Here is a 57,671-nt window from a genome sequence, read left to right on the forward strand (position 1 = left end):
CCAAGTTTTGAGATTGATCCTTAAAAATTTATAATGGGGTTCAGTTCTATGTGTAAAGGCTATAGATAGTGAACTATAGATAGTAACAATATGTGTTTTCATAAGGGCCATACCTCAATTCTATTAAAACAGATTATTGCTATTGGCGCAGTGAAGTTGGGAGATCCAAGGAGATTAACTTTACAATTACGCTGATTTCAGGAATAAGGTCGAATTCAGTTGAAACCTGAAATTGCACTGATATTATCGGCTTAAAATGGTTCTTGACTTGAAATTTATAATGGCAAATTTGCTCCTGCAAAAATAATAGATTCTTATTTTTTAATTAAAAAATCATTGGATTAACAAAATTAATCCACAACTAATCCTATCCTAATCCAAAACTAATCCTCAAACTAACCTTGCCTGGATATATTTACGGAAAATTAAATTTTTGATAATACTATGTTGTTTTACAAAAATTACAACGATTGCCTAACCCTAAAGTTTAAATGAAAAATATGAAAAGAAAATTGAATTTATTATTTGCCTTGTATTGTTGCTCGGTTGTTTTTCATTCCTGCGAGGATGAGGTTAATACAGCTCCAAGGGAAATAAGTATGAATTGTCTTGACACCAATTTGGAAACAATGGAGTCCCTTTTAGAAAACGCAACTATAGGTGATGAGGACGGAAGCTACCCGGAAGAAAATGCCTATTCGCTTCAACAGGAAATTGAAAAGCTTCAATTTGGATATTCAAAAGGACTGGCTGGACAATTTACCTTACAATTTGAAGCCGACAATTATTGTATACAGGCAGAGAAGGCAATTGCGGAGTTTAAAAATTCACTTCAATTTACGTTGCCTCCTGGCGAACCTGCCGAATTGATAGTCTTTGGTATAGATGGTAAAGGACGTGTTGAGTTTGGTGCTGACCCTGCATTTGGAGGGGACGATGCTTTTTCGGTAGAGGCTTGGCTGAAATATGATAAAGGATTTTTTGAAAGTGGTATAGGAGATTTTATTGCAACGTTTGATGGGAGTACTCAGCCGATAGAAGGCTGGATGATTAATTTTTTGGGCGATAACTTACGTGCTACCATAGGAATGGGCCCCCAAGAGTCACGGGTATTGGAATTTGGAAGCAAGTTCCCACAAAATTATGGGGAATGGAATCATCTTGTGATGGTTTACGATGCCAGTCTGGCGGAAGGCCAACTCAAGATGTATATAAATGGGGAGCTTTTCTTTAGCAAAACAAACGACATTTTTAATGGTGCCGGAGAATTGCAATCCTATCAACCCAATACCAAGAACTTTAATATGTGGGCCTTTCAAGAACCTACCGACCGGGGTAGGACCATGACCGGTTATATTAAAAAATTCCGCTTTTGGAACACGGCCAAATCCATGGAAGATATACAAGTACTTATGAATTCGGATGTATCAGGTGCTGAAACCGACTTGGAATGTGCTTGGGATTTTACTCAAGTGCCGGAAGACGATCAAAATATAGTGGATAAAACTGGGAATCACACCGCAAAGATTGTAGGTAGCTATAAATGGATGCCACTAAATGACTAACCCTTACGAATATTAAACGTGAATTTAATTATGAAAAAAAATAAGAACTATACCACACACTTGATGTTGGTGGTGACCCTAACTTTTTTATTGCTGTCCACAGGGCAACTTAGGTCACAAGATCAGAATACCGAGGTCCAAGTTACTGGTCTGGTGAAGGACCAAGAGGGCTTTCCTATTCCAGGGGCAAATGTTGTTATAGAGAACATTCAAAAAGGGGTGGTTACGGATTTTGATGGAAAATTTAGTATTAGTGTTCCAAAGGGAAGTGAACTGGCTATTACGTTTATTGGGATGGTACCCCAAAAGAAGGTCATTACAGAAGAGACTTTCTTGTCCATTGTGATGCAAAATGATGAGGAGGTATTGGAGAATGTAGTGGTTATAGGATATGGCTCTGTAGAAAAAAAGGATCTGACGGGTTCTATTGAAACCATATCTTCCAGTGATCTGGTAAGAGTAAACAATGCCAATGTTACGGAGACCTTGAATGGTAAAGTAAGTGGTGTCTTGGTTACCAAATCCTCGAATAGGCCCGGTTCCAATATGAGCATGCAAATAAGGGGGATGAACTCTATCAACTCCTCAAACGAACCCTTATATGTAGTGGATGGGATTCCTTCCTATTCCGGTCTTAAATACATAAGCCCCAACGATATCCAATCCATTGATGTATTGAAGGATGCCTCCTCAACGGCGATTTATGGTTCTAGAGGGGCCAATGGGGTTGTTATAGTGACTACCAAAGGGGCTAATAAAAAGAAGGGCTTCTCATTAGAGTACAGTGGTTCGGTGGGGGTGAAAACCCCAACGCGTATCCCGGATATGTTGGGGAACAAAGGTAACGGACTGGAATACGTGGATTATAGGATCGCTTTGTGGAAAAAGAAATATGGGGATGCCTCTCTTTCGAGGTCCGACTTTTTAACCGAAGACGAAAAACGGCGTATACGCAATGGCGAATATTATGATTGGTTGCGCGAGGTTTCTGATAATAGTATGGTTACCAACCATAGTATATATTCTAGTGGTGGCAACGAAAAAACTTCGTATTCCTTTGGTCTTGGATATTTGAAGGATGAAGGAATGGTAGGAAAAGAAGGCTTTGAACGTATTACAGCAAATATTGGATTGGAACACCGGTTTTCGGATAAGATTACGACAGGATTAACCGCTTATATTTCCAACAACAATACCAACCATGGGGCAGCGGAGACCTTAATAAATGCTTACTTTATTCCACCCATTGTTAGTCCGTACGATGAAAATGGCGAATATGCCTTTATTGTTCAGCCCACATCGAGCAAAATAAATCCATTTATTCAGAATGAAAATAACATCCGGGTAACGGAAGCATTTTTTGCGAATTTTTCCGGATTTCTGGAAATTAAACCTATGAAAGGGCTTTCCCTAAAATCCCAGTTGGCTTACCAGTTTGATACGGATCTTTATGGAGAATGGATAGGGACCTTCACCCAGCAAAAAAGTGGTGTAAATGAAAGCGAGGCATATCGTAGGGAAGCCAGAAATAGAAATTTGGTATGGGATAATATCCTTACCTACAAAAAGGAATTTTTCAACGACCATAGGTTAGATGTTATTGGATTGTTCAGTATTCAAAAGGATACGCATCAGGGATCCGCAATGAGAGGCGATGGGCTGCCCTATGCTTCTGATTGGCACGCCATCCAAACTGCTGACGAGATCCGTGATGTGAGTAGTTATTATTGGGAATCGGCACTTAATTCATATATGCTTCGAGCCAATTACTCCATGTGGGATAAGTATATATTGACCTTTACGGGCCGTTATGATGGAACCTCGAGACTTAAAAAGGGAAATCAGTGGGGTTTTATGCCTTCCTTGGCATTTGGTTGGCAAATGAAAAATGAGAATTTTTTAAAGGATGTTGACGCTATTAATTCCTTAAAACTACGTGTCAGTTATGGAAGGACCGGGAACAATAACATTGGGCATGATATAACATGGACCAAATTGGACCTCTCCCGATATACCTTCGGAGACAGCGGCATTAACGGATTTGGACTTGGAGGGGCCAAAGGCAATGACGATCTGAAGTGGGAAATGACGTCCGAACATAATGTAGGCTTGGATTTTGGATTTTTTAATAATCGTATTTCCGGGAGTATCGATGCCTATAGCCGCACTACCAATGACCTAATTTTTAATAAGGCCGTAGGTTCCGTAAACGGGTTTAATTCTATTTATGAAAATATTGGGACCACTACTAATAAAGGACTCGAAATAGGACTAAGTACCGTTAATATCTCTAGTCAGGATTTTTACTGGAAAAGCAAATTTTCATTTTCCTTGAACCGGAATAAAATAAAGGATCTGTACGGGGACAAAATGGATGATTTGGGCAACCGTTGGTTTATAGGCCAGCCTATAAACGTAATCTACGATTTAAAGCAGATTGGGATATGGCAGGAATCGGAGTCCGATGAAGCCGCTTTATATGGTCAGAGCGTTGGGCATATAAAAGTTGAAGACGTTAATGGGGATTACAACTTGGACCAACAGGATTATCAAATCGTGGGATCACCCAACCCAGATTGGATGGCCGGGATGGTAAATACGTTTTCCTATAAAAATATTGATCTTTCTTTTGATATGTACGCTAGGATCGGGGGGCTGTATAATGATAGTTTTGCCTATACCTTCACGGCCTGGGATAACGAGCATTGGAACAAGGCCGATGTAAATTATTGGACCCCTGTTAATCAAAGCAACGATTATCAAGAGGTGGGAGCCCAATCTTATAATACACAAGTTCTGGGTCAAGTTTCAGGAACATTTGTAAAGATTCAGAACATCACCTTGGGATATTCCTTAAAAGATAAAATGAATAATTTTTTAGGGCTTAATAATGCAAGGATTTACGGATCTGTACAAAACCCTTTTACCTTTTCGGACTACATCGGTTCTGACCCAGAAATTATAGGGGAAGATTTAAATACCCAGCTTTCATTGTTCCCAATGACTTTTACCCTTGGTGTTAACCTCAACTTTTAATCGAATTCAGATATGATAAAAAATATAAGTCAACTCGTTTTTCTTACAGTATCGGTTTTTTTCTTGGTCAATTGTTCCGATAATTTGGATATTGACAATCCTTCGGCCATAACAGATGATTTCTACAACACCAAATCGGGCCAAGAAAAGCTTTTGGTAGATATGTATTCCAAGTATCGTTCAGTATTCAATACAGGTGAACTTCAATACTATGGCACTGATCTTTACATGGCCATTACAGAAAGTCCCAATGAAAGAATGTTCAATGGATACGATCCTTCCTTTAACTCCACTGCAGGAGTTGTGGGGCCCTATTGGAACAATTTATATAAGATTGTTCAGGAAGGTAACATTTTACTCTCCCGAGCCAGTTTGGATACGGAGGGGATGACCTTGGAAGAATTTAATGAAATAACGGGACAAGGCAGGATTTTAAGAGCCTTGGCCTATTATTATTTGGTAGAGACCTTTGGGCCGGTGCCCCTCTATACCACTGAGCAGAACACTGTAATTACGGAGGTGGAAAGGACTTCCGAAGCCGAAATATATAGTTTTATGGTGAAGGAGCTTTCCGAGGTGGTAGATCTGCTCTCTTGGGAGGTAAAGGAACCTGGAAGGCTTGGTAAGGCCGCGGCCTTACAGTTATTGGGGAAGGTATATTTGACCCGCGCCTATAAGTCTTTTGCCAATCCCTTGGACTTTGAACTGGCTGCCGAGCATTTGGATCGAATTATTGAAGATTCGGAATCCCCATATGAGTTGTTGGATTCCTATGCAAGTGTCTATAACGAAAACAATCAGAACAATGCTGAGGTGATCTGGGCCATACAATATGGAAAGGATAGAAATTATATAGGTGGGGGCAATCCACAACAGTCGCTGTTTGGGTTTAATATTGTAGCACTTGAGCCAGATTTATTTGATAGGGTACAGTCCGATTATAGCTCCATGAGTCGTGGCTATTGGATTAATCCTAGGGTACATGAATTATTTGAGAACCCTTATGTTGATTCCCGTTATGATGCCACATTTCAAAGAGAGTTTCACGTGAATAATCCAAATAGTGGGGATTTCGGCAAACTAGGGATTTATTTTCCTCGGTGGAATGATGATTCCGGAAACACCAATGAGGCTATAAACTATTACGCCTTCAAAGAAGATGGGGATTACAAATGGTATCCACAGTCTACTGCTCTACCGATTTTAACTACCGCTTTAGATAGGATGCCGATCATAAAAAAGTTTAAGGATACCCAAATTGATTGGGGTGGTCCTGGTTCCAGGGAAGATGTAATCTTTAGATTATCCGATACTTATTTGTTAAGCTCCGAAGCAAATTTGGGGGCAGGGAATCTTGATAAGACTTTAAACAGAATCAACACCTTGAGAAGACGTGCTGCGGTAACACCCTCGGAAAGAGATAATATGGAAGTATCATCCGTAGATCTAGATTTTATTTTGGACGAACGGGCTAGGGAATTGTTGGGAGAACACGATCGTTGGTTCGATTTAAAGCGTACCGGAAAATTGATCGATAGGGCCAAAGAGTACAATATTTTTATAGAAAAATATAACAATATAGGTAATATTCACCTTGTTCGTCCTATTCCACAGGATGAGATAAACAAAGTAGATGGACTTACTCAAAATACAGGATACTAATTGATATAAGACATAAAAAATGAAAAATACCATGAACAATATATTGATATTTTTATTCATGTCAACCTTGTCCTTTACGGGTTGCGATAATTATGAATCACCAAACCCCTTGGACTTTCAGAATGAAGAGGAGGAGGCTAGCCTTTATCTGGAGCAATATGACCCCTTTAAAGATGAAGGCCAATACTGGCACCCAGAAATGCGCGTTAAACCCAAAAAATACTGGAATTGCGTAGAAGTAATCCCGGTAGGAAGTAGAAATGAATTGGGGCAGACAGAAAAAATAAGGGGCTTGCAATACCATTTATTATGTCAATCCTTGGCAGGCTTGGCCAATAGGGCCGTAGAGCAAGGTAAAAGTGAAGTGGGAGTATGGTTACATGACCATAGCGGAAAGGAATCCTATAAGGTTTCCAAACAAGCCTTGGAAAATATGGGAATTAAAGAGCAAGGGATGCAAAGCGGTCTTGAATTGGCCCGTAACAATTATGGTCCAGATAATGGAGTAGCACTGCAGCTAAAAGATTTGTTTGACGGCTACGTTCTGACCGATGTAGAAAACAATCCCGAAAGCAATATTGTAGCCTCCATAGCGTCCCATGTCCATAATTCCATTATAGTGGACGTAAGGGACAAGGAGTATTATGAAGAAGTAGGATATGAAATGACTTATGACGCCACCACTAAAACTACCCAAGATGCATGGAATGAATTTAAGGACAAATGCAATAATAAGGCCTTGGTCGTTATGCCTGTTCAAACGGGGGAGTTGCGAGAATTTGCCATAAAGAACAATCTGTTCGTAATCAACCTAAATAAAGAATTCAACAACCCGTCGGCGGGCCAAAATGTGGCACTGTTCGAGGAAGTGTTGAACTGGCTAGAGCCCAATTCACCCGTATACGGTTGGGAACAAGGTGTGGGAGAGGATCAGTTTGTAGACAAGGTATCCCAAAGCGGCAATATCATGGTCCCCGCAGACTGGTCGTACAATACGAGTTTAACTTCTATTCTTTATAAAGAACGTCAAACTGGATTGGCAAAGGTGTTGAATCCACAGTTCATAGATTTTGAGGAGGAAGGAAAGAAATACATTTCCTATTATCTGTCTGATGGCGACAACATTCAATGGATGATGAATGGATTTGACGGGTCCGATTATTACACCCACCCTGAGGCAAATGAAATGAAAATGGCGTTTGGCCTGCCAGTAGATAATCTTTCCATGATGGCACCTTCCATGATGCAGTCGCTTTTTGAAGGACAAGCATCAAAAACATCTGTGGTGCAAACCTTTGGGGGCGGGTATACCTATGCTGATAACCTTGGTGAAACGGCAAATAGGGTCCAGAACCTTAAATATATATCGGAAGCAACGGCTTCCCATATGCGCCAACATCGGGTTAAAGTACTGGCCTTGATTGCAAAAGATGCTCGGTCTGCACAGTCGAAAGAGGCCTATCAGGCCTATGTGGACGCCAATGACCAATTGGAAGGTATTATAGCCGTACAATATTCCCCATATGCCGGGGGAGAGGGTGATATTATTTGGGTGACCAATAGCAAAGGGTATGACATTCCCGTAGTTACCGTTAAATATTCCTTATGGAATTTTGGAGACCACAACAATGAGAGAGAAGGGACTCCTACCTATATCGCCAATAAATTAAACTCAGAAACCTCTGAGAACCCTTTTAGCCTCGTGTCTGTCCATGCGTGGAGTAGGTTTACGGACATTGGGGACTCCAGTGACGAATTAAGCGAGAATTCCGGGAGCAATGTAGTAGGACCAGGAGCTGCAAAACTCAATGCGGATAAGCTAGATGAAAACTTTAAGGTCGTTAATGTGGAGGAATTAATTTGGCGTATAAGAATGCATTACAGGCCTGAACAAACCACTAAATGGTTAAAAGAAGTATTTTAAAACTGTTATCTGATATGCAAGAAGGATTCCATATTTCTCATTATGCCATTCTTTAATGGGGTAGAATCCCTTAGTATGTGAGAAGCAATAAAGTAATAGAGTTGAGTTAATAGTTGGTTAAGTTGAGGGGCAAAGAATAGTCTATTCTTTGCCCTTTTTTAAGTATCACAGTAGAATATATTTTGACTCGAACCTATCAACAAAGGACAACAAAAACAGAAAATTATGAAGTTAAGAAAATTGATTATATCGTTAGTGATAATAAGTTCATTTACCGCAATAGCCCAACCCAAAATAAAAGATACCCCAATATCTTATGTCGAGTATGTAAATCCTCTAGTAGGTTCGGATTCCGAGTTCGCCCTATCCAATGGTAATACCTATCCTGCAATCGCTACCCCATGGGGAATGAATTTTTGGACTCCTCAGACCGGAAAAATGGGCGACGGTTGGGGGTATACCTATGATGCAGTTAAAATAAGAGGCTTTAAACAGACCCATCAGCCTAGTCCTTGGATCAATGATTATGCGGCATTTTCACTTTTCCCAGAGACTGGGGATTTGAAGATTAATGAGGACGATAGGGCATCATGGTATTCACATAAGGCGGAAATTAGCCAACCGCATTATTATCGAGCTTATTTAGCCGATTATGACGTTACTACTGAAATTACGCCAACCACCCGGGGAGCACAATTCAGGTTTACTTTCCCAGAATCCGAAAAGTCCCACATTTTGGTCGATGGATTTTTTAAAGGGTCTATGGTAAAGGTCATTCCAAGTGAACGTAAAATAATTGGTTACTGCAGAAACAATAGTGGAGGAGTCCCAGAGAATTTCCATAATTATTTTGTTATTGTTTTTGATAAGGATTTCGAAGAGTTGATTACATGGGAAAAAGAAGAAGGAAAGGATAGTTCACCAAGAATCTCCGAAGACCGAAAAGCGGAGGGTTACCATGTGGGTGCTGCCATTACGTTTAAGACCACGGACGGGGAGACGGTAACCGCCAAGGTGGCCTCATCATTTATTAGTCCTGAACAGGCCAAAATAAATTTAGATCGTGAAATAGGGCAAGATTCTTTTGACCAAACAAAGGCTAAGGCCGCAGCTGCCTGGAACAAGGAGCTTGGTAGAATGGAGGTCTCCGGGGGCACCTTGGAGCAGTATAGGACTTTTTATACGGCACTATATCGAGTGCTATTGTTTCCAAGAAAATTTTATGAATATAATGCCGATAATGAAATAGTGCATTATAGCCCGTATAATGGAAAGGTATTGCCCGGTTATATGTTTACCGATAATGGTTTTTGGGACACGTTTAGGGCAGTATTCCCGTTCTTTACCATAATGTACCCAGATTATTTGAGTAATGTTATGAATGGTTTGGTAAATGCCTACAATGAAAGCGGATGGTTACCAGAATGGGCCAGTCCGGGACATAGGGATTGCATGATAGGGTCTAATTCGGCCATAAATATAGCTGATGCCTATCTAAGAGGGATTAGGGGTTATGATATAGAGACGTTGTATGAGGCGGTTGTCAAGAATTCCAATAGTAAAGGTCCATTAAGTTCGGTAGGTAGGTTTGGAGCGGAATTTTATAATCAGTTGGGCTACGTACCTTATGATGTGGGTGTTAATGAAAATGCAGCTAGAACATTGGAGTATGCCTTTGCCGATTGGAGTATTGCAAAATTGGGAGTAGCTTTAAAAAAACCGAAGAGGGAGATAGAGTTGTTTAGGAAACGTTCTTTAAATTATAAAAATGTATTCGATTCGGAAATTGGGTTTATGAGGGGTAAAAATAAAGATGGATCATGGGCTACTAGCTATACGCCGGATAAATGGGGGGATGCCTTTACTGAAGGTGCTGCCTGGCATTGGACATGGTGTGTGTTTCACGATCCTTTAGGCCTAGCCCAAGAATTTGGAGGGGAAGAGAAAATGCGTTCGCGCTTGGATAGCGTTTTTACTGCTCCCCCAACATTTAACGAGACGTATTACGGTCAACAAATCCACGAAATAACAGAAATGTTGGTGGCAGATATGGGACAATACGCACATGGAAATCAGCCTATACAACATGCAATTTATTTGTATAATTGGTTAGGACAACCATGGAAAACACAAAAGCATGTGCGCAATGTTATGGATAAATTGTATTCTTCGGCACCTGATGGCCTTTGTGGGGATGAGGATAACGGGCAAACTTCTGCCTGGTATGTGTTCTCAGCAACAGGGTTTTATCCCGTAACTCCGGGTACTGGGCAATACGCCTTGGGAAGTCCATTGTTTAAAAATGTGAAAATGCATTTGAGAAATGGGGAAACATTTGAAATAAATGCCCAGGAGAACTCGAAGGAAAACATATATATTGATGCTGTTCAGAGGAATAAAAAAATGTACAACAAAACTTATATCACCTATGAAGATATTATGAATGGCAGTAAATTTGATCTAATTATGAAATCGGAACCTAATCTAAAAAGGGGAACGGAAGAGAGTTCAAAACCCTATTCCCTATCCAAAGACAACTTAAATGGAAAATAGGAATTTTGGCTAAGTATTCCATTGGGAATGCTGAATGTATATGTCTTTATTTTAAATCACTAGGTATGTTCTCGGAAACTTCGTTAAAGGTATAGGGGAAATCGTCATCGAGTACTTTTTTGTACTCGATGACAAAATTATTGTAGTATTTTTTTGCCCTATCGGTGAGCCCCAATTTAATGTAAGAATGAATTTTATAATAAAACGAGAATTCATTCAATTGCTCTATATTACTAAGTATATCTGTTAATTGAACCACTTTGGCATATTCATTCTCTCTATAGAAATGATTTATTTGATCAGGGATAACCTTTAGGACCTCGTGTTCAAAGTCGGTTTTTATTTGGTCAAAGTAAGGATGGTTAAAGGACTTTAGAAAAGTTCCCTTTTTGGATATGTAAATAAGTCTTTCTATGGCTGCACTATTACCTAAATTTTGATTCAAGGAATTTAAGTTTATAATAAAATCAAAATAGTCGCACTGAAACTCCTTGCCGTATGATATAGAAAACAATCCTTGATTGTAAACCACCTCCAAATCTTTCATGTCCAGAAGTGTCTTTCTCAACTGGTTTATGGCTACATTTTTAGTATTTTTAACTTTCTTAGGCTCCTTTTCTGGCCATAAAATGTTGTTGATTTCTTCAGAAACTATTCCCAACGGAACTTTTTTCCAACTGTGTAATAGGATCAGCATAAACAGCTGACGTATTTTATTACTAAACAAATAAGTAATGTTTTTTCCTTTAGGATCAAATACTGTAAATGGACCAAATACTGAAATGGAATTTTTGTCAATGCCGGTATAATGGGAGGATTGATCTACAGCAATGATTGACTTAATTTGTTTTTCTTTTTCCTTTTTATTGATGTTCCATTTTTTTATTAGATACCAAGAGATAAGTAGCATAAGGAAAATACCCGACAAGATGTAAGCCCATGCATTTGAAGCAGTGGTCTTTTCTGAGGTGTATTTGGCAATCATTTTTTTGGAAACTGGGGGATTGTTTAATGAGAATATATTGATGGTATTTGAACCGTCAATATCAAATTCTTGAACAGTACAAAAAAACTCGTTGGTCGAATGATTAAAATAGAGATTGGCATTGGTCTTTATCCTCTCGGAAAGAATGGGCACGGAGTCTCCAAGAATTTCGAACTTGCCATGTTTAATGTCATAACTAGCCATTTGTAGATAGGTGTCCGGTATGTATTCGGAATAATTTAAAGTGTAGAAAGATGTAGAGTCGGCTGATAGCACCATATTTCTCACTGATGCCAAGTTCTGGTTTCTATTTATTTCCCATAATTTTTTGATGTTTCCTTTCTCAAAATTTATACGGTAACAATCATAATAATATTTTTTCCCTATACTTTGGTCTCCAGAGTCATTGCCTACACCACCAAATAATAGAACTTCCTCAGGACTGGTCTGAACCATTCCAGAGAAAAATCGAGGAGAAATTGTATCGCCTGTTAGAGTTAACGTATCCCATGTTTTAGAAGATAGGTCGAATGCATTAAAAGTATTGTTTAGTCTTTGGTTTCCGAAACCGCCGAATATAATAAATCGGTTGTTTTTATTATCCCAAATTAAATTATGGTGGTGCCTCTGTTGTGCCAGTTGGTCCTGGCTTAGTATTTCAGTTTTGAGATTTTCCAAACTAACACTGGCAATTGTAGGACTATCATTGGGAAGGTCGTTTACTTCGTAGACAATCAATTCGTTTGTTACCGAATTCAAAAAGCTTGTGCCTAGATTCATAGGAACAGGAAATCTATTTTTTAATGGGTGTTTTTTGGTTAGATCCTTTCCGAATTCATAATATCCAATAGTGTCAGAATTAATATAGATAAATCTTTGATTGACTTCATCAAAGGCCAAGGAGGTAATTAATTTGGAACTTGTCTTGAATCTATGTTTCCAATGATAGGAATCATTTATGAGCCAATTAGGGTGTTGTACGGTGCCATATCCTTTCCCATTGGCATCATAAACGGTATTCCCTTCACTCTCATGAAAGTTAAACTGAAATTTATTTGAGCCTTCCTTAATGATAAGGTTTTTAATGGCCATCGAAGGTACATCTATTATACTACCGTGTTTTCCAAAAAACAACTCCGGGGTAAGATTAGTTTTAAATTCATATCTAGAAGTATCAAAGGTTTTTTGGTCTGTAGTTAAGGATATTTTTTTTGTAAATGGATCAAACTTCAGGGATATGTGTATCCATTTTTTATTTCCAAGGGAACTCTCAGCCAATGGTATTTTTAAAAGGTTTTTTACCCCATCTAAATTGAAACTCAGTTGAAATGATTCATCTGAACTGTTTAGGTAGGTAAGTGAATAAGAGGTTGAATGATTTTTGTCACTTATCACAAGTATATATCCAAAACTGTCACTGTCCAATATGGAAAGATCAAAGTTAATCTCAAAGGATTTGTTAAAATTTGGTTGGATATGGGAGAATACATTGTATTCCGTTCGTTGGGCTATTAAACTGTCATTTGAATTAAATAATAGACCCTGGCAAATCCCTTTTAGGGGAGAGCATGCAATAAAAAGTAATAATATTGGAACCCTAAGCAGAGGTATGAATTTTTATAAATTAAACGTTAAAGTTAACATTTTTTGGATTGCGGACAATTCCCTTATAAATCATCATTTTCCTTTATTCAAGTAAAGCTTTGATATAAAATATGCAGTTTTTTGACCTTTATATTGATTCTAGATTTAATAGGATTGCCAAAAATTATGATAGGTTGAAGATTATTCTAGGATTCTTAATACAGAGAATTATTGTGGTGGGTTAATTAGACATATTTGCTAGGTTAAATCTAATTACTGATAATATTTTCATCGTTTTGATTACAGTTTTTACTTATATTTATTGGTAGGAAGACTGGATCTCAATGGAAAAATTCATCCAAAATGCCGGTAGGGCACTTGCCAGGGTACGGACCGCCACCAATGATTTTCTGAACGAACGGGTCGGTGGCAATAGGGGAAACCTTATTTTTTTCCTTGTTTGCGTATATATCCTGTTCATACTTCTTGTTTCGGCCCTTATCAATTTTAGGTTGCTTATCGACCATTATGCGATATATCTTGGGTTGTTATTGGCCTTGGTTCTGGCCATACTTTGGGTGGCCGTTTTTTATGAGTCCGAATCGCATATGGCCAAGGACGGACATGGTTTTACAATGGAGCGGTTGAAAAGGTCAAGGATGAAGTTCCATCTTTTGGATCTGGACCCCGATGGGCGGAAGGAACTCGAACGCATACTCTTGGGCAGGAATGTCCTTACCAAGATCAATTTTACCATGGGCAACAAAAGTGGGGAATCTGCAAACCACCGTTTACTTTTTGTCCTGTTCGATGAGATCATTGTCGGGGGAATTACCGAGATTACCGGAGAACGGAAACAGGAATTCTTCCAATTTTTACAAAACTCATTTCTTATGAACGGTGAACCGATCAACCCCAATACCCTAAAGTCCAGTTTCTCCTCTTGGAAGGCCGATCAGGAAAAGACAAACTCCAAGAACCAACGGAAATTGGTAAAACAGATGCTGGGCAAAGCATAATTATAGCATAATCCTTCCCAAACCCCGATTATCGTATTGACATGTGCATATCTGTTGCCATATGTTTGTCCCGTACAAAAGAGCGATCGGCCGGTTGCACATTCTTCAATATCCTAAAAATACGATAATGGAAAATCAACAGGATGTGGTAACACTACTTACAGAGATCAAGGGGCTATTGGCCCACAACAAAAAAACGCTCAATGTGGAGGACCTTGCGCAATACACGGGCCTTTCCAAGAGCAAGATCTACAAGCTTACCCAACAGAAGCTTATCCCCATGGGGAACAATCCCCATATACGCCAGAAATTCTTCGACAAGGATACCATTGACGCCTGGCTCCTGGGGGAGCCCGATCTTTCAGATGAGACCTTGGAACACCGTTTCAACGAGTCGTTGTTGAGGAACAGGAAGTAACCGGATGTCCATTGGCATGGAACCAACGGAAAGAAATTTTCAGGGCATCTGGATACCTAGAACGATCTACCTGAACAAGGAGGTGAACTGGTATGCCAAGATCCTTTTCTTGGAGATACACAGCTTTACGGAAAATGGGAGGGAATGCTATATGTCCAACAGGTACATCGCCTCCTTCCTGCATATTTCCGAACGACAGGTCAGCAGGTACATTTCCGAACTGAAATCCCTGGGCTGGATTGAGGAGACCTCCTTCAACGGAAGGAAGCGCTACTTGAGAAGTCTGCTCCGTTTTGGGTTTAAAATGGGCGACCCTGCCCCGACAAAAGTGTCCATGCTGCCTAGACAAAAATGTCCAGGCAGCATGGACAAAAATGTCGAGTATACTAAACAAGTAACAAAACAAGGAAAAAAAGAATTTACCTTTTTAAAAGAAGAAAATAAAAATAGAAGTCCAATATTGGAATAATCGCTATGGAAAAGGGATGGTCGGAACAATTTCGGAGAAAGGAAACGCAACCAAGACCGTTATGCTCCCCGGAAATTTTTAAAAAAGTTTTTTTCAGGGCGGCACAGGAATTTTATGCCCGCATGGATCTCGACTTTGAAGTGGACGGGACCAACAAAAATTTCCTCGGGCATTTCTGCAGGTACTGGAACCGGGACCCTGCATTCGAACTTTTGGAAAATATTTCCCTAAGAAAGGGATTGATGGTCTTCGGTTCCTATGGCACCGGAAAGACATCGAGTTTTAAGATCATCCAGAACATGTCGAGACAATATGGTCTCAGGGCGCTTTGGTTCCCATACATCAGTGCCCAGGAAGTGGTGGACAAGTACAATGCCGAGAAGAACAAGGACGATGTCATAGACTACTATTCCAAGGGAACCTTCCTGTTCGATGACCTGGGATCTGAAACGGTGGCGAACAATGTATACCAATACGGAAAGGAGGATATATTCGTTAGGATCCTGCTCAACCGTTACCGAAATTTTGAAAACCTTGGGACAAAAACGCACATCACCACCAATCTGAACTCGTCCCAAATAGAGGACCGGTACGGGAGGCAGATATCGGACAGGTTCGTAAGGATGTTCAACCTTTTAAAATTGGACGGCCCCAGTCGGAGAAAGTAGCTGGTGAAAAGAAAAACAAAATCGGAGGGTCTGTGTTAAAGTAAAAGAAGAGTATTCGAAAACCGGTAGCATAGCGTATAGGGTTTGGAATAGCAAGAGGGTAACACGCCAAGGCGGTGTTACGGTCGATATAATATTGGTTTTTAGGAACTTATTGATAAATCAATATTAAGACGATGTCCTAATATTACTGTAAATCATATTGAATGGTCCAAAATCATTGAAATATTTACTGTAAATAATATCCTAGTGATGGTTTTCGAAAACCTAGATTACCATTGGACATGGCGCCAGAAGATTTTGAAATGCCTATAATGATGTTGGAAAAAGAATTGCTATGACATGACACTATTGATGATTCGGAAAAACAAATCCAGTCCCTGCGGAAGTTGAAAAACCTCAGGATTTTTCAACCCCCTCACGACCGCTGATAAAAACATGGGGCAGGGAAAAAACGCCCCATGTCTTTATCTTTCCAACCCACCGTCATTTACTTTGGATAAAACGAGAAAACAACGAAATTACCTAAGTAAGTGCGCCCTAATTCGATTTTACCTAACGCTTATCTTCCCGAACGCGATAAAATCGAATCAGGATCCATGCGCAAAGTTTTTGGGTAAGATTTGGGGATTGTTCTAGCCGTTATTAACAAGATTTACACTAGTCTAACAGGTCCCATAATCCCCATGGGATAATTATCTTGATGCCTGGTCCAATTTTGCGCCACCTTATTGTCCTTCAAACTTTTAAGATAATTTCCTGTGATAGTCGTAAGTTTAATGGAAATGTGATTGGGCCCTTCTTTTAGCTTATCCTTTATGTCATAAATATGGGCCCCATACCATCTGGTTCCAATAAGTTCATTATTTAAGATAAGCTCGGATATTCCCTGAACATTGCCTAAATCAAGGTACTGGGTGTCCATTTTATTATGTGTTATTGTTTTTTCATATATAACTACCCCCGCAAAACTTTTGGTTTGATCAATTTCGAGTAGATCGCTTAACGTTTCTATCTGTATTCTTTTCTTCTCCCCATTCATGTGGTTTAGTTGTAATTGCCACTCCCCAGTGATTTCTTTTCCGGATTGTTTAAAATTGAACCTGTGGAGTTGTTCCCCCTCAGTATTTTTTTCAAATACTATGAGCATCGAACTAGCATGAGGAATCTCCAGATCTAAACTTCTGTCATTGTCGTTGTAAGAATAACGCTTTCTTTCCCCTGTTTCTGGATTCCATATCCATGGATAAAGGCCCTCATTAATTTGGAATTCGGCTTTTACCGAGATGTGCTCGGACAAACTTGTATTTGCCAAGAAGAAGACGGGGTTTTCGTTTATCAAATACGACGACTGATTTAAATATTTGTGCGCTTTATTAAGTTTTACATATGGTTTTAAGGCCAATTCATCTTGAAGTTGCCCATACCATTTAATCAAATCACCAGTTGGAGCTGGATACCGTACTACATTCTCTTTTTTATTGTTTAATAGGTTGTTTATAATTTCTTTTACCTTAGCATCTTCAGCTTCCATTTTATCATAGGCGGTTGATTTAAACGGTACTTTCTCGATAAAAACAATTTTACCTCCAGAATTTGCAAAGGCCACTAAAGCTTCTGCTACGTCCACGTCCATAGTTTCAATTTCAGGTAGTAGAATTGTAGAATATGAGCGTTCTCCGAAATGCATTTTGCCCAACTTAAAAGTTGATTTTTTAATTATATTTTCACTTACATAATCACATCCTCCTCCATTTTGATGAATTGCTTCCCAAAGATTGTTCTGATATTCAGGATACCATTTCTGAGGAAAGGGGTCTCTTTGCGGTCCCATTTTTAACCAAAGATCTATAAGAGGTTGAAGTACAGCAATATTTGCTTGTGGATTGGCATTTTGAAGAAGAAAGGAAATACGGGCCTTATAATTTGCCCACTTATTAAAATAGGGCCACCAAGTGTTTCGCTCATTAAAATAAGCTCCATAACGTATCCATCCAGGGAATTCTGCTTCTGGTGGGGAATAATTAAATCCATGCAAAATAGAGTGATTGACTCCTGAAATATTACTTTGGTCACCTGCGACCTTGATATTTTCAAGAGTTGCCATAAAGGCCATTTCCGTATTTGTTATTTCTTCACAACTTACAATTTTCTTACCCGCAAGTACCGCTCCGGACGACACATATTTATTACACATGCGTGGGCCCCTTCCCTTTAGACCAGTATTGGGATACTCCCTACCAATATCTTTAAACAACCAAGTTTCACATTCGGGGATGTCAATTTCCATGCTTGCTTCAAGTGGATGCATGCCGCGGCCATAAGCCTGCATTCGGGATTGTACATTATTTCTATGACACCAATCGTTAAAGGTGTCGATAAACCGTTCTTTGAAAAGCTCGATTCTTGTTTTGTACATGTCCAGCTCCACTCGTTTTAGGACATTTACAACGTGTTCCGGAAACTTTGTGCCATATTCGTGCTCTATCGGATTACCCATATGCCCTACCTTTTTTAAAATAAAAGGTAGATAGGGTATTAATGAATATCCCCTTCTTTTTTCAAATTCATCGGGTAAATCATCGTTCCAGTTGGCACCTTCAAGTTCCATACTGTCGCAAAACATTGCCCGAATATAGTCTCCCATGTTTCCAACTTTCCCAGTAATAAAACCAGAGATTCTATTTAAATATGCTTCTGTAGCCACTTTACTATAATGGTTGAGTACTGGACCTGCAGCTCCCGGAGCCCCATTTATAACTGCCATATATCCTGAAAGTTTAACTACATAATATAGTACGTAATCACCCTCAGGTACATCTATTTCCAAGGACCCATCCTTTATATTGGCCATCAAATCTTCCCCTTCAATAAACTCTAACGAACTCTTGGGAAGGAGTCTAACCATGATAAAGTCTCTATAAACGTGCTCATTTTTAGAATGAAGGTCGGGATCAACCTTTTTCAATAATTCATCAACCTTGAACTTATATTTTTTTCCACCTTGCATGTCAATTGTCTCTATGGTGACCATTTGAGACTGTTCCTCCTTCTTTAAAAACTCGCCACCAAATGGCCATCCGGAACCGACGATCATATCGCATACCATACCGCGTTCTTTAGCTGCCTCGAGCGCAATTTTTAACATGTTCAACCATTCCTCATCAAAAATTGTAAGCGGTTTATAGTCAACGGGGTCAGTATCATGGGGAAATGCGATAGGATTAATTTCTACACCTCTGATACCCGCCGTTTTCATAACATCGAGCTCTCTTAAAATTTCCTTTTTAGCAAGGCGGTTCCCATTCCACCACCAACGAACAAAAAGATGGGCATTATTTGGTGGGTTTTGAAAGCCTTTATATACTTCATCAATGTTCGAAACATTTGAAACGGGATCCATACATCCCATAACAGAATTAACGAAAATTACTCCCGAACTTGCGAGCACACTATTTTTAACAAAATCCCTTCTTTTCATATGTAATGTACTAAGTAGTTTTAATTTGTAAATTAAGCTTGCCGTACTAAATAATTGACAATGATAAATATCAAATTTTTATTCGCCTATTTCAATGTTTCGAAGATAAAACCTGAGTTATTATTTAAAAATTCCAATAAATGGGCGGACCTGTACAATCCGCCCAAATAAAAAACTAACTAAACTAACTCCAATTATTTTCTATATCTTGATATTAATTAGTCTTGCATAATTAATGGCTGCAGACCAACAAGTAGTTTCCTTTTAACTTAAAATAACGCTTCAAATATCAGGTTACCACTGCGTAAATCCAAAATACTGTAATTGTCTTTTTTTGAAATATATTGTTTTATAAGAATCAATAACCTCACCATTCTCCCAAACGGTTTTACCATTTAATGTTATTTTCTGATACTTTTGTACATATTATGGCATGGCCAGTACTTACTAATTGTTGGATAATTAGATTTACATTTTAATACAAAGCGATGTGTAGCCCAAGGAATAGACAACTGATAATTATTGATGAAATATTTAATACCCTATGTTTTGCGTTAAATTATTATTTATTTGAATTTCTCTATCCGGGATGGCATAGATCAATCTATTTTCTGTAATATTGAACGAAGTAGGTAGAAGCCAACCATTTATCGCTTTCAACCTATCTCCCTCTGCTGTCATTGTTTCGATTGCTTTGCCAAATCGGATTAAATCCAACCAGCGATGGTTTTCGAACGCCAACTCATGTCTCATTTCTAGTGCCACATCTTCAATAGTAACCGCTGTTAAATCATCAAGTCCCGCCCTATCCCGAACTTCATTGATATATGGCAATGCCTCTGAAGCCCTATTTTGTTGAACTAGGCTTTCAGCCAATAACAATAGGGCTCCAGAATATCTGTATACGGGCCAATTGTCATCTGTATTCCATTCCACCGCATATGGAGGATGAAGGTATTTTTTAATGAAATAATAATTTACTTTGTCTGGCGCAGGAGTATAGCCTACTGGGCTCAAGACAGATTCTGTGGTAAAAGCCTCACCGTCTAGTGTTCCTTCTGCTACAGCGATGGATGCCGGCAATCTTAAATCTCCTGTTTCATATGAATCTACCAATTCTTGTGTAGGAACATTCCAACCGCCGCTCGTGATACCACCTCTAAGATTGGTTCCACGTAAGCCCAGAATAACCTCTGAATTAGTTGTTTTGGGGATGAATCTCCAAATAAAATCACTGTGCTGCCCTTCATTTCCAGATTTATACTGAACTTCAAATATGGACTCTTGGTTGTTTTTTTGAGCAGGATCAAAAACATCCCCATAATTGTCTAGCAATGCATAGCTCATTTTTGTAATATCACGAAGTTCGGTTTCTGCCGCTGCGTAATCCTTGGTTGGTTTTGACATATACGCATAAGCCAATAACATTTTTGCCGCTCCCTTGGTTGCTCTGCCAGATTGAGGAAATGTTGTAGGTACAGATAGTTTTGGGATCGCAGTTACTAGGTCGTTGATAATTTGACCATAAACATCTTCTACAGAATTTTTGGGAAGAAAAGCGTCTTTTTCGGTTGTTACCTCTTCTAGCTGTAAAGGAACACCTCCAAAATGTGTTACAAGGTCAAAATAATAAAATGCCCTAAGAAACAATGCTTCTCCTGTTATCGCATCCATGCTAGCCTTATCCATTTCAATTTTATTTGCTTCCAATTGACTTAAAATAGTATTGGCTTTGGCAATTCCTTGATACGCGTTGCCATATCTATTCCCTGCACTATTTGGTTGTGAACTTGTAAAGCTGTCATCCTGAAATGTCGCAATTGCTTCTACACTCGCCTCTGAGCCCCTATCTGCTGCATAACGGGTAAAAAATGTGTTGTCTGACCGCATTTCATCCATATAAATCCCCATAAAGGCAACACCCCTTAAATTGGAATAGGCGCCAATCAATGCCTGATTAAATTGATCTTCATTTTCAAAAAACGAAGCGGAACTTATTGATGTTTCCGGCGCTAGGTCCAAAAAATCATCACTACAGGCACTTAGACTTAGGAAAATTGTAAATATGTAGATAATTCTATTTTTCATTACGTAATTTTTTAAATTATTGTCTATTGTATGCTTAGAAAGTAAAATTTAAACCCAATGTATAAATCTTCGAAATAGGGTAAGAAGTAAAATCACGCCCTTGATTTAAGCCATTTAATCCAGCAATACCTACCTCTGGGTTCATTCCTGGGTATTTGGTGAAAATAAATGGATTTTGTGCACTAAAATTCACCCTAGCGCTTTTCATAAACTTATTGTCTGGCAATGGAATATTATATCCCAATGTAATGTTCTTTACAGCAAGGTAGGTGCCCTTAAAAACTTGTCTATTGGTGAAATTGCGATAATCAGCAGTTGTGCCTGCCCTTGTTCTTGGATAATATCCGCTTCCAGGGTTTTCAAGGGATCTCCAGCGATCTGCATATCCTTTACGCACGTTAAAGACCGCATCAAAATTCTCTGATGATTGATAGTGGTCATCTGCAATATCGTTCCCTACCGTACCAGCAGTAACAATACTCAAATCAAAATCTCCATAACTAAAACTGTTGGTCATACCGTAAATAAAATCTGGATTTGGATCGCCTATATATGTTCTGTCATTGGAATCGATGATACCATCAGGGACACCATCGGGACCGCTTATATCCTGGAACCTTGCCGTTCCGACCATTGAAGTTGCACCATGGGGCTGGGTATCAAACTCTTCTTGGGTCATATATACACCTGTATTGATATATCCATAAAACAGCCCTATGGGGTTACCAACAGCAGTACGGTTGTCGTCCCAATACAAATTGTATCCACCAATTGGAGCATCGTTTGTTCCAAGTTTAATTACCTTATTTCTATCGAACGATATATTAAAATTCGTATCCCATTTCAATTTCCCAACTAAATTCCTTGTAGCTGCCGAAAACTCATGACCCCAAAAATTGAATTCACCAATGTTGGAAGTTATATTATTAAATCCAGATTGAATTGGAATATCAATGCCATATAATAGTCCATCAGTTTTTTTCCAATAGTAGTCATAAGTAAAGGAAATGCGGCCACCAAAAAGGTCAAGATCCAATCCAACGTTATAACTGGTCGTGGTTTCCCAAGTTAAATTTGAATTGCCTATACCATTTAAAGACCGACCTGCAACTACTTGACCGCCCAACACATAGTTGTTGTTGTTAAGTGAAGCCAAGTAGGTATAATCTCCAATATTGTTATTTCCTACCTTCCCATAACTGGCCCTTAATTTTAAAAGTTGAATATCTTCAATACCTTTTAAAAAGTTTTCATCCGAGATTACCCAACCTGCTGAGATAGAAGGAAAGTTACCCCATTTGGTGTTAGACCCAAATCTTGATGACCCATCCCTTCTAAAAGCTAAGGAAATTAAGTACTTGCTATCATAATTATAATTAAGACGCCCCAAATAAGACAATAATGATGACTCACTTGTACCGGCATTTCCAATTCTTGTAGTGGCTACATTTATCCATTCTATATTATCATCAGGGAATTCTGAGGCATTGATGGAGCTGTTTTCAAAATAAAAATTTTGTGCTGTGTATCCGGCCAAAGCCTCAAGATTGTGCTTTTTATTTATGGTTTTTTGGTAATTCAACGTATTTTCAACCAACCAATTTTGGAAGTTATCGGTTCCATAACTTCCTATAGCTGGTTGCGGAGGGGCGCTACCTAAACCTCCACGAGCTGTTGATGGGGTAAACGACCTACTTATTCCATTTCGGGTATTGGCATTGATACTTAGTTTATATTTGAGGCCGTCTATAACCTCGTATTCACCAAACAAATTGGCCAGAACTGTAGTTTCCTTTCTAGGATTTTTCCTCTGTGTTACTACAAGATAGTAGTTTGGATTGGGAAACATCCCAGGCCTGGAAAAGGCAATTGGATAAGTACCATCTTCATTCTTATATTCAATCGTGGGATCCATATTGAAGGCATTCGCAAGTATATTCCGTCCGTTTCCAATACCTGGGATTACCTGATTTCGAATATGTGATACAGATAAGTTGACCCCAATCTTCAATTTGTCCGAAGCATCATATATATTGTTGGCTCTCGCTGTATATCGGTTCGAATACGAATTTAATATCACTCCCTCTTCATTATTATAACCGAGATTTATTACAGATTTTAAATCTTTTGCTCCAGTATACATGGTCAGGTTATAATTCTGGGTCATTGCATCTCTAAGAAGTACATCAAACCAGTCTGTACCGTCATTGGGGCCATATTGCTCGGGATTGGCATATTCTTCAGGGACACCACCCGTATACCCTTCATATAGTGCAGCATCTTCGTAATACTCCTTTTTAAACTGTGCAAATTCTCGTGCATTCATTAAATCCGGCCTCCCTTTTTCAGATACTGTCTGAACACCCACATATGAACTAAATTCAATGGATTTTTGCCCTTGCTTTGCTTGTTTTGTTGTTATCAAGATAACGCCATTAGCCGCTCTAGATCCATATAATGAAGAAGCTGAGGCGTCCTTTAATACCGAAATGGATTCTATTTCATTGGGACTTAAAGCCTCTAAGCCACTTGTTGTTGGAAATCCATCAATAACAATTAATGGTGAATTCCCAGCATTGATTGATGCAGCTCCCCTAATACGAAATGTCATAGCACCCCCTGGCTCACCGGAATTCTCATTTATTTGTACTCCAGCCAATCTTCCTTGTAGTTGTTGTGCTACACTTGGTACGGGTATCTCTGATAATTTTTCGGCATCTATTTGGGCCATAGCACCTGTTACGTCCCGTTTATTTTGTGTCCCATATCCAACTACTACCACCTCACTTAATTGGGAAACATCTTCGTTCATAGCAACATTTATTAGGAATCGTCCGCCTACAATTTCTTCCTTTCTTTCAAATCCTAAAAAAGTGAATACGAGGATAGCATTTGGTTCGGTAATAATTGAATAATTTCCATCAAAATCGGTAGTGGTCCCGTTCGAAGTTCCTTTAACAACTACCGTTACGCCGGGTAGGGGTTCTCCGTCCTCCAGAGCTGTAATGTTACCAGTAACTTTTACTTCTTCCTGTGCATAAAAAGGCAGGTACAGAAACAACATCAAAAATAAATTACAAAACTTTAAGATTTTTCTTTTTTTCATTATGTGGTTTATTGGTTAAACTAAAAATATAATTTCGATCAATCAGATGTCACCGTTTTAGGTATCAGCTGAATATTTATTACGGTAAAATTATATTGAAGTCAGGGAATTATACTTTTACAAAATCGACTATTCTTTGTACTTTTTGGCAAATATTGTCAAATACATAATTAACAATTAGATTATTTAACTAATTAATATTTTTAAAGGGGTTTTCGTTTGGATATTAAAATTGAGAACTTCCTATGTAGAATAATTCGATAATTATAAATTTTGGACATAAAAATCCTTGGAAATTACATATTACATGGATATCAAAGGTTGTTGAAACTCAAATTTAGATGTCGTTCTGAGGTAAGAATTGTGTAATTGGAAAATATAAATAGTACCCCTTATTTACTCCTTTATGATTGGGTTGGGTGCTTTGGTAAAAAACCAAATTCCAATTTTGTCCACATAGGATAAAAGCGTTATAAAATTCAAATGCGGGAACTTTTCCACTATGTTAGTTTAAATCTAGATTCTATTGGTCAACATTGAAAATTTTAACTAGCCAATATGCATTAGTCTATAATTTTTGGGTGAGATATCATATTTTTTTTTAAATAGTTTGGAAAAGTAGAAGATGTTATCGAAACCGATTTGATGACTAATTTCACTAACATTTAAATTGGTCATCACCAATAGGTATTTGGCCCTTTCCAACCTCAAGTTTATTAAGTATTGGTTGGGGGACAGCCCAGTTATTTGCTTAAACTTTTTACGGAACGACGAATATCCTAGCGGCAATTCTTCCGAAAGCACTTCCATATTAATATTATTTTCAAATGACTCCTGCATTATATATTTAGCTTTTGCAATTAACTTTTCATCGGGGTTATTGGTTTGAATATTGTATTTGGCCTTAGTATTGATCAGCCCCAGTATTTGCATGGTAATCCCTGATATTTGTTGGGGATAACCTGCAAGTGATGCCCCTACCGTTTCTATAAGTTTATTGAAAAGCGTTAGAATTTCGGTATCATATCCCAAATCTATAATAGGTTTGGAGGTATTGAAAATTCCTTCATTCATCAAATGTTGTATCTGTATGCCGTTAAAACCTACCCAAAATTCTTCCCAGCCCAATTTCGGATCAGGTTTGTATCCGTGTCTTACCCCTGGAAATAAAAAAAAACAATTCCCCGCAACGACTTTGGTAGGCTCTGTTAGCCCGGATTTATAAATTCCTTTTCCTCGGGAGATATAAACAATGTAGTAGTCATTTAGGATGCGCCCTCTGTTCCAGGTTAAATCATGACTCTTAGGGTGTTGTTCATTGGGGTATTGGTCATTAGGATTAACCTTTGAGTATCCGACAGTGGTAACATAATTCCCCCATCGGTGCTCAAAAGAGGTAATATTTAAATATTTGAAAAAGTTATTAAGCATAGCTAGCTGTATATTATAATCACTATTGGAGGAAAATGCGAATTTCGAAATGAAATATCCTCTTAGATGACAATTTATCAATTCTATCTCGTCAAAAGTAATTAATTACTTAATATTTGTCAAAAAGTACAAATAATTCTAGTATTTGTTTAAGGGTTTATAGCATACTCCATAATATTTTTGAATTCAACAGTTTCAAGGCTTTATTTAGGCTTATGACTTGATATGCTCCTATAAGGTCCTGTATGAATCCTAAAAATGTATAAAATACTTGTATAATGAATTACAAATTAACCAATGAACAGATTGCAACCTATCGTACCAACGGTTTTTTGATCGTAAATGATTTTTTAACACCTGTTGAAACGGCAAATTGGAAAGCGACCATTGATAGTGCAGTTAAGGACAGGAAAGGAAAGAAATTCCCACATTCCGAAATAAAAACCGGAGAATCTGATGGTATAAACGAAAATGCTGAATATTTCGGCAAGGTTTTCGATCAAATTATCAATCTATGGATGACAGACAAAGCGGTTAAAGACCTAATATTGGATAAAAGGATTGGGGAAATGGTAACTAAATTGGCCCAAGTGGATGGCATGCGTATATGGCATGACCAATCCTTGGTAAAACAACCATGGGGTAATCCCACCGCTTGGCATTTGGACACACCATTTTGGTCCTTTGATCACAGGGAAGCGCTGAGTATATGGGTAGCTTTGGAAGATGTAACCCTTCAGAATGGATGTATGTATTTTTTGCCAGGATCAAACCAGGAAACTGATTTTAGTGAACCGGGTATAGGGGTCAATATGGATGATGTATTTAAGACATATCCTAAATTGAGATCCTTGGAGGCCGTACCGGCAATATTAAAGGCAGGGAGTTGCACCGTTCATAATGGACTTACTATACACGGAGCGGGAGTGAATATGACCCCGTTTTCAAGAAAGGCAATGACGTGCGCATTTATGCCAGACGGCTCCTTGTTCAATGGCAAACAAAATGTGCTTCCCGATAATTATTTTGAAAGCCTTAAAATAGGGGATGTCCTAAATTCTGAAGCGCAAAATCCTTTGGTATACCATAAAAAATGGGATTTATGACTGTAGTACCCAAGTGGGGCCTATATAATGAACTACGCCCAATGCAAATTGATAATATTTTAATGGAGGCCCCGATCGCATTTTTGCCGTGGGGTGCTCTTGAATATCATGGCAACCATAACCCTATTGGATTGGACAGTATTAAATCGCAACACCTTTGTATGGACCTTGCAAAAAAAACAGGGGGCTTGGTTATGCCGGTGGTCGACTTATCAGCTAACCTTATCAAATCATTTCCAGGTGTTAGTTTTAAAAAACATTCCATAGAGTTTTCTGAAAAATTGGTACGTATGATCTGTCAGGAATATTTAGATCAACTTGCCGAACAGGATTTTAAGCTCATTGTTTTGCTATCGGGGCATGCTGGGGAGCCGCATCTCCAAATTTTAAAGACTGTAGCTCAAGAATTTAATGAAAAGCAAAGCGATAAATATTGTTGGGCCCTTGCAGAGTTTGAAATCCTACCAGATGAACTTCTTAAAGCAAATCATTCGGGTCTCGGCGAGACATCTCTACAGTTGTATTATGCCAGTGAAACGGTAGATTTGGCGGCACTGCCCAGGGAGAGGGCAATTACCTTAGAAATGGATGCAGTCTCTGGGGAAGACCCTAAACTTGCTTCCGCATTGCACGGAGAAAGAATAGCAAATGCCTTTATCAATAAGGCTAGTGCACAACTAAGATTATTAATGGTGAAATATAGTTAATTATGAAGTTTAGGACTTTGGGAAGGACGGGACTGGAGATAAGTGAAATTAGTTTGGGTACTTGGGCCTTTGGTAATAATGTATATGGCGGCGTTATCGAAACTGATGCGATAAACACCATACATGCAGGACTGGATATGGGTGTCAATCTTTTTGATACGGCACCACAGTATGGTACGCACCAGCAGGATGGCGTAGCGGAAATAGTTTTGGGAAAAGCCTTAAAAGGGAAAAGACAAAGCGTAATTGTCTCTTCAAAGTTTGGTAGAAACCCAACAATAGAAAATGGGGATCCACAATTTTATAAGTCCAGAATTATAGCTTCTGTAGATGAAAGTTTAAAACGTTTGCAAACAGATTATATAGATGTGCTCTTCTTTCATTCACCATTTTCCCCTAATGAGATACATGAAGATGTATGGGAGGGTATAGAGCAGGTAAAAAGGAAAGGTAAAGTACGTTTTATTGGTCATTCTATTTCCCAATTATCCCAAACTGAAAATTTGGCCAAACAATGGGCCCGTGAAAATAAGATTGATGTAATACAGGTTGTATTGAGTTTAATGAACAGGGAATCCGAAAAGTTGATAGCCGATTTGCAGTCATTGGAAATAGGGGTTTTTGCCAGGGAATGTCTTGCCAATGGATTTTTATCCGGTTCTTTCACCGAAACAACTAAATTTCCCAAAGGCACTTTGAATTCCAGATATACCAGAGAAGAATTGCTTTCTAGAATACATCAAGCAAAAGCATTTGGCTTTTTAAAACGGAAGGATATCAATAATCTACCCCAAGCAGCATTACGTTGGGTGCTTGACCAGAAAGGGATTTCCACAGTATTATCAGGAGCCAAGAATGTATGGGAATTGGAACAAGCGGTCTTGGCTTCAGAAGCTGATTCATTTAACTATGAAGAATTGGAAAAGGCGAAAATTGTGTTAAAGCATAATTTTGAAGCTGCTTAAATGCTTTCCTTAGAAAGATTTTGGATAAATAAATTAGATGTTTTAGTATTTTCAAGAAATACATTTGTAAACCAAAAATTAAAAATATAAGCATGGGTACGTTTTTAGGATTAATATTTCATGCCATTGGTGGGTTCGCCGCTGGTAGTTTTTATTTGCCCTTTAAACTTATTAAAAAGTGGAGCTGGGAATCCTCATGGCTTGTTTTAGGTGCAGCCGCTTGGATATTGTCCCCTCTTCTCATGGCCTACTTGACTACGCCCAGCCTTATGGAGGTATTCCATGTGGCACCGTTTAATGCTAAATTGTACACTATTTTATTTGGACTACTTTGGGGAGTGGGGGGCCTTACATTTGGTTTGTCTATGAGGTATTTGGGAATGTCCTTGGGCATGGCAGTCGCACTTGGCTTCACGGCCGTTTTCGGAACATTGATTCCACCCATTTACGATGGCCGCTTTCATGAACTTATGCAAACGAAAGGAGGAATCCTAACCTTAATTGGCATAGCAATCTGTATCCTGGGGATTGCGGTAACAGGTATGGCAGGCGTCTTTAAGGAAAATGAACTTAGTGTAGACCAAAAAAAAGAAACCATCGCAGAGTTTAACCTTAAAAAAGGGGCTATAATTGCAATTATTTCAGGGGTATTGAGTGCATGTTTTGCTTTTGGACTTCAGGCAGGAAAGCCAATTGCCGACGTGGCGTTAAATTTAGGAACCAAGGATATATATCAAAATAGTGCGTCTTTGGTCTGGATTCTCTGGGGAGGGTTCGTTACAAACTTTGTCTGGACGATTGCGCTGAGCATTAAAAACAGGTCATTTGGGGATTTTACTAACAAAAACCTTAAAAATAAGACTAGAAATTACCTATTGGCAATTACAGGAGGAATAACCTGGTATTTTCAGTTTTTCTTTTATGGAATGGGAACAACCTTTCTCAGCAAGGAATTTGAATTTGCAAGCTGGACCATTCACATAGCCTTTATTCTGCTATTTAGTACCTTATGGGGGCTTTCTTTTGGAGAGTGGAAAGGTGTTTCTACTAGAACAATTGGCACCCTATGGGTCGGTTTATTGATAATTGTATTATCTACTGTCTTTATAGGAATAGGAAGTAAGATTTGAAAACTAGGCACAATTTTTAAAAGCTAAGGTATAATTCAATGACTTTTATCGAGGTACAAATCGATGACATAATTATTATCTCATTCCTGTAATGGCTGTTATAGATATGTGATTAAATAAATGAGCACTTCGGTAAGAGGTATGATGATATTAGAATTCTAATTAACACTTGTATTCTTAAAGCTAGCTTAAATTAAATCTTGGAAAAGTTACATTATCGAAATTATTACATTGAAATCGGAATGGACTATGGAACTATAAATTAATTGGTAAAGATCTGTATTTCCTCTTTTAATGATATTTTATTGGGAGATAGATACCCTATTCCCTATAGCATGAAATGTATAATTAATACACCCGTATTTTATCAGCATTTTTATAAATGTAGGAGGCTAAGACGCCTTTAACCAAAAAGGAAGACTCCTGGGACCCTAATCTATTTTGGCTTTGCGCTTATCCTCCCGTATCCTATAAAAACTTATCTAAATCTATGCGTAAAATATGGTGTTTAGATTTGGGAATGGTTAAAAATGTAATCATTAGTAATTACATTTGTTCAGCATATCCTATTATGTATATATGATAATGAATCTTGGCCTGACCAAATTTTAAACTGCATTTATTTGTATACTTCAGCAAAACATATATTTGCGGATTTTCATTTTTAATTTAGACTAGTAGGATTGTTTTGAAAATAAATCAAATCACCCAATAGCAATGTCTTTAAGCTTAAAGATTATCTTTTGGTCTCAATGTCAACGTTCCCCCCTTGTTTGAAGATATCATGTGATAGAAAATAGTTGTTCAACTTTTCCCCATTTATCCTTATGGAATTCAATTGTCTCGAATTCCCATCATTTTTTATTAAAACTTTATTGCCTTTATTTAATTCCCATTTAATTTCGTCAAAAACAGGTATTGTCACCAAAAAGTCTGTATCAGCCGGCGAAAGGGGGTAAAGGCCAGAAGCAACAAATACGTACCATGCTGACATTTCTCCGGCATCGTCCATTCCCGAAAGTGCAATTCCTTCCTCGCCAACGCCATAATAATTCTTTAGAATGATGTCCAATATTTTCTGCGATTTTTCAGGTTTGTCTATAAAATAATAAGAAAACGGAGCTTCATGGTCGGGTTGGTTGCCCTGGCAATATTGGCCTATAAAGCTGGAAACATTTCTGGCAATATAATTTGGATTCCAAGGAAGGGTAAAAAGGGAATCCAGTTTTTCCTCGAACTTATCCTTACCTCCATACAGGTCTATAAGTCCCGCCATATCATGGGGCGCAAAAAAGGAAACCTGCCACGCGTTGGCTTCTCTGTACATGTATTCATAATAGGGATATTGCGGATTAAAAGGCTTTATCCAATCCCCATTCTCTAGCCTGCCACGCATAAAATGTGTTTTAGTGTCAAATACGTTTTTATAGTTTTTTGCTCTTTTTGATAAGTCTTTAAAACGTTCTTCGTCTTTTAGTTCCCTAGCTAATAAAGATAGGGCATAATCGTCATAGGCATATTCCAAGGTCTTGGAAACACCTGCCCTTCCCTTTGTTTCTACATGGGGATTTTGAATGTCAGGATCGGAAATATATCCTTTTTTGAGATATTCTGATAGGTAGGTCCTCCCGGCTTGGTTCTTTTCATCTTCCTTGTAAGCATTGTTGAGCAACAATTGATAGGCTTTTTCGATATCGAAATTTTGAATCCCCCTGAAATAAGATCCTACAATAAATGGGTTTGCATGATCGCCGTGAAAAAAGGTTGGAACAAAACCTGTTAGGTCCCCTATATCCATTAAGGATTTAATTACGTCCGTGGTAACTTCGGGACTTAGCATTCCCAGCAGAACCAATTTATTGCGATAGGTATCCCATAATGAAGGAATGGTATAATAGTTAAAATTTTCCTGACGGATAGCTCCTTTGGCATCCGCAAATTCTCCGTTGGTATCACTGCGCAGTGCAGGCCATAAAAAGGAGCGGTAAAGCGAAGAATAAAAGAGTTCCTTTTCTTTTTGTGTTCCACCCTTCACTTGAATTTGAGATAGGAACTTATTCCAGGTTTCCCGGCCTTCTTCAAGGATATCCCCAAAAGATTTTTCGCCGACCTCCTTTTGTAAATTCTCCCTAGCATTGTCTATACTCACATAGGAGAGTCCTATTTTTAAAATTATTGGGCCATAGCCATCGGCTAGGGTTGCAATAGCATATCCCTCAGGTTGTTTTTCGTTATTAATTTCCAGAGAAGTAATGTCCTGGTTCAGCCTTGCGAAAAAATAAACCTTATCGCGTCCCATATCTTGTACACCAGCTAGTATGTTGTTCGCTATTCTTTCAATTTTCCACGATGCAACCTTATTGTTCGCCCTTCCCAAATCCAAGAGGATTTTTCTTTGTACGTTATCTTGAAACTGGTACTCATGAATGGCTGCACGTAATGTAGTGGTTAGTTTTACCTGAATATCATAGTCGGTTAAAAAAACCTCGTAATAAGCAGGTGATGCTTTTTCGTTCCTATGGTCAAAGGAAGATTTAAATGGCGGCAGCGCATTTTGGTTCAGGGGTAAAATGGGAATATTGCACAGGTTCCAATGCCCCTTATTGGTATGCGTAAACCCCAATATTTCTGTGTCTTCATACTCATACCCGGCGCCGGAACCGTATTCGGTAATTGGACTTGCCTGTACCATAGCATTGGGCAAGGAGGATCCAGGAAAGGTTAATCCAGCCCAAACACGCCAATCTTTAGGGGGGGTATATCCTATGAAATTGGGATCTGTAAGCGGGGCGGTGCCCAAAAAAGGATTTACATAATCTACCGGATTATTGACAAAAGATTCGTTTTTATCAGTGTTTTCGATTTTATTGTAATCATTACAGGATACCAAAAATGGTATTGCGAGCAGGGCCAAAATTAGATGTTGTAATTTATTTTTCATTAGTATTGAATTTCATTAAAATGGCTACCTCGAAGAATTTAACGGTGTATTTTGTGTCTTTCGTTTATATTTTACCGGGGGGGTCCCTTTAAATTATAAAACCCTAGGTGCCATTATTCATATTTGGAGGATCATTAAATTTAAGAAAGCCCTAGGAAGGGGGCTTTCCTAAAAAACTAACTAACTCAACCAATATTTATTCGAATATTTTATTGCTTTTTAATATTGCTGCGGCTTCTATAAGCATGGCACCACTTAATTGCGTGGTTAAATCAACATTGCCATCTGGCATTTTACCCCAGTTGGGACCCGTGAGCATTTGCGGCCTTTTAATACCTTTACTGTACAAGGTTGCAGCATTGTATCTTAAGAAATCTACAAAGGTCTTGCGGTCAGCGGAATTAAGGTCTGATAATTGGATTAATTCGGTAAAATAGCGTACCAATATTCCTTTAAATAATCCCCCGTCTCCCTGGCCTTCGTCCCGCATAAGGCCTTCGGTTGTTAGTTTCGGGCTTTTTATCATGGACCTTGCGGACTTAAGGGCATCATCCAAATATACTTGATCTCCTGTAGCTTGGAACAATCGTATGCCCGAACCGATCCAAGTGCCTATATTGTAGGTAAATATCCATTCCTTATTAATGGTTACCTCGCCATTTTCTTCTGATATATTATCCCAAACCAGGCCACTTACTGGGTCTACTAGGGTGTTTTTTTGCCATTGGTAAAGTTGTTTGGCCCAATCCAGATAGTCAGAATCTCCATCTAAGGCGTATAAACGCATCGCCAATATTATGGCCGGTCCGTTTGATACGGCATTTTTTTGTTTGGGAGTATCCTTTTTCCAAGTAATACCACCACCAAAGACATCGCTATGACTTGCAATAACGTCTTTCCATAAAAATTCTGCTACCTCCTTGTACTCTTGGTCATTGGTGGCCTCGAAAGCGCGAACGGTAGCATTGCCTAACCATAGCATATCGTCATTGAACACGTTAGAGTAGGTTCCTCCATTTTTGTTTTTGATTCCTCGTACCAATGCCTTCATTTTGGAGATGTAGGAATCTGTACCAGTTCTGCTGTATCCATCCACCAAATAGTGCAACGCATGGGCGTTGGGCCAGTAATGAAAATTGGAGCTTCCAGTGTTATTTTCATTAAAGGTGCCCTCCGAACCCAAATAAGTACTATAAACCTTATTCTGAATGGAATCTGCGGTTTCTTCCCAAGTAAATGTAAATTTTTCGCCCTCCCCAGCAATTGGCTCCCGAAGTGGAACAGCTTCATCATTGGTACAGGCTCCCGCCAACACGAGTATTGTAAAACAGCTCCCGATAAATGGAAGCATATTAATATGTTTCTTCATTTTGTTCTGATTTAAGCCCTTGGGGAGTCCCAAGGGCATTTGTATATCTTTATAATACAGTTACCTTATGTGTGTACTCTGGTACCGCGGCATTGAATATGATATCTATATCCGCGTTTTGATTGTCCACACCTCCATTAAACTTGAAGGAGTTGGACCAGTAGTCATCGGTAACGGGGACCATATACCAATAGGCTTCTGCAGTATTGTCATTGGGTCTTTGGTTGTCACCGTTGATGCTTCCGTACCATTCGTCCGTTTCACCAGTGCTATTGCGGACGGTAAACTTGAATTTATACCTCTCGTCCCTTCCCCAAGATTCCTCTTTAAATTCAATAAGTTTATTTGCAGCTCGCCAGGTACCGTTACCTATATATGGCAAATTGAATAGGTAAGATCCTAATGGGGGAAACCAAAGTTCTATTTTTACTATTTCTGAGGTAGTGGTGGAACCATCGCTAAAATCAATTCTAATACGGTATACTTTTTCATCATCGGTGTAGGTGGTAGACCCTCCCGATTCCAAATTGGAACTGTTAATAAAGAAAGTTTCCCCATTTCCTGTTTTACTGGATATAAACTGATATTCTCCTGGTTTTAGGGATGTATAAAGTTCATAGGTGGTGGGCCCAGTCTTCTTTAATGGAATGGCATTGGACAAGTCATTACCGCCTTCTGTAGCCGTTCCTGTTAGGAAAAGTTCATCAGGAGTCGGAAATCCTCCTGGTCGTTCCACTACTAAGGTATTGATAACAGATGATTTTTTAATATCAAGGCCTTTGGAGGACCAAACTGTCCATTGAAGTTTCCCTGAACTTTTGGATGGGATACCGGCCATTTCGGCTATTTTGTTCAGGGCTGTAAAGGACATGGTCAATGTTCTTTGAAATCCCTTGCCATCTGAAGGCAATACATAAATAGGCTTAGAAAAATCTCCCCCTTCTACATCAAAGGCTACATCGTAGAGCACTACTCCATTGTCCTCCGCTTTTGCCGACTGCCACTCAAAAAGGGCGGAACTTTGGGCTCCAAGATTAAGAAATTTGTTGTTTTCCGGAGCGTAGAGAGCCTCAACTTGGGAGATGTTGGTGTTTTTTATTGTATCATCATCCTTGTCACAACCCACAAGAAATAATAAGATGAACATTGCCAATAGTTTAGTATATATTGTTTTCATAATTATGATATTTTTTTGATTCGATTTTTTTCTATTTAGGATTACCATCCTGGATTTTGGGAAAGGTTGGAGTTAATGAGACGCTCGTCCCTAGGTATAGGCCACAAGTAATGTTTGTTCGGATCAAATGTTCTAAAGTTGGCCCTGATATATCCCCCATCGGGAGAGGCTGGTGCAAATTTTGCCCCATGTGCCCATCCGTTAAGTACATCTTCCGCTATGTGCCATCGGCGGATATCAAAAATCCGAAGGCCTTCCATAGCCAACTCTACCCGACGTTCATTTCGTATGATCTGTCTTAAGCTTACTTGGTTCAAAGAACCATTAAAATTAAGCGCAGGGGCATCTGTAAATCCAGCTCGTTGCCTTAAGGCTTTTATGGTCTTATCCCAAATAGTGGCATCCATTTCACCAAGTTCGTTTTTTGCCTCTGCATACATCAAGAGAATATCGGCATAACGAAAAAGTATTAAGTTAAGTCCCGAAGCCAAGGCGGTCCTATGTGTAGGGTCAAAATATTTACGAGTGTAATACCCAGTAGGGGTAGAGGAAGATCCTGGGGCATACTCGTCCACGGGATTGTCTGGCGAAGATCCGGGTTCAATATATATGGTACGTGAACTCCCTCCAGCTTCCTTCCAATCATATCCATGGTACACAATAGTGCTTGTTAATCTTGGGTCCCTATTGAAATATGGCTCAACTTCATTATAGGTAGAACCAGTTTCGTTGATTGCTTTTCCATTCAACATTATATAGCTGTCTACCAGTTCCTGGGTAGGTGCCAAGGCGTTCAATCTTGCGCCCGCAGATAAAGGGGCCATATCAAAAAAGTCGCCCCACATTCTAAATTCGGGGACATATTGTAGACTTAGGATATCTTCTGAATTGTATTCGTTCTCGGGAAGGAACAGTCCTTCATAAGAAGGGTAAAGGGCATATGCTCCATTGGCATCGGTATTTATTAAACTTTCGCAGGCAGATACAACCTCTTGCCAGTGGCCTTCGAATAAATGGGCTCTTGCCTTTAATGCGATGGCTGCACCATTGGTTATTTTTCCTCTCTCTTGCACGCTATACTCCGCTTTGGTGGGAAGGATGGCCACTATTTCTTCCAGTTCGTCCAACACAAACTTCAGCACTTCTGCACGGGGAGTTCGCCTCAAGGTCTGTGCTTCTTCAAGGGATAGGTCTACCGATACCAAGGGAATATCTCCGAACCATGTCATTAATTGAAAATGCTGAAAGGCCCTTATAAATCGGGCTTCCGCTTTCATCCTATTTCGTTTGGCATCATCCATATCTTCTACACGATCAATGTTTTCGAGTAGGAGATTACAAGACTTGATGCCGGCATATCTATCGTCCCATTCTTCTTGCAGCCTGGTTAATGAAGGGTCATAAATACCTGCTGCCAAGGAAGCGGCCCCAGCGGTATCCCCACGTCCGTTATAGGCGTTGTCTGAAATGCCCTCGTTATAAAAGAAATAAGTGCTATTATGCATTTGAGAGTATGCCGTATTCAAAACGGTCTGCGCTTTACTGGAACTGGTCCAGTAGTTGAGGTCGGTAAATTGGTTTTCAGGGGCCAATTCCAATTCTTCGCAACTTACGAGCAATATGATAAGGCCAAAAAACCTGCTGAATATATGTATATATTTATTTCTCATTTCTATAAAATTAAAAAGTGATGTCTATACCTAGTCCGTAGTAGGCTAGGGTAGGATAGGCCCTTCCACTATTGGCTCCGGATGGCCCCAGGTTGCTATTGAACTCCGAAAGTTCGGGATCTACGAATTTGATATTGGAAAGCGTTAGTAAATTTTGCCCGGACACATAAAATCGATATCCCTTCATCCCTAAATTCTCCGCAACCTTTTGAGGCAAGGAGTATCCGATCTGAACGTTTTTTAACCTTAGGTAGGCCCCGTCGTACAGATACATATCTGATCCCCTTCTAAAATTATTGGTATTGGATTGGGATCCTGCATTCGCCAAACGCGGATATTTTGCATCGGTATTTTGTGGAGTCCAATAATCCAATTGGTGGACGTACATTGTTGCCCCGTAATTAAAGTGGAAGGGTTCTACCAATTCTCCACGTACCATCATGGTCCTTTTTCCCACTCCTTGGAGGAATAGACTAAAATCTATATTGTTTACGCTTAAATTGTAGGTTAACCCATAGGTGTAACGGGGAAAAGGATTACCAAATATGAACTTGTCGTCATCGTTAATTACGCCATCCTGGTTGAGGTCTACATAACGATTGTCTCCTGGCACAACCGAAAGCCCTTCAGGAACGGCGGCGCCTTCAATCTCTTCCATGCTTTGAAAAATACCATCTCTTTTTAATCCTACGTACGAGTTGTAAGGTTGTCCTTCGCGCAATAGCAGTTGCAGCTCTTCCACGCCATTAAGCCTTTCTTCCCCCTGAAAATCCAGTACCTTGTTTTGGGTATCGCCTAGGGAGACATTTATGCGGTGTTTAAATTGTTCACCATAATGTTTGTAGGTGGCACTTATTTCCCATCCTCGGTTGCCCACTTTTCCGGCATTAAAATCGGGCAGATTGGTGCCATATACACCTGGTACGGCAGGGGGAACCAAAATATCGGAAGTAACCTTGTCAAAATAATCCAAGGAGAGGGTCAATTTATTTTCGAATAAATCCATATCGGCGCCTATGTTTAAAGTAGCGGCCCTTTCCCATTGTATATCGGGATTAGCAAAATTGTATCCAGTACCACTAACTCCAGAATTGTTAAATCCGTAGGCGTTCTGAAAAGTAAAATAGGTAGTCTGATATTGATAATTACCTACGTTTTGGTTTCCAAGAATTCCGTAGGAGGCCCTTAGTTTTAGGCTCCCCATGTTCTCTTTGAAATTCTGCATGAATTGTTCGTCAGAAACCCTATACCCTAGGGAAACGGAAGGAAAGAACCCCCATCGCAGGCCTTTTTTAAATTTCGACGAGCCGTCATACCTAAGGCTGGCCTCTAAAAAGTACTTTTCGTCAAAATTGTAGGAAGCCCTTCCAAAGACGGAGTTTAAACTATTTTTAGAAGAACTTTGGTTGGAGTTATAGGAATTGTCATCGATCTCTGTATCCGTAATAGGCGTTCCCAAATCCGGGTCGGTAAAACGTTTAAACAGGCCAATTCCCCTATCCTGATGGTTCTCGTTGGAAACACCGGCCAAGAAATCCAGATAATGTCGATCGTTAACGGTCTTGGAATATTCCAGCATTAACTGAGTATTTAGGTCCAAACTTTTTCTTTGTTCATCGTTGGTATTTCTATTGGCCCCATAGACTCCTTTTGGGGAAAAATCTACGCGTTTTGTTCTGGCAAAGAGTGTATTGGAATTCAAACGCCCCCCGAATACTCCCCTGACGATAAAATCGTCTGTTAGTTTGTACTCGGCGGAAAGGTTGCCAAAGACATCGTCGTTGTCATATTTTCTAAATCCGCCGGCGTCTAAGATCCCTAGAGAATTAAACTCTTGAAGCACGTCATTGGTCAAATACTGGCCATTCTCGTCCACTTGTTTGTAGTATAAAGGAACTCGAAAGGCATCCACCATTAAGGTGCTGGTGCTCGATGAATGATCACTGATCTTTTGTTTGGAGTAGGCTAGGTTCGAAATAAATTTGAACCGCCCGTATTCGTTGGTAAGGTTAATCCTGTAGTTGTACCGTTCCATACCCTTTGGCGGCCCTACGAAATTACTTGATTGGTTTACATATCCGATCGAAACCATATAGGTAGAGTTTTCATTTCCACCGGAGACTGAAAGATTGTGGTTTTGTTGGAGGGCGTCTTTAACTATTTCTTCGGCAAACCATTCTTCGTCTCCATTTTTTCTGAATTGTTGAATTTGTTCCGAGGTAAATATGGCCGAGGTAGCATCCGAATTGAACGCCGCCTCATTTCTTAGAATTGCATTTTCATACCCTGCTACGGGTTGGGTGAAGAAATTTGGGGAGTTGTATCCTACCAAGCCGTTGTATTGCAGGGTTATGGCACTATTTTTTCTCCCTTTTTTTGTTGTAATCAATATTACGCCGTTACTGGCTCTGGATCCATAGATGGCGGCACTTCCTGCATCTTTCAATACGGACACGCTTTCGATATCGGTAGGGTTCAAAGTGTTTATATCACCCCCTACAATACCGTCTATAACAATTAATGGGCTGTTGTTTCCCAGGGTGCTTATACCACGTATGTTCATGTTCAAGGCAGCACCAGGTTCAGAGTTGCGCTGTTGTATAGTTAAACTAGGTGATTGCCCTTGAAGAGCTTGGGTGGTATTTACCGAAGAACGGCCCTCAAAGGCATTTTCTCCTATTTGATCTACGGCACTTACCACGCGCGATTTTCTCTGGGTGCCATAACCAACGACCACGACTTCGTCCAAATCTGCAGTATTTTCTTGAAGTACAATATTTATAATTGTTTGGCCCTTAACTTCAACTTCTTTAGGCGAAAAACCTATGTAGGAGATTACCAAAGTGGCGTTTCCATCTCTAAGGTCGATGGTAAAATTCCCATCAAAATCTGCCGTTACTCCATTAGTTGTTCCTTTTTCAACAATATTGGCCCCTGGTAAGGGTTGATTGTTTGCATCCTTTATGGAACCGGTAACTTGAATAACCTGTTTCTTGGTGTTATCGGTTGTTTTGGAATTTACTCCTATAGCGTTCTCTTCATTCAAAAAGACTTCGGTATCAATTACCTGAAATGATGTTTTAGGTTTTGCACCATTGAACATTTGATCAAGTACCTCGTAAATGGAAGCATCTTTTATTTTTAAGGATACTCTACGTTGTAAATCAACAAATTTTGTATTATAAACAAATGTATAATTTGAAGTTAGCTCAATTTTATTGATTACATTATCTATGGTCATGTTCTCGACCTCCAAAGAGAGTGATTGGGAATATCCCGAATTTGCAAACATGCCTATAAAGGATACAAATGTTAGGAGGAAAGTTAATTTCATTTTTAAATCAATTTTGACAAAAGGCAGGTAACTACCTTTCCCATCATGAAGTTTTTTCATATTTTTAATGTGTTAAAATAGTGAATGACTAATCTAGTTGGTTGATCACTTATAACTTCCGGGAGATGTTGGAGCATCTTCCGGTTTTTTATTCTTAAAAGAACAATTGAGTGATATTCTCTTCGCAAAATTTTAAATTGATTTTATTGCATATAGGTCGTTTTAAAGGTTAATTAATGTATACTGTACCATCCTTTATGGTATAGTCTATACCAAAGCTGTTCTTGAAGGATTTTAAAATACTTTGAATGGTTGCTCCATTTTTAAAAGTGGCGTTAAATACTTCGTCGTTAAGTTGATAATTTTTAATTATTATAGTTATATTAAAGTTTCGCTCTAGTTTCCGGGTAATATTTTTGAATGGCATATTTCTGAATACCAAATCACCATCCATCCACATGGTATATATAGAAGTATCCACTAATTTGGACGTTAAGGTTTCCAAATTTCTATTAAGCGAACCTTTTGTGCCTGGTTTTATCAACAAACCTTCCTTTAAAGATTTATTATTCATATACATGCCCACTGACCCTTCGACCAAAACAACATCCGTAGTCAAATCTTCAGGATAGGCAGATACATTGAACTCGGTCCCCAATACTTCAATATTTAAACTATCGGCATTAACAATGAATGGATGTTCCTTATCAGGATATACCTCAAAAAATGCTTCCCCACTTATAAATACTTCCCTATTATTATTCTGCAGAAATTTCACAGGATATCTTAAAGATGTCCCTGCATTTAAATGCACATTTGTCCCATCGGACAATTGAACTTTAAAATGTTTTCCATGGGGCACAGTTAAAGTATTGTATACCAACTTTTCCATTTTGGTATTAATGTCATAACGTAATTGTTTTCCATTTTGATTTCCGATTATATTGCCCTTTGCATCCACTATTTTAGAGTTTCCATCTTCATGGAGCACCTCAATATTTCCATTTTCCAGTTGCAGGGTAATGCTATTCTCCGGTAAAATCATTTCTGGGCTTTTAGTAAAATGTCCATTTAAAAAAGTATATGCCATTCCTATAACCAGAGCTACTGCTGCGGCAAATTTCATTCTATAAAAAAAAGTATATCTTCTGTTGACACTTTTTTCCTTCTTAATTAAATCAAGTAATTCTTTTTTTGAATCTTCGGAATCGAACAAATCCATAGTTAGGTCGATTAGGTAGTTAACTTTTACATATTTTTTAAACTTCGTATAATTCTTGGAGTTTTCGAGCCATAATTCCAGTTCATCCAATTCTATACCCGAAGCTTGTTTGGTCACATATAGCGTTATTAATCTCTGTATTTTATTGGAAATCATTTTTGCCCATTTATAATACTATAACACAATAAATTTTCAGAACCCTAACTTTTTGCTAACTTTTTTTTTATTTTGGCAATAATATATGGCCGATATTTCTAAATACACAAATCCATTATGTATATCCAATGACCAATACTGAACTAATACGTGGTATTAAAAGGGGAGATTCCAAAGCTTACTCCTTTTTAGTCGATAACTATCATAATATGCTCTGTTCTTATGCCTACGGGTTAATCAACGACAGGGCTTTAGCTAAAGATATTGTCCAAAACGTGTTTATCAACGTTTGGAGGATGCGGTTAAAGCTCAAAGATGACTTTGCTGTTAAAAGTTATTTGTACAGATCCGTTTATAACGAATTTGTCAATCAAAATAGAGGTATAAAATTTGTTGTTCCGCTGGATAAGAAAAATATCGATGCATTAACTGAAATTGAGGAAGAAGAAGATGAAAATTCCTTGGAAAAACTAATAGCCATGGTAAGAAGAGAAATTGAAAGTCTCCCTCCAAAATGCAGACAAGTATTTTTATTGAGCAAGCAAGATGGCCTTAATAATGTAGAAATTGCTGAATATTTAGATGTTTCCATAAAATCTGTTGAAGCACATATGACCAAGGCCTTCGCCATTCTGCGCAAAACCCTTGATGGTAAAATGAACGGAGTTTTCCTACTTCTTTTTGGAATGGATTTAAATAAGGAGGTCTAAACTTTGAAAATAATACCCGGTAGATAATTTAGAACGTGGAAATTATTAGAGCAGCAATTCACTTGCCTTGTCCAAAACTGAGTTATCTAATTCTTTTAAATAAGCCTGTGTAACTGCCAAATTTTGATGCCCCATAGATTCACTGATAACATCGGTAGCAACTCCTTTTTGCTTTAAGCAGTTGGCATAACTATGTCGTGCAACGTAACTGCTCAAAGGTTTATCTATTCCACAGATTTTTGCAATTTCTTTTAGTTCTTTATTGTAACGTTGAAGGGTTTTGTGCTTTCTATTTTCGAGTTGTAATGGGGTTAATTCATCCTTTAACAGAATGGGGAATACATATTTCGTTCCCAAGGAATTTTCTTGATAATAATCTAAAATTTCCCGAACAGGAGGTAATATCTTGATCATAAAATTTCCTTTGGTTTTCGAACGGGTATAGAAAATATTGTTGTCATCAATTGCCTTCCATTCCAGCTTCATCATGTCGGTAAAGTTCATTCCCCTTGTATAAAAGCTAAAGACAAAATAATTTTTGGTATTGGTGAAAGAAGGATATTTCCTCAAGTCAAGGTCAACTATTTTCTTGACTTGCTCTATAGTCAATGCCTTTTTAGGACTTTTACCCTTCAATTTGGAAACCTTATATGTTTTGAATGGGTAGAACTCTTCCTTAACAAGGTTGCGTTCAATTGCAAGGTTGTAAAGTGCTCTAATAGCTCTCATTTTTACACCAATTCCACCATCCGTACCTCCTCTAGACCTTAAAAAGACTTCAAATTTCTGCAGGAAAGCCGGAGTAACCTCCTTAAATGTCAGTTTTAGTGAATTATGAAATAATTTAACGATATGTCGGGCGTCTTTATTGACTTGAGCATTCCCTGTTCTTCCGGCCAAAAGCATTTCTTCTATTATTTCACCCCAAAACTCGAACACATTAGTCTTTATAGGATTGGATTCGATACGATATTTTTTTTCAATATCATCCAAGGTATAATCGTCCTTTTCTAACTCAAGTTCACCAATAATTTTTAGTGCCCTATCTTGGAACTTATTTATCAAACGGTTGTTTTGTAGATAATTCTGATTTCGTTTGTTAAACTTACCTGCTTGGGAGTCCCATTCAATTTCAGTGGCATTAAAAAGAGTTTTAAAATATTTTGTTTGGCGATCTTTGGTAATTCTGAGGCATATTGGAAACGCTCCAGTTGAGAGTTTCTTTTTCCGTAAAACTGTCTTGACATTTATCATTTAATTCTAAATTTGGGTACAACATAGGTACAACAAATAGCCCTTTAAAGGTAAAATAAATGCAATTTGCTACAAAATAAAAAATCATAAAATATTGATAATCAGACTATAAGAAAGTAAATGATATCTAATGAAGACAATATTAAGGTTCTCATAATCAGGTGGTCCCTGGTTCGAGCCCAGGTGGGACCACATCAAGCAGAAAACCCACGCCTATAGCGTGGGTTTTTCATTTCTTGGAAGAAAGCTGGGCTTGCCCGAGGTTTCGACAGGAAATGAAAAAATGGTTCGCGTTAGCGAATAGTGGTTTTCTATTTGCAGTAGTGGGCATTACTGGTCCACGAGCACTGCGAGCTAACCCAGGTGGGACCACAAAGTGGTGACAAAAAGTCCTAGTGAAAGCTAGGACTTTTTTTGTGGAACAAATCGTAGGCAGAAGTTTATATATAATTATGTCATTATTTTAGAATTTATCTTCCTTTTATATACTTCCACTATATCATTTTATCAATTAACACTACAATTCTCATTTTCCAAGGTTTTACCAATTAGTGGTTCATAGCTTAAAATCCTTCTTTCATATAGCAAAATTCCATGCTAATCTATTTGGTTTGGGAACGGCCGTTTTTGCGGACATATTTGCAATTGCAGGAATGGGATAGTCCCAAAGTGCAATGATCTAGTTATCCAAGATTTGTTTATGAAAAGATTTTCGATTGTTTTATTGTTAATGTTTGGCAGTTTTATATATGCCCAGGAAGCCAATACTATTTATTTTAATAATGAATTTTTGCCGAATTCAGAAGTGGGCGATGTTTCCAAGACAACAATAGGCGTAGACATTCCCGTTATTAACAGCAATGACAAAGAGAGTTTTAGTGTTGGAGCCTCATACCAAAGCACCAACCTTACTTATGTGGATAGGGATGTGCCGTTTGAAACCTATCAGATAGAGGGCTTTCATACCTTTGCGCTGAAATTGCAGTATAACCGTATTCTAAAGAATAACTGGGGTGTAACGCTCATGGCGCAATCCCAGATTTCCTCAAATTTTGATGAAATGGACTTTAGTGAAAAAGACCTGTTCTTTAACGGCGCATTAATATTCGACAAATTAAACGAAGAAAAAGGATCCATGTGGAGTTTCGGAGTCATTAATGATGCCCAGTACGGACTTTACTTTCCTATACCCACAGTTTCATACACTAAACGAATCAATGATTCCTGGGCTTATAAACTGGGGGTACCAGATAGCCGAGTAAAATGGACCTGGAACAAAAACAGTAGTTTTGAAGCATTTACTGCTTTGGACGGATTTACTGGCAATATTAATGATGATATAGAGATATACAAGGAGGATTATTTGGGAACTCTACGACAAACCAGTGTGGTAAGCGGATTGGAATATAACTTCAATTTTTGGCGCAATTTTCAATTGAATGCAAAGGGTGGCTATACCCTTTACAATCATATGGAAGTTCAAGGCTATGACAACGAGGAGGTTTATGATTTCAACATGGTTAATGGTTGGTATTTCAATGTTGGTATGAGCTATAATCTTGGAAAAAAGGTGAAACTAAAAAGTCCGTATTAAGCTTGATCAGCGGCAACTAAAATTTTGTGTAAATGTAGTTTCAACGGGTTCAACTATAGAAAGTTGAATCCGTTTTTTAATTCAACAGGAAGAGCGTAGAATTTAACCTCCTTTTTAGGAATAAGGTCTATTGTACTCCTGGATTTTTGAATGGCTTTTTGCGCAAAAAAGGGATTGAGAATTTCTTGCTTTAACTTTGAATTTGAAGGAGAAGGTATGTACTAATGTCCATGGTAAATTCATGGTAGTAATTTAGAAACCCCGCCAAAAAGGCGGGGTTCGTTCTACTATCGCATTGCAATGGGCCTGTACCTTTTGAAATATAGGTCCTGTGAATAAATTAGGCTTTATGACCCAACACATTTATATTTGCTTATATCCTATGATAAAACGTATTGGACGCCAGTATTCTGCAAAGATTTGACCAAAGGAATGAGAGGAAATTATAAGCAAGTTGGGTTACTGTTTTTTTGGGGAGTCGTAATTTTTAGCTTTACGGCCCCATTCTCCCTGTATTCCCAAAAGTTTGAAAGGTTTTCCAATCAGCAAGGTTTTAACCAGAATACCATTAATTCCATAGTACAGGATCGGTACGGATTTCTATGGTTTGGTACGCCAAACGGACTCATTAGGTATGATGGTTATGAATTTAAAACCTATACCACCCAATCCGAGAGCAACGGAAATATTCTTAGCAACGACGTTAAACAGTTATTTAAGGATAAGGATGGGTTACTGTGGATAGGAACTACCCTTGGCCTTAATGTTTATATTCCATCACTCGAAAAATTCCTAACAGTACCCCTAAATCATAGGCTTAGTATTAGTAGGATTAGTTCCGGACCGGATGGCAAAATCTGGTTTTCCGGTGAAAATGAGTTATATGTGTGCCAACTTACGGATATACAGAATGGCGTCTTCCAGGTTTCTCATAACATCCTTGAATCATATCCTCAAGTTCCTTTCCTAAACGATTTCAGGTTTAGGGATAAAAATTCTTTAGTACTGGCTACTGCTATGGGCTTATGGAATTTATCCCTTGGAACCCGTGTTTCTGGCGGTGATATGGAGATTAGGGGTTTGACCCAATTTAAGACTTTGGAAAATGAGGCCGTTTCCTGTCTCGTGAATAGAAATAATATTTTTTGGATCGGTACCGAAAAAGGCTTGTACAAGGCATCTTTTGAGGGTGAAAAGGCACACATTATCACCAATTTTGGTAAGGATAAAAAATTAAATTCCAAAAGCGCCATCATTATGGTAGACGTTATTTTTGAAGACCATTCCGGCAGTGTGTGGATCGGCACAACGGATAACGGACTCTTTAAATATGTGGAAGATGAGGATAGTTTTAAACACTTTGCCTACGATCCCCGAAATACTTTTGGTATAAGTAGCCAAAATATTAATGCTCTTTTTCAGGACGATTTTAATGTGTTGTGGGTGGGTACGGCCCAAGGAGGAATAAATAAATTGGACCTTAGCCAGAAACAATTTAAAAGCTACTCCAACAATCCCTATGAGCGGCAGTCCTTGACAGATAATTTATTGACGGCGATTCTCGAAGACAGAAATGGAAGGTTATGGTTGTCGGGTTACAACACCCCACTTTTCAGAAGTACCACTACGGTAAATGATGAAACCTTAAACTCGCTTAAGTTTGAAAATTTGGAAAATAGAATTCCTATTTCCGATATGGATATTGTTCGCAGCATTTATGAGGACAAAAAAGGTTATTTATGGTTTGGCACGGACAATTCAATTGTAGTGTATAACCCCTCAAGAGATCAATTTAAAAAAGTAAACTTGGCAAAGAGTGGAATTCAAATTTTCAATAAGGGAATTCGAAGTATTTGTCAGGTAGATGAAAATGAAATTCTACTGTTAGGGAGCCAGCTTACCATTGTGCAAAATCCATGGGCAATAATTGACAGTAATAAATACCCGGAGCTGGAGGTTAGGTCGACTATTTCCTTAGAAAATGAAATTGGCCATACCTTCATTAAGACCAAAGATGGGTCATTGTGGATCGGCACCAAAAAAGGCTTGATAAATGCAAGTTATAACGGTAAGGAAATTAAGATTCACCATAAGTACTCGGACAACAAGAATGACAAAATAAGATTAAGCTATGAGAATGTTTTCTCCCTATATGATGATAATTCAGGAAATATCTGGGTAGGTACTTTTGGTGGTGGGTTGAATAAAATGACAATCGATAGTACTGGGAAGCCATCAGAAATAGAGTTCTTCCGAAAAAATGATGTGTTACCGGACGACGCCATCTATGGTATTTTGCCGGAAGGGGATAACTTTATATGGTTAAGTTCCGATATGGGATTATTGAGATTTCATTTAAAGGACAGTACTATAGATGTATTTGATGTGCGCGATGGTCTCGCCCAGAATAACTTTAGGCAAGGGGCTTTTTTTAAGGGTAAATCGGGGTATTTTTATTTTGGCGGATTGAATGGGCTAACTATTTTTAGGCCAGAGGATATTAAACTTAACGATCAACCTCCAAAGGTTTTGATTACCGACCTCCTGGTAAACAATCAGCGCGTAAGAATTGGGGAAAAACTGAATAACAGGATAATCCTGGAGAGGTCTATTTCTGAGACAACAAGTATTGCCGTAAGCCAAAAGGAACAGTTTATTGCTTTTGATCTAGCCGTGGAGCACACTTCTACTCCTTCCAAAAATAAAGTAGCCTATAAATTGGAGGGTTTTAATGGGGATTGGGTAACCGTCAACGAAGGCAAAACCACCGTCACCTATACCAACTTGCCCGCTAGCAGTTATGTGTTCAAGGTAAGGGCGGCCAATGGAGACGGCATTTGGAGTACAGAGACCAAGACCTTGAACCTTAAAATATTGCCCCCTTGGTACCAGACATGGTGGAGCTATTTGCTGTTTACATTGCTCACCGTGGGTATAGGAATAGGAATAGTCGTCTATTTTTCACAACATGAGAAATTAAAACAACGGTTGAAATTTGAAGAATTGGACAAAGAACGGGTGCATACCATCAATCAGGGCAAATTTCAGTATTTTACCAATATGTCCCATGAATTTAGAACACCGTTGACATTGATTGCGGGCCCTTTGGAGCGGTTGCTTACTCGAAATACAGATCCAGAAAACAACAAATATTTAGCACTGATCCAGAAAAATACCAAAAGGCTTTTAAGCTTGGCAGACCAATTGATTACGTTTCAACAAGCGGAACAAGGGAGACTGAAATTGAACTTAAGGAAAGAGACCTTAGGTGCTTTTATTAACCCCACCATTGAGGCATTTGAAAATTATGCCATTGAAAAGGACATCAATTTTACTTATAAAATTAGTTCACCGGACGAAGAGATCATAATCGATGTAGAAAAGACCGAACGTATTATATTCAATCTACTTTCCAACTCCTTTAAGAATACACCTGCCTTTGGCACTATCGGTATAGAATCAAGAATAGAATACGGGTCAGGGAAAAAACTGATTTATATAGATGTGGTAGACAGCGGTAAGGGAATACCTGAAGAAGATTTGGAAAATATCTTCGAACGGTTTTATCAATTGGGAAATAGGACCGATAAGGTAAGTGGAGGTGGGATAGGCCTGTCATTTTGCAAATCTTTGGTCAATCTACTCGATGGTAAGATTTCTGTAAAGAGCAAACCTGGTGTTGAAACGCGTTTTACGGTTGTTCTACCTTCCAAATCCCTGAATGAATACAAGGGGGACGAAATTGATTTTACCAAAAAATCCTTTGTGGATGACTGGATCCCCCTGTCCTCTAATATTACTGAAGGAAACATGTCCTTGTCAACGGATAATAGTACTAAAAGGAAATATTCAATTTTGTTGGTGGAAAACGAAGTGGATGTACAGACCTTTTTAAAGGGTACTTTGTCTGAAAAATATAATATTGAAGTAGCGAACAATGGGATTGAAGGGCTCGAAAAAATTGGAAGTAATGAACCCGATCTGGTCATTAGCGATGTAATGATGCCCGGCATGGACGGTTTTGAATTGTGCGAGAAAATAAAATCCGATCCTAATCTTAGTCATATTCGTGTGTTACTCTTAACGGCATTGAACGAGAACGAAGATATGATCAAGGGACTCGAATTTGGCGCTGATGAATATATTGGCAAACCATTTTCATTGAGACACCTTGAGCTTAGGATAGAAAAATTGATTGAGACCAGAGAACGTTTAAAGGAATATTTTTCAAAGAATAGCAAGCTTCCCAAGAATGCCGTCGGTATTTCGACCAGGGACAAGGAATTTCTGAGCAATACCATTGCCATAATGGAAAAAAATATTTCGAATTCCAATTTTGGGGTCGAAGAGCTCGCCCAAGAAATTGGACTTAGTACCTCCCACTTTTACCGTCGCCTTAAACAGCTTACCGGTCAGGCTCCAAATGTCTATTTAAGAAATTTTAGATTGCAAAGGGCAGCAGAACTCTTAAACGATAATGAAGGTTATAATGTGGCCGAGGTCATGTATCAAATCGGTATCGAATCCAATTCCTATTTCTCCACAGCTTTTAAAAAACTCCACGGAGTTTCTCCTTCCGAATTTACCAAGACAAATTAAAGGCAAAAGTATAAAGGGAATCATATAGTCTACTTACCTATTTGGCAAATTATATTTAATGTCCCTTTAAATCATTCACATCGATTATTATAAACTATAACTTGGTTTTTAATGGTTGTTTTGTGTTTTAACATTATCCTATGGTTTCAATAAAAGCGGATTGGTTGAAATAAGCAAAGGATTGGTTGAAAAGAGAAGGCCTTCTCCCAATTCCATAATTAGATTTGACCTTATTTAGTACCGTACCTCAAAATATATAAGGTCATGGTTATCAAAAGGTTTTAAATCAATAATGCGATATTTAAATTATTTGCTCCCAATACAGAATAAAACTACCACAAAAAGGTATGTCTTGGCGTTCCTTATTTTGTTTTTGGTCATTTGCAGTAGTGCGGAAGGTCAATCCAATGCTCTAAATGGACCACTTTGGGTAAAAAGTGAACTTGTAAAAGCTGGAGTGTTAAATACACCAAATTTTAGCCTTACCGATGATTTTGCAGCATACCAACAGTTTTCAAATATAAAAGGCTTGTTTTTTAAGGGACTGGATTATAACGGAAAACAGACAAAAGTGTTTTGCTGGTATGGGGTGCCTAACGGACTAATAAAAGGGGAGAAAAGGCCTGCTTTGGTTTTGGTTCATGGTGGTGGCGGCACCGCTTTTCCGGAATGGGTCAAGGAATGGACAGATAGGGGATATATTGCCATTGCAATAGCCCTGGAAGGCCAGGTTCCTGGAGAAAGAGTTGAACAAAGTAGTGGGGAAAAATTATGGCCGGGCCATGAATATTCTGGGCCGCGAAGAATAGGATTTTTTGAGGATGTTGTTACTAAAAGACTGCAGGACCAATGGTTTTATCACGCCGTTGCAGATGTAATGCTAGCCACCAGTTTGCTTAAAAGTTTTCCGGAAGTGGATGTTGAGAACATAGGTATTAGCGGAATTTCTTGGGGAGGCATTCTTACAAATGTGATTACGGGCATTGATGATCGTTATGCCTTTGCAATCCCGGTATATGGTTGTGGATTTTTGAATGAAACTCCCCATTATAGTCGCCTCCTAACCCTTTTGAACAAGGAACAACGGCAGTTCTACCTTCAAAATTGGGAACCTTCGTTGTACATCCCCTTGCAAGAACAAACTACTTTGTTTGTGAACGGCACCAATGATTTTCATTTCACTATGAACAGCTTCACAAAAACGTATCAAGCTTCCAAAAACGAAAAGTACCTCTATATTGAACATAATATGAAACACGGGCATAGCCCAGGTTGGGAACCGGAAGAAATTTACGCTTTTGCAGATTATGTTGTAAATAAGGGTAAGCGCCCATTATTGTCTAAGTTCAAGAAGTTAAGGAGAAAGAACAAATTGGTATATGGCTACGATGGAAAAGCAACAAAAGCTTTTTTGTATTATACCACAGATACGGCAGATTGGGGTAGGGATAATTACAAATGGCAGCAAGCCACTACTCGTTTGACCCATTCTAAAAAAAGAATATCAGCAACATTGCCTGAAAATTCACAGGCCTATTTTGTTAATATTATTGATCCGGAAGGTTATATGTATAGTTCGCCCATGAGAATGGTCGAGAAAAATAGCCCCTAATAACTTCGTCATTTAAAAAATTATAAATCTATAAATACAAGCAAACAATGAATTTAAAAATTGGGAAGAGGCAATCCATATTGCTATTGATGGCACTTGTACTGCAAGTTGGTACTATTTTGGGACAAGAAAAGCAAAATGGAAAGTCAATGGACGAAATGTGGGGCGAACAAAACACTTTGGGAGCGGATGCCCCCGCCTCCAGGACAGCACTATTTGATGATGGCAATTACGCCATGTTCATCCATTGGGGTATTTACTCCAACATTGCCAACAAATGGAAGGATAGTACCTATTACGGCATTAGTGAGTGGATCATGAATCCTAGAAGGGCCAATATTCCGGTAGATGAATATATGGCAGAGGCAAAAAACTTCAACCCGGTAAATTTTGATGCGAAGGCAATTGCCCAATTGGCCAAGGATGCAGGGATGAAATATGTTGTTGTTACCAGCAAGCACCATGACGGTTTTGCCATGTATAATTCCAAAAGTAATGATTTCAATATTGTAAAGGCCACTCCCTTTGCCAGAGATCCTATGAAAGAACTGTCAAAGGCTTGTAAAGAACTGGGCCTTGGATTCGGCTTTTACTATTCGCACAATCAGGACTGGACTTTTCCGGGGGGCAATGGAGGGCCCAAGGTCAATGAGAAAGGCAAAGAAGTAGGTTTCGATTATTACTTTAAGAAAAAATGTCTTCCCCAAGTAAAGGAAATAGTTACGGAATATGGGGATATTGCCATGGTCTGGTTTGATACTCCCGGGAATATGGAGAAGAAATATGTAGCGGAATTGGTAGATGTAGTCCGCAAGCATCAACCCAATGCTATGATTTCTGGTAGGGCAGGCCACGGATTGGGAGATTATAAATCTTTGGGCGATATGAATATTCCCGTAAAAAATATTGGGGGCCTATGGGAAACGGTAGATGTTACCAACGACTCTTGGGGTTATGCTTGGTACGATCAGAATTGGAAGAGCCCTAAACGCATATTGAAGAGTATAATTTCTACAGTGGCTCGCGGGGGCACCTATATGTTGAATGTTGGGCCCGCACCCGATGGCAGTATTCCGATAGAGGCGCAGGAATCGTTAAGGGCTTCTGGAGAGTGGATCAGTAGATACCCGCAGGTAATTTATAAGACTGGGCCTTCACCTTGGGGACGAAAGTTGCCCTGGGGAGATGCTACCATAGCCTCAGATGGCAAGTTGAACCTCTGCGTTTATGAATGGCCATTGGATGGTAAATTGTGGCTTCCAGGCCTAAAGAATAATATAACTTCCGCAAAGCTTTGGGTAAACGGAGAACAGCTAAAATTGGAGACCAGCAGGGACGGGAATTGGGCCGAATTAATTCTTCCGGCCAAACGTCCAGAAAACTTGATTTCCATTATAGAGGTTGAGCTAGATGGCCGTCCGGAGGTAGACACCAGCTCCAGTCTAGACCCCATTTTTGCTACGGTACTTCCTGTGGATTTCGCCACAGCGGAAGGTGTTGCCATCTCAGAAAAAAGGTGGATGGAAAAATTTGGGGAGTGGAAGCATATTGAACAGGCCCAAGATTGGACAGATAAGGGTAAAGTGACTTGGAAGGTAGTGGTGAAAGAACCCGGTTACTATCAAACGGAACTCAATTATGCGGGATCTGGCCGCTTGGTATGGAACATTACTTCGGATGAAGGAAACGTTGTTCAGAACCAACAGAACTCATCAGAGGTTTACAATTATTATGAAATGGGACTTCTAAAATTTGAAAGGCCGGGAGAGCATACCATAACCGTTTCTTTGGTAGATGGAAATAGGAAAGATGCAAGTCTCAAAGAAATACGACTGACTCCTGAGGAAAGTATGGAATAAAACTTATAATTTTGAAGAATGACGAAAAAGCCATTCATTTTAGTACAACTTGTTTTTCTATTATTTTATATATCAGTTGCACATTCCCAGGAGTTAAAACCATCCAATTTATTCTGCGATAATATGGTATTGCAACGTGGCATGGAAGTTCCTGTTTGGGGAGTTGCAGCGCCCAAGGAAAGAATAACGGTAAAATTTGCTGGCCAGACCACCTCAACAAAAGCAGGGAAAGATGGTAAATGGATGGTTGAATTAGAGCCCATGCAGGCTTCGAAAATACCTAGGGAAATGACTATCAGCGGAAAAACGGAAATAGTCTTGTCCAATGTGGTAGTGGGTGAAGTTTGGATATGTTCAGGACAGTCCAACATGCAATTTTCGGTAGACAATGTTCCTGAAACAAAAGCACTGTTGGCTTCTTCAAAAAATATTAGAAGTTTTGAGGTGAAGAGAACGGTTTCCTTTAAGGAAGAAGACAATGTTAGCGGAAAATGGGCAGATGTACCCCCAAGCAGTGCGGTTGCTTTTGGTTTTGCATACTTCCTTGAGAAGTCCGTTGATATTCCTATTGGAATAATACATGCCTCCTGGGGAAGTTCTTCCCTAGAAGCCTGGATGCCGCGAGACATGAGCAATGAGTTCCCATATTTTAAAGCTATTATAGAGGATTTAGACGCCGATACGGTAACCCGAAATAGAATTAATTCTGCCCTTTCCGGTGACGAAGGATGGTCTACCAAAGAGGATATTTTTATGCGGAGGCAACCCAATATTCTTTATAATGCTATGATGAAGCCTATAGCGCCTTATGCTAGTAGAGGCTTGGTTTGGTACCAAGGGGAACGTAATACGCGATACTTTTCTGGCGTGCCAGAGGTAACAGAGGACAATTGGTACCATAGGGTTATAGGAATGCACGAATATGGCGATGTTCTTAAATCTTGGATCCAGCGTTATAGAAAGGAATGGAAAAATAATAAGATGCACTTCTCCATAGTAATGCTTCCTGGTTATGGAAAAGGCACTAACAATAACCCGGACATCGATCCTACGAGTCCAACAGCCATGTCCTGGGCATGGATGCGCGAGTCGCAAATGAAGGTATTGGAACTTCCTTATACCACTGTTGTCAATACCATTGATCTAGGGGACGAAAAAAATGTTCATCCCAAGGATAAACTTCCTATTGGCGTTAGGTTGGCACTGCAAGCAGAAAAAGAAACCCTAAATAAGGATGTTGTTGCAGAAGGCCCCATTCTAGATGAAGTAAAGGCACAAAACAATGCCCTTGTAGTTTATTTTAAGAATGCCCATGGATTAAAAACTATCGATGGAAAAGCACCTACGGGATTCTGGATTGCTGATGGGTCCATGCAATGGGAGGTGGCAGAAACTGAATTGGAAGGAGAAACGGTAGTGTTGTCCAATGATAAAATAAAGAAGCCGCTCTTTGTGCGATATGCCTTTGCCGGAAAACCTGAGGTAAACTTAGTTAATGGTGCAGATTTACCTGCCTATCCTTTTAGGACGGATAATGAAATTCCCACTGATGAATAAATATAGAATGGAATTTGGCTTTTGGCAGCAAAAAAGGCACAATAATAGTTGGATAGGGTACTGGGCTATAGTGAAAAACAGCTGAATTTTGAATAGATAATGATAATATGGGCAATTTAAGAAAGGATAGTTTAAAAGGGGGCTGGTTTATGCTGCTGCTATTTCTAATTACCATATCAGTGAATGCCCAGGAGGCTCCCGACCCCTACGCTGAGACGGGTAGTAATAGTACAAAAAAGGCCATTGAACCTATAGTCATCAGTAATAAGGAGATTAATGTGCTTTCCGGGGGTTTGGCGGAAACTGGCTCCAATTTTAAGACAACGGTTTTAAATTATATGTTCCAATGGATAGAGTCCGAAGCACCAGGGCCATATAATATGAAATGGCAATTGGAATCGACCATAGTGGGGAATTATGAAGTGGTTGCTAGGATCTTAGGTGCCAATATACAGGGGACATTATCATGCAATGGAAAAAGTCATCAGTTTAATAGTAATGAAAAGGACTGGTCCCAAATTACCATGGGAACCATATCATTAAAAAAAGGAATCAACACTTTGGAGTTGGAAATTAATACGGCCGAGAAATTTAAACTTTCCGCCTTGGAATTGACAGCCCTATCTTTTGCAGTTAAAACAGATGAAGAGGCCCTTAAATTGAGGCAAAAAGCGGACTGGTTCAAAGATGCAGGATACGGCTTAATGTTTCAGTGGACCAATAGGGCAACACCGGAAAAAGGGGATACCATCAAGGCATGGGAAGATAAAGTCAATGATTTTGATATAGAAGAATTTGTGAATATGGTGGAGGAATCCGGGGCGGCATATGTCATCTGGTCTATGACATGGGGGCAACAATATATTTCCGCACCCATTGCATCCTTGGATAAGGTATTAAAGGGACGAACCACTAAACGCGATCTTCTGGGCGAAATGGCAGATCGCCTTTATGCAAAAGGAATAAAATTGATATTCTATTATCACTACGGTTATGATTGCTACCATTCCATAGACGCTACTTGGATGGAGGCGTCTGGGGGCTATAAGGCCGATAAAACGGAATTATACGGCAACATAAAGAACATCGTGGCGGAGGTGGGTAATCGTTATGGAAAAAAATTGAACGGCTGGTTTTTTGATGGGGCCCAGCGCTATTATGACACCCATTTTGATGGTAGTTTCGGAGGAATTTCCACGGCCAATTTTAAGGAGATAAGTAAGGCCGCCAAAACTAATAATGAGCAACGCATAATTTCCTATAATTCTTGGATTTTGCCCATGGTTACGGAATATCAGGATTATTATGCCGGAGAGGGTCTAAAACAATTTACAGGACTTGAGGACGGTGTATTTCCAGAAGGAAATTATAAGGGCTTACAGGCACATACCTGTTTCACTTTGGAAAAAAGATGGGGACACATAGATAAGAATACTACCATTGCCAGCCCAAAACATACCCTTGATGATCTTATTGGCAGAATAGAACATGCGCAAAAAAATCGATATCCACTTTCCATAAATCTAGAAATGTACGAGGACGGTTCAGTATCCCCGGAGTCTAGAGCATTATTGCAGGAAGTTCGTAAGGGTATTCGTGGTAGATAGATATCATAAAAATTAATTTAATAGAGATTATGCATTTATTCAAAAAGGGCCTTAGTGTTTTATTGCTATTATTTTCAATAACAACTGGGGCGCAAAATTTACAGAAACCAAATATAATCATCATTTACACCGATGATCAGGGTTATGGCGATGTGGGAGCCTTGAATCCAGAGGCCAAATTTAGAACCCCCAATATGGACAAATTGGCCAATGAGGGAGTTATTTTTACGGATGGTCATAGTAGTGATGCGGTCTGCAGCCCCTCCAGATACTCCTTGTTAACAGGGCGATACAGTTGGAGGACATCTCTTAAAAAAGGGGTTCTTGGTGCGGATGGCCCCTGTTTGATAGAAAAGGATAGGATGACCATTGCCTCCTTGCTAAGGGATAATGGCTATAACACCGCTATGGTAGGGAAATGGCATCTACAGATGGAGTTTCAAGGAAGTCTGGGCAAGGATCGAGACTGGTCCAAACCCTTTACCGATGGTCCTATTGAGAAGGGGTTCGACTATTTTTTCGGGATTCCCGCATCCATGAACTACGGCATACTTACCTATTTGGAAAATGATAGGGTTTTGGATCCTCCGGTCTTATGGACCAAAAAGAAAGATGATGATAAGCCAAGGTCTTTCGGGAACCGGATAAACCCGGCAGCCTACAGAATGACGCCCCCTTATGAAAAAGAGGGAGGTAAAGGCTGGGTAGAGGCAGCACCATCTTTCAATGATGAGTTGGTACTTGAAACGCTGGCCAATAAGGCAGTGGAGTATATTGATGAATCTTCCAAGGAGGCAAAAAATGGCAAGCCTTTCTTTTTATACCTACCATTGACCAGTCCACATTTACCACATAGTACCCACCCCGATTTCCAAGGTCGTAGTAACTGTGGTAATTATGGGGATTTTATGGAAGAAACGGATTATAGGGTTGGACAAGTACTCGATGCCTTGAAAGCCAATGGTATTGAAGACAATACTTTGGTGATTTTTTCTTCGGATAATGGAGCGGAAACCAATTACGTTCTGCAACGGGATGACTATAATCATTATAGTAGTTTGAATTTTAAGGGCGGCAAACGCGACATTTATGAAGGTGGTCATCGCGTACCTT

General features: G+C 39.0%; 33 protein-coding genes (1 of these 33 running past the window's edge). 21 read left to right on the forward strand and 12 right to left on the reverse strand.

The genetic code is table 11. The features are described from left to right. Positions 1 to 500: 500 nt before the first annotated feature. The 5 genes from KO529_RS17940 (at position 501) to KO529_RS17960 (ending at position 10,740) form a co-directional block, all read left to right on the forward strand. Positions 501 to 1,565, forward strand: coding sequence for a LamG domain-containing protein (locus KO529_RS17940; protein ID WP_215949246.1), 1,065 nt, complete (start codon positions 501 to 503; stop codon positions 1,563 to 1,565). Between the two features lie 30 nt (positions 1,566 to 1,595). Continuing rightward, complete coding sequence (locus KO529_RS17945; protein WP_215949247.1) at positions 1,596 to 4,601, forward strand: SusC/RagA family TonB-linked outer membrane protein; 3,006 nt, start codon at positions 1,596 to 1,598, stop codon at positions 4,599 to 4,601. A 12-nt stretch (positions 4,602 to 4,613) separates the two neighbouring features. Next, a complete protein-coding gene (locus KO529_RS17950; protein ID WP_215949248.1) occupies positions 4,614 to 6,263 on the forward strand; it encodes a RagB/SusD family nutrient uptake outer membrane protein in 1,650 nt (549 codons plus the stop codon). 19 nt (positions 6,264 to 6,282) lie between these two features. Beyond that, positions 6,283 to 8,187: a GxGYxYP domain-containing protein gene (locus KO529_RS17955; RefSeq protein WP_215949249.1), complete on the forward strand. Its 1,905-nt coding sequence runs from the start codon at positions 6,283 to 6,285 to the stop codon at positions 8,185 to 8,187. 225 nt (positions 8,188 to 8,412) lie between these two features. Beyond that, entirely contained in the window at positions 8,413 to 10,740 is a 2,328-nt protein-coding gene (locus KO529_RS17960; RefSeq protein ID WP_215949250.1) for a GH92 family glycosyl hydrolase, read from the forward strand. Between the two features lie 46 nt (positions 10,741 to 10,786). Here the strand turns inward: KO529_RS17960 and KO529_RS17965 are convergent, their stop codons facing one another. Next, on the reverse strand, positions 10,787 to 13,003 hold the full coding sequence (locus KO529_RS17965) for a kelch repeat-containing protein (RefSeq protein WP_215949251.1): 2,217 nt from the start codon (positions 13,001 to 13,003) through the stop codon (positions 10,787 to 10,789). A 650-nt stretch (positions 13,004 to 13,653) separates the two neighbouring features. Between KO529_RS17965 and KO529_RS17970 the strand changes: the two genes are divergently transcribed. The 4 genes from KO529_RS17970 to KO529_RS17985 all read left to right on the forward strand — a co-directional run bounded on the left by KO529_RS17970 (position 13,654) and on the right by KO529_RS17985 (position 15,883). Further along, on the forward strand, positions 13,654 to 14,328 hold the full coding sequence (locus KO529_RS17970) for a hypothetical protein (protein ID WP_215949252.1): 675 nt from the start codon (positions 13,654 to 13,656) through the stop codon (positions 14,326 to 14,328). Positions 14,329 to 14,455: 127 nt separating this feature from the next. Then, the gene (locus KO529_RS17975) at positions 14,456 to 14,746 is read left to right on the forward strand and encodes a helix-turn-helix transcriptional regulator (protein ID WP_215949253.1); all 291 of its coding nucleotides are present in this window, start codon (positions 14,456 to 14,458) and stop codon (positions 14,744 to 14,746) included. 4 nt (positions 14,747 to 14,750) lie between these two features. Then, the gene (locus tag KO529_RS17980) at positions 14,751 to 15,215 is read left to right on the forward strand and encodes a helix-turn-helix domain-containing protein (RefSeq protein ID WP_215949254.1); all 465 of its coding nucleotides are present in this window, start codon (positions 14,751 to 14,753) and stop codon (positions 15,213 to 15,215) included. A 5-nt stretch (positions 15,216 to 15,220) separates the two neighbouring features. Then, complete coding sequence (locus KO529_RS17985; protein ID WP_215949255.1) at positions 15,221 to 15,883, forward strand: hypothetical protein; 663 nt, start codon at positions 15,221 to 15,223, stop codon at positions 15,881 to 15,883. Positions 15,884 to 16,538: 655 nt separating this feature from the next. On the opposite strand, the gene KO529_RS17990 is transcribed toward KO529_RS17985, so the two are convergent. The 4 genes from KO529_RS17990 to KO529_RS18005 all read right to left on the reverse strand — a co-directional run bounded on the left by KO529_RS17990 (position 16,539) and on the right by KO529_RS18005 (position 25,989). Next, positions 16,539 to 19,364, reverse strand: coding sequence for a glycosyl hydrolase (locus tag KO529_RS17990; protein WP_215949256.1), 2,826 nt, complete (start codon positions 19,362 to 19,364; stop codon positions 16,539 to 16,541). A gap of 534 nt (positions 19,365 to 19,898) precedes the next feature. Then, positions 19,899 to 21,452 carry a RagB/SusD family nutrient uptake outer membrane protein gene (locus tag KO529_RS17995; RefSeq protein ID WP_215949257.1) on the reverse strand — a complete coding sequence of 518 codons (1,554 nt, stop codon included), beginning with the start codon at positions 21,450 to 21,452 and terminating at the stop codon, positions 19,899 to 19,901. A 34-nt stretch (positions 21,453 to 21,486) separates the two neighbouring features. Beyond that, positions 21,487 to 24,558, reverse strand: a complete 3,072-nt coding sequence (locus KO529_RS18000; RefSeq protein WP_215949258.1) for a SusC/RagA family TonB-linked outer membrane protein — start codon at positions 24,556 to 24,558, stop codon at positions 21,487 to 21,489. Between the two features lie 549 nt (positions 24,559 to 25,107). Continuing rightward, on the reverse strand, positions 25,108 to 25,989 hold the full coding sequence (locus KO529_RS18005; protein ID WP_215949259.1) for an AraC family transcriptional regulator: 882 nt from the start codon (positions 25,987 to 25,989) through the stop codon (positions 25,108 to 25,110). 278 nt (positions 25,990 to 26,267) lie between these two features. On the opposite strand from KO529_RS18005, the gene KO529_RS18010 reads away from it, so the two are divergent. The 4 genes from KO529_RS18010 to KO529_RS18025 all read left to right on the forward strand — a co-directional run bounded on the left by KO529_RS18010 (position 26,268) and on the right by KO529_RS18025 (position 29,897). Continuing rightward, positions 26,268 to 27,095, forward strand: coding sequence for a phytanoyl-CoA dioxygenase family protein (locus KO529_RS18010; RefSeq protein ID WP_215949260.1), 828 nt, complete (start codon positions 26,268 to 26,270; stop codon positions 27,093 to 27,095). Continuing rightward, positions 27,092 to 27,802, forward strand: coding sequence for a creatininase family protein (locus KO529_RS18015; protein WP_215949261.1), 711 nt, complete (start codon positions 27,092 to 27,094; stop codon positions 27,800 to 27,802). Before KO529_RS18010 ends, KO529_RS18015 begins: the two co-directional genes overlap by 4 nt. 2 nt (positions 27,803 to 27,804) lie before the next feature. Next, a complete protein-coding gene (locus KO529_RS18020; RefSeq protein WP_215949262.1) occupies positions 27,805 to 28,767 on the forward strand; it encodes an aldo/keto reductase in 963 nt (320 codons plus the stop codon). A gap of 92 nt (positions 28,768 to 28,859) precedes the next feature. Continuing rightward, positions 28,860 to 29,897 carry an L-rhamnose/proton symporter RhaT gene (locus KO529_RS18025; protein ID WP_215949263.1) on the forward strand — a complete coding sequence of 346 codons (1,038 nt, stop codon included), beginning with the start codon at positions 28,860 to 28,862 and terminating at the stop codon, positions 29,895 to 29,897. Positions 29,898 to 30,633: 736 nt separating this feature from the next. On the opposite strand, the gene KO529_RS18030 is transcribed toward KO529_RS18025, so the two are convergent. The 6 genes from KO529_RS18030 to KO529_RS18055 form a co-directional block, all read right to left on the reverse strand. Beyond that, the gene (locus KO529_RS18030) at positions 30,634 to 32,838 is read right to left on the reverse strand and encodes a GH92 family glycosyl hydrolase (RefSeq protein ID WP_215949264.1); all 2,205 of its coding nucleotides are present in this window, start codon (positions 32,836 to 32,838) and stop codon (positions 30,634 to 30,636) included. Positions 32,839 to 33,034: 196 nt separating this feature from the next. Further along, positions 33,035 to 34,207 (reverse strand): glycoside hydrolase family 76 protein, encoded by a 1,173-nt coding sequence (locus KO529_RS18035; RefSeq protein ID WP_215949265.1) that lies wholly within the window; start codon positions 34,205 to 34,207, stop codon positions 33,035 to 33,037. 49 nt (positions 34,208 to 34,256) lie between these two features. Further along, positions 34,257 to 35,384 (reverse strand): SusE domain-containing protein, encoded by a 1,128-nt coding sequence (locus KO529_RS18040; RefSeq protein ID WP_215949266.1) that lies wholly within the window; start codon positions 35,382 to 35,384, stop codon positions 34,257 to 34,259. Between the two features lie 41 nt (positions 35,385 to 35,425). Further along, positions 35,426 to 37,054, reverse strand: coding sequence for a RagB/SusD family nutrient uptake outer membrane protein (locus KO529_RS18045; protein ID WP_215949267.1), 1,629 nt, complete (start codon positions 37,052 to 37,054; stop codon positions 35,426 to 35,428). Between the two features lie 10 nt (positions 37,055 to 37,064). Continuing rightward, positions 37,065 to 40,448: a SusC/RagA family TonB-linked outer membrane protein gene (locus KO529_RS18050; RefSeq protein WP_215949268.1), complete on the reverse strand. Its 3,384-nt coding sequence runs from the start codon at positions 40,446 to 40,448 to the stop codon at positions 37,065 to 37,067. Positions 40,449 to 40,617: 169 nt separating this feature from the next. Continuing rightward, entirely contained in the window at positions 40,618 to 41,766 is a 1,149-nt protein-coding gene (locus tag KO529_RS18055; RefSeq protein WP_215949269.1) for a FecR family protein, read from the reverse strand. Between the two features lie 128 nt (positions 41,767 to 41,894). Here KO529_RS18055 and KO529_RS18060 point away from each other — a divergent pair, with 128 nt between their 5' ends. Next, positions 41,895 to 42,476 carry an RNA polymerase sigma factor gene (locus tag KO529_RS18060; protein WP_215949270.1) on the forward strand — a complete coding sequence of 194 codons (582 nt, stop codon included), beginning with the start codon at positions 41,895 to 41,897 and terminating at the stop codon, positions 42,474 to 42,476. Between the two features lie 45 nt (positions 42,477 to 42,521). On the opposite strand, the gene KO529_RS18065 is transcribed toward KO529_RS18060, so the two are convergent. Continuing rightward, entirely contained in the window at positions 42,522 to 43,730 is a 1,209-nt protein-coding gene (locus tag KO529_RS18065; RefSeq protein WP_215949271.1) for a site-specific integrase, read from the reverse strand. 700 nt (positions 43,731 to 44,430) lie between these two features. Between KO529_RS18065 and KO529_RS18070 the strand changes: the two genes are divergently transcribed. The 7 genes from KO529_RS18070 to KO529_RS18100 form a co-directional block, all read left to right on the forward strand. Beyond that, positions 44,431 to 45,324 (forward strand): DUF6268 family outer membrane beta-barrel protein, encoded by an 894-nt coding sequence (locus tag KO529_RS18070; RefSeq protein ID WP_215949272.1) that lies wholly within the window; start codon positions 44,431 to 44,433, stop codon positions 45,322 to 45,324. A 432-nt stretch (positions 45,325 to 45,756) separates the two neighbouring features. After that, positions 45,757 to 49,923: a hybrid sensor histidine kinase/response regulator transcription factor gene (locus KO529_RS18075; protein WP_215949273.1), complete on the forward strand. Its 4,167-nt coding sequence runs from the start codon at positions 45,757 to 45,759 to the stop codon at positions 49,921 to 49,923. A 352-nt stretch (positions 49,924 to 50,275) separates the two neighbouring features. Further along, a complete protein-coding gene (locus KO529_RS18080) occupies positions 50,276 to 51,535 on the forward strand; it encodes an alpha/beta hydrolase family protein (RefSeq protein ID WP_215949274.1) in 1,260 nt (419 codons plus the stop codon). A gap of 47 nt (positions 51,536 to 51,582) precedes the next feature. After that, positions 51,583 to 53,394: an alpha-L-fucosidase gene (locus tag KO529_RS18085; protein ID WP_215949275.1), complete on the forward strand. Its 1,812-nt coding sequence runs from the start codon at positions 51,583 to 51,585 to the stop codon at positions 53,392 to 53,394. Positions 53,395 to 53,412: 18 nt separating this feature from the next. After that, positions 53,413 to 54,951: a sialate O-acetylesterase gene (locus KO529_RS18090; protein ID WP_215949276.1), complete on the forward strand. Its 1,539-nt coding sequence runs from the start codon at positions 53,413 to 53,415 to the stop codon at positions 54,949 to 54,951. A gap of 107 nt (positions 54,952 to 55,058) precedes the next feature. Further along, a complete protein-coding gene (locus tag KO529_RS18095) occupies positions 55,059 to 56,558 on the forward strand; it encodes an alpha-L-fucosidase (RefSeq protein WP_215949277.1) in 1,500 nt (499 codons plus the stop codon). A gap of 29 nt (positions 56,559 to 56,587) precedes the next feature. Continuing rightward, positions 56,588 to 57,671, forward strand: the 5' portion of a protein-coding gene (locus tag KO529_RS18100; protein ID WP_215949278.1) for a sulfatase family protein. The gene runs 500 nt beyond the window's last position; 1,084 of the gene's 1,584 nt are visible here — the first part of the coding sequence; the start codon lies at positions 56,588 to 56,590; its stop codon lies beyond the right edge, outside the window.

It is taken from the genome of Arenibacter algicola (genome assembly GCF_018860365.1).
GTDB classification, from domain to species: domain Bacteria; phylum Bacteroidota; class Bacteroidia; order Flavobacteriales; family Flavobacteriaceae; genus Arenibacter; species Arenibacter algicola_B.

Bases quoted from the DNA above. Each gene is read 5' to 3' on its own strand.
- KO529_RS17990 (WP_215949256.1), bottom strand. From the start codon at position 19,364: ATGAAAAGAAGGGATTTTGTTAAAAATAGTGTGCTCGCAAGTTCGGGA.
- KO529_RS18010 (WP_215949260.1), top strand. From the start codon at position 26,268: ATGAATTACAAATTAACCAATGAACAGATTGCAACCTATCGTACCAAC.
- KO529_RS17995 (WP_215949257.1), bottom strand. From the start codon at position 21,452: ATGAAAAATAGAATTATCTACATATTTACAATTTTCCTAAGTCTAAGT.
- KO529_RS17940 (WP_215949246.1), top strand. From the start codon at position 501: ATGAAAAGAAAATTGAATTTATTATTTGCCTTGTATTGTTGCTCGGTT.
- KO529_RS18030 (WP_215949264.1), bottom strand. From the start codon at position 32,838: ATGAAAAATAAATTACAACATCTAATTTTGGCCCTGCTCGCAATACCA.
- KO529_RS17950 (WP_215949248.1), top strand. From the start codon at position 4,614: ATGATAAAAAATATAAGTCAACTCGTTTTTCTTACAGTATCGGTTTTT.
- KO529_RS17945 (WP_215949247.1), top strand. From the start codon at position 1,596: ATGAAAAAAAATAAGAACTATACCACACACTTGATGTTGGTGGTGACC.
- KO529_RS18085 (WP_215949275.1), top strand. From the start codon at position 51,583: ATGAATTTAAAAATTGGGAAGAGGCAATCCATATTGCTATTGATGGCA.
- KO529_RS17960 (WP_215949250.1), top strand. From the start codon at position 8,413: ATGAAGTTAAGAAAATTGATTATATCGTTAGTGATAATAAGTTCATTT.
- KO529_RS18070 (WP_215949272.1), top strand. From the start codon at position 44,431: ATGAAAAGATTTTCGATTGTTTTATTGTTAATGTTTGGCAGTTTTATA.
- KO529_RS18065 (WP_215949271.1), bottom strand. From the start codon at position 43,730: ATGATAAATGTCAAGACAGTTTTACGGAAAAAGAAACTCTCAACTGGA.
- KO529_RS18075 (WP_215949273.1), top strand. From the start codon at position 45,757: ATGAGAGGAAATTATAAGCAAGTTGGGTTACTGTTTTTTTGGGGAGTC.
- KO529_RS17975 (WP_215949253.1), top strand. From the start codon at position 14,456: ATGGAAAATCAACAGGATGTGGTAACACTACTTACAGAGATCAAGGGG.
- KO529_RS18035 (WP_215949265.1), bottom strand. From the start codon at position 34,207: ATGAAGAAACATATTAATATGCTTCCATTTATCGGGAGCTGTTTTACA.
- KO529_RS18040 (WP_215949266.1), bottom strand. From the start codon at position 35,384: ATGAAAACAATATATACTAAACTATTGGCAATGTTCATCTTATTATTT.
- KO529_RS18025 (WP_215949263.1), top strand. From the start codon at position 28,860: ATGGGTACGTTTTTAGGATTAATATTTCATGCCATTGGTGGGTTCGCC.
- KO529_RS18095 (WP_215949277.1), top strand. From the start codon at position 55,059: ATGGGCAATTTAAGAAAGGATAGTTTAAAAGGGGGCTGGTTTATGCTG.
- KO529_RS18020 (WP_215949262.1), top strand. From the start codon at position 27,805: ATGAAGTTTAGGACTTTGGGAAGGACGGGACTGGAGATAAGTGAAATT.
- KO529_RS17955 (WP_215949249.1), top strand. From the start codon at position 6,283: ATGAAAAATACCATGAACAATATATTGATATTTTTATTCATGTCAACC.
- KO529_RS18045 (WP_215949267.1), bottom strand. From the start codon at position 37,054: ATGAGAAATAAATATATACATATATTCAGCAGGTTTTTTGGCCTTATC.
- KO529_RS18015 (WP_215949261.1), top strand. From the start codon at position 27,092: ATGACTGTAGTACCCAAGTGGGGCCTATATAATGAACTACGCCCAATG.
- KO529_RS17970 (WP_215949252.1), top strand. From the start codon at position 13,654: ATGGAAAAATTCATCCAAAATGCCGGTAGGGCACTTGCCAGGGTACGG.
- KO529_RS18000 (WP_215949258.1), bottom strand. From the start codon at position 24,558: ATGAAAAAAAGAAAAATCTTAAAGTTTTGTAATTTATTTTTGATGTTG.
- KO529_RS17985 (WP_215949255.1), top strand. From the start codon at position 15,221: ATGGAAAAGGGATGGTCGGAACAATTTCGGAGAAAGGAAACGCAACCA.
- KO529_RS18060 (WP_215949270.1), top strand. From the start codon at position 41,895: ATGACCAATACTGAACTAATACGTGGTATTAAAAGGGGAGATTCCAAA.
- KO529_RS18005 (WP_215949259.1), bottom strand. From the start codon at position 25,989: ATGCTTAATAACTTTTTCAAATATTTAAATATTACCTCTTTTGAGCAC.
- KO529_RS18055 (WP_215949269.1), bottom strand. From the start codon at position 41,766: ATGATTTCCAATAAAATACAGAGATTAATAACGCTATATGTGACCAAA.
- KO529_RS18050 (WP_215949268.1), bottom strand. From the start codon at position 40,448: ATGAAAAAACTTCATGATGGGAAAGGTAGTTACCTGCCTTTTGTCAAA.
- KO529_RS17980 (WP_215949254.1), top strand. From the start codon at position 14,751: ATGTCCATTGGCATGGAACCAACGGAAAGAAATTTTCAGGGCATCTGG.
- KO529_RS18090 (WP_215949276.1), top strand. From the start codon at position 53,413: ATGACGAAAAAGCCATTCATTTTAGTACAACTTGTTTTTCTATTATTT.